The 54,955-nt window shown below is 70.9% G+C and carries 59 protein-coding genes (1 of these 59 running past the window's edge); 27 read left to right on the top strand and 32 right to left on the bottom strand.

Annotated elements, in window-relative coordinates; translation table 11 throughout:
* On the bottom strand, positions 1-877 hold the 5' portion of the coding sequence (locus IEZ08_RS10935) for an antibiotic biosynthesis monooxygenase (protein WP_068920751.1). 731 nt of this gene lie to the left of the window's left edge; 877 of the gene's 1,608 nt are visible here — the first part of the coding sequence; its start codon is at positions 875-877; its stop codon lies beyond the left edge, outside the window.
* 226 nt (positions 878-1,103) lie between these two features.
* Between IEZ08_RS10935 and IEZ08_RS10930 the strand changes: the two genes are divergently transcribed.
* The 3 genes from IEZ08_RS10930 (at position 1,104) to IEZ08_RS10920 (ending at position 3,627) form a co-directional block, all read left to right on the top strand.
* On the top strand, positions 1,104-1,748 hold the full coding sequence (locus IEZ08_RS10930; protein ID WP_068920750.1) for a sigma-70 family RNA polymerase sigma factor: 645 nt from the start codon (positions 1,104-1,106) through the stop codon (positions 1,746-1,748).
* A 333-nt stretch (positions 1,749-2,081) separates the two neighbouring features.
* A complete protein-coding gene (locus IEZ08_RS10925) occupies positions 2,082-2,681 on the top strand; it encodes a DUF5667 domain-containing protein (protein ID WP_141703513.1) in 600 nt (199 codons plus the stop codon).
* A 79-nt stretch (positions 2,682-2,760) separates the two neighbouring features.
* Positions 2,761-3,627 carry an HAD family hydrolase gene (locus IEZ08_RS10920; protein WP_068920748.1) on the top strand — a complete coding sequence of 289 codons (867 nt, stop codon included), beginning with the start codon at positions 2,761-2,763 and terminating at the stop codon, positions 3,625-3,627.
* Here IEZ08_RS10920 and IEZ08_RS10915 read toward each other — a convergent pair.
* The 7 genes from IEZ08_RS10915 to IEZ08_RS10885 all read right to left on the bottom strand — a co-directional run bounded on the left by IEZ08_RS10915 (position 3,612) and on the right by IEZ08_RS10885 (position 9,715).
* Complete coding sequence (locus IEZ08_RS10915; protein WP_068920747.1) at positions 3,612-4,640, bottom strand: alpha/beta fold hydrolase; 1,029 nt, start codon at positions 4,638-4,640, stop codon at positions 3,612-3,614. The genes IEZ08_RS10920 and IEZ08_RS10915 overlap by 16 nt on opposite strands.
* Before the next feature lie 158 nt (positions 4,641-4,798).
* Positions 4,799-5,812 (bottom strand): lysophospholipid acyltransferase family protein, encoded by a 1,014-nt coding sequence (locus tag IEZ08_RS10910; protein ID WP_229803036.1) that lies wholly within the window; start codon positions 5,810-5,812, stop codon positions 4,799-4,801.
* 19 nt (positions 5,813-5,831) lie between these two features.
* Positions 5,832-6,857, bottom strand: coding sequence for an NAD-dependent epimerase/dehydratase family protein (locus tag IEZ08_RS10905; protein ID WP_068920746.1), 1,026 nt, complete (start codon positions 6,855-6,857; stop codon positions 5,832-5,834).
* 23 nt (positions 6,858-6,880) lie between these two features.
* Complete coding sequence (locus tag IEZ08_RS10900; protein ID WP_018654693.1) at positions 6,881-6,979, bottom strand: 30S ribosomal protein bS22; 99 nt, start codon at positions 6,977-6,979, stop codon at positions 6,881-6,883.
* A 261-nt stretch (positions 6,980-7,240) separates the two neighbouring features.
* Entirely contained in the window at positions 7,241-7,444 is a 204-nt protein-coding gene (locus IEZ08_RS10895) for a helix-turn-helix domain-containing protein (RefSeq protein WP_026214222.1), read from the bottom strand.
* Between the two features lie 322 nt (positions 7,445-7,766).
* Positions 7,767-8,555 (bottom strand): phosphatase, encoded by a 789-nt coding sequence (locus IEZ08_RS10890; protein WP_068920745.1) that lies wholly within the window; start codon positions 8,553-8,555, stop codon positions 7,767-7,769.
* Positions 8,552-9,715: an acetoin utilization protein AcuC gene (locus IEZ08_RS10885; protein ID WP_068920744.1), complete on the bottom strand. Its 1,164-nt coding sequence runs from the start codon at positions 9,713-9,715 to the stop codon at positions 8,552-8,554. Before IEZ08_RS10885 ends, IEZ08_RS10890 begins: the two co-directional genes overlap by 4 nt.
* 163 nt (positions 9,716-9,878) lie before the next feature.
* Here IEZ08_RS10885 and IEZ08_RS10880 point away from each other — a divergent pair, with 163 nt between their 5' ends.
* Both IEZ08_RS10880 and IEZ08_RS10875 read left to right on the top strand, forming a co-directional pair.
* The gene (locus tag IEZ08_RS10880; RefSeq protein ID WP_176728349.1) at positions 9,879-11,081 is read left to right on the top strand and encodes a sensor histidine kinase; all 1,203 of its coding nucleotides are present in this window, start codon (positions 9,879-9,881) and stop codon (positions 11,079-11,081) included.
* 5 nt (positions 11,082-11,086) lie between these two features.
* Positions 11,087-11,803 carry a response regulator gene (locus tag IEZ08_RS10875; RefSeq protein ID WP_068920742.1) on the top strand — a complete coding sequence of 239 codons (717 nt, stop codon included), beginning with the start codon at positions 11,087-11,089 and terminating at the stop codon, positions 11,801-11,803.
* Between the two features lie 22 nt (positions 11,804-11,825).
* Here IEZ08_RS10875 and IEZ08_RS10870 read toward each other — a convergent pair whose 3' ends face one another.
* Positions 11,826-12,119 (bottom strand): hypothetical protein, encoded by a 294-nt coding sequence (locus tag IEZ08_RS10870; protein ID WP_229803035.1) that lies wholly within the window; start codon positions 12,117-12,119, stop codon positions 11,826-11,828.
* Between the two features lie 137 nt (positions 12,120-12,256).
* Positions 12,257-12,673 (bottom strand): RelB antitoxin-like protein, encoded by a 417-nt coding sequence (locus tag IEZ08_RS10865; RefSeq protein ID WP_068928306.1) that lies wholly within the window; start codon positions 12,671-12,673, stop codon positions 12,257-12,259.
* 209 nt (positions 12,674-12,882) lie between these two features.
* Here IEZ08_RS10865 and IEZ08_RS10860 point away from each other — a divergent pair, with 209 nt between their 5' ends.
* Entirely contained in the window at positions 12,883-13,812 is a 930-nt protein-coding gene (locus IEZ08_RS10860; RefSeq protein ID WP_068920741.1) for an ATP-binding cassette domain-containing protein, read from the top strand.
* Positions 13,809-14,555, top strand: coding sequence for an ABC transporter permease subunit (locus IEZ08_RS10855; protein WP_068920740.1), 747 nt, complete (start codon positions 13,809-13,811; stop codon positions 14,553-14,555). Before IEZ08_RS10860 ends, IEZ08_RS10855 begins: the two co-directional genes overlap by 4 nt.
* Before the next feature lie 8 nt (positions 14,556-14,563).
* Here IEZ08_RS10855 and IEZ08_RS10850 read toward each other — a convergent pair whose 3' ends face one another.
* From IEZ08_RS10850 to IEZ08_RS10820, 7 genes are all read right to left on the bottom strand, one after another.
* Positions 14,564-15,748, bottom strand: a complete 1,185-nt coding sequence (locus IEZ08_RS10850; protein WP_068920739.1) for an ABC transporter permease — start codon at positions 15,746-15,748, stop codon at positions 14,564-14,566.
* 16 nt (positions 15,749-15,764) lie between these two features.
* Positions 15,765-16,550 carry an ABC transporter ATP-binding protein gene (locus IEZ08_RS10845; protein WP_189242079.1) on the bottom strand — a complete coding sequence of 262 codons (786 nt, stop codon included), beginning with the start codon at positions 16,548-16,550 and terminating at the stop codon, positions 15,765-15,767.
* On the bottom strand, positions 16,547-17,956 hold the full coding sequence (locus IEZ08_RS10840; protein WP_176728348.1) for an efflux RND transporter periplasmic adaptor subunit: 1,410 nt from the start codon (positions 17,954-17,956) through the stop codon (positions 16,547-16,549). The genes IEZ08_RS10845 and IEZ08_RS10840 overlap by 4 nt, the downstream gene beginning before the upstream one ends.
* A 92-nt stretch (positions 17,957-18,048) precedes the next feature.
* Positions 18,049-19,305 carry an MFS transporter gene (locus IEZ08_RS10835; protein WP_068920736.1) on the bottom strand — a complete coding sequence of 419 codons (1,257 nt, stop codon included), beginning with the start codon at positions 19,303-19,305 and terminating at the stop codon, positions 18,049-18,051.
* A gap of 117 nt (positions 19,306-19,422) precedes the next feature.
* The gene (gene proC, locus IEZ08_RS10830) at positions 19,423-20,217 is read right to left on the bottom strand and encodes a pyrroline-5-carboxylate reductase (protein ID WP_084779490.1); all 795 of its coding nucleotides are present in this window, start codon (positions 20,215-20,217) and stop codon (positions 19,423-19,425) included.
* Positions 20,218-20,257: 40 nt separating this feature from the next.
* On the bottom strand, positions 20,258-20,989 hold the full coding sequence (locus IEZ08_RS10825) for an ABC transporter permease (protein WP_068920734.1): 732 nt from the start codon (positions 20,987-20,989) through the stop codon (positions 20,258-20,260).
* Positions 20,986-21,723: an ABC transporter ATP-binding protein gene (locus tag IEZ08_RS10820; RefSeq protein WP_189242078.1), complete on the bottom strand. Its 738-nt coding sequence runs from the start codon at positions 21,721-21,723 to the stop codon at positions 20,986-20,988. The genes IEZ08_RS10825 and IEZ08_RS10820 overlap by 4 nt, the downstream gene beginning before the upstream one ends.
* Positions 21,724-21,799: 76 nt before the next feature.
* Between IEZ08_RS10820 and IEZ08_RS10815 the strand changes: the two genes are divergently transcribed.
* From IEZ08_RS10815 to IEZ08_RS10785, 7 genes are all read left to right on the top strand, one after another.
* Positions 21,800-22,285 carry a hypothetical protein gene (locus tag IEZ08_RS10815; RefSeq protein WP_189242077.1) on the top strand — a complete coding sequence of 162 codons (486 nt, stop codon included), beginning with the start codon at positions 21,800-21,802 and terminating at the stop codon, positions 22,283-22,285.
* Between the two features lie 197 nt (positions 22,286-22,482).
* Positions 22,483-24,360 (top strand): molecular chaperone DnaK, encoded by a 1,878-nt coding sequence (gene dnaK, locus IEZ08_RS10810; protein ID WP_068920732.1) that lies wholly within the window; start codon positions 22,483-22,485, stop codon positions 24,358-24,360.
* 29 nt (positions 24,361-24,389) lie between these two features.
* The gene (gene grpE / locus IEZ08_RS10805; RefSeq protein ID WP_189242076.1) at positions 24,390-25,052 is read left to right on the top strand and encodes a nucleotide exchange factor GrpE; all 663 of its coding nucleotides are present in this window, start codon (positions 24,390-24,392) and stop codon (positions 25,050-25,052) included.
* 25 nt (positions 25,053-25,077) lie between these two features.
* Entirely contained in the window at positions 25,078-26,256 is a 1,179-nt protein-coding gene (dnaJ, locus tag IEZ08_RS10800; protein WP_068920730.1) for a molecular chaperone DnaJ, read from the top strand.
* Between the two features lie 2 nt (positions 26,257-26,258).
* Positions 26,259-26,606 (top strand): heat shock protein transcriptional repressor HspR, encoded by a 348-nt coding sequence (locus IEZ08_RS10795; RefSeq protein ID WP_068920729.1) that lies wholly within the window; start codon positions 26,259-26,261, stop codon positions 26,604-26,606.
* Between the two features lie 305 nt (positions 26,607-26,911).
* Positions 26,912-29,494 carry an ATP-dependent chaperone ClpB gene (gene clpB, locus IEZ08_RS10790; protein ID WP_189242075.1) on the top strand — a complete coding sequence of 861 codons (2,583 nt, stop codon included), beginning with the start codon at positions 26,912-26,914 and terminating at the stop codon, positions 29,492-29,494.
* A gap of 86 nt (positions 29,495-29,580) precedes the next feature.
* The gene (locus IEZ08_RS10785; protein WP_141703511.1) at positions 29,581-30,009 is read left to right on the top strand and encodes a hypothetical protein; all 429 of its coding nucleotides are present in this window, start codon (positions 29,581-29,583) and stop codon (positions 30,007-30,009) included.
* Here IEZ08_RS10785 and IEZ08_RS10780 read toward each other — a convergent pair.
* On the bottom strand, positions 29,940-30,479 hold the full coding sequence (locus tag IEZ08_RS10780) for a tetratricopeptide repeat protein (protein ID WP_084779489.1): 540 nt from the start codon (positions 30,477-30,479) through the stop codon (positions 29,940-29,942). The genes IEZ08_RS10785 and IEZ08_RS10780 overlap by 70 nt on opposite strands.
* 205 nt (positions 30,480-30,684) lie before the next feature.
* Between IEZ08_RS10780 and IEZ08_RS10775 the strand changes: the two genes are divergently transcribed.
* Positions 30,685-31,230: a hypothetical protein gene (locus IEZ08_RS10775; protein WP_068920727.1), complete on the top strand. Its 546-nt coding sequence runs from the start codon at positions 30,685-30,687 to the stop codon at positions 31,228-31,230.
* Positions 31,231-31,347: 117 nt separating this feature from the next.
* Here the strand turns inward: IEZ08_RS10775 and IEZ08_RS10770 are convergent, their stop codons facing one another.
* Complete coding sequence (locus tag IEZ08_RS10770) at positions 31,348-31,989, bottom strand: TetR/AcrR family transcriptional regulator (RefSeq protein WP_084779486.1); 642 nt, start codon at positions 31,987-31,989, stop codon at positions 31,348-31,350.
* Positions 31,990-32,158: 169 nt separating this feature from the next.
* Positions 32,159-33,265 carry a CapA family protein gene (locus tag IEZ08_RS10765; RefSeq protein ID WP_068920725.1) on the bottom strand — a complete coding sequence of 369 codons (1,107 nt, stop codon included), beginning with the start codon at positions 33,263-33,265 and terminating at the stop codon, positions 32,159-32,161.
* 89 nt (positions 33,266-33,354) lie between these two features.
* Here IEZ08_RS10765 and IEZ08_RS10760 point away from each other — a divergent pair, with 89 nt between their 5' ends.
* Positions 33,355-33,795, top strand: a complete 441-nt coding sequence (locus IEZ08_RS10760; RefSeq protein ID WP_068920724.1) for a Fur family transcriptional regulator — start codon at positions 33,355-33,357, stop codon at positions 33,793-33,795.
* 141 nt (positions 33,796-33,936) lie between these two features.
* Here the strand turns inward: IEZ08_RS10760 and IEZ08_RS10755 are convergent, their stop codons facing one another.
* Both IEZ08_RS10755 and IEZ08_RS10750 read right to left on the bottom strand, forming a co-directional pair.
* Positions 33,937-34,140, bottom strand: a complete 204-nt coding sequence (locus IEZ08_RS10755) for a DUF397 domain-containing protein (RefSeq protein WP_068920723.1) — start codon at positions 34,138-34,140, stop codon at positions 33,937-33,939.
* Positions 34,141-34,214: 74 nt separating this feature from the next.
* Positions 34,215-35,072 carry a helix-turn-helix domain-containing protein gene (locus IEZ08_RS10750; RefSeq protein WP_068920722.1) on the bottom strand — a complete coding sequence of 286 codons (858 nt, stop codon included), beginning with the start codon at positions 35,070-35,072 and terminating at the stop codon, positions 34,215-34,217.
* Positions 35,073-35,719: 647 nt separating this feature from the next.
* Here IEZ08_RS10750 and IEZ08_RS10745 point away from each other — a divergent pair.
* The 4 genes from IEZ08_RS10745 (at position 35,720) to IEZ08_RS10730 (ending at position 39,960) form a co-directional block, all read left to right on the top strand.
* Positions 35,720-35,962 carry a hypothetical protein gene (locus IEZ08_RS10745; RefSeq protein ID WP_068920721.1) on the top strand — a complete coding sequence of 81 codons (243 nt, stop codon included), beginning with the start codon at positions 35,720-35,722 and terminating at the stop codon, positions 35,960-35,962.
* Between the two features lie 217 nt (positions 35,963-36,179).
* On the top strand, positions 36,180-38,348 hold the full coding sequence (locus IEZ08_RS10740) for a molybdopterin-dependent oxidoreductase (RefSeq protein WP_189242074.1): 2,169 nt from the start codon (positions 36,180-36,182) through the stop codon (positions 38,346-38,348).
* 50 nt (positions 38,349-38,398) lie between these two features.
* Positions 38,399-39,004, top strand: a complete 606-nt coding sequence (locus IEZ08_RS10735; protein WP_068920719.1) for an HD domain-containing protein — start codon at positions 38,399-38,401, stop codon at positions 39,002-39,004.
* 86 nt (positions 39,005-39,090) lie between these two features.
* Complete coding sequence (locus IEZ08_RS10730) at positions 39,091-39,960, top strand: Rieske (2Fe-2S) protein (protein WP_229803034.1); 870 nt, start codon at positions 39,091-39,093, stop codon at positions 39,958-39,960.
* Positions 39,961-40,092: 132 nt separating this feature from the next.
* Here the strand turns inward: IEZ08_RS10730 and IEZ08_RS10725 are convergent, their stop codons facing one another.
* The 4 genes from IEZ08_RS10725 to IEZ08_RS10710 form a co-directional block, all read right to left on the bottom strand.
* On the bottom strand, positions 40,093-40,323 hold the full coding sequence (locus IEZ08_RS10725; RefSeq protein WP_068920717.1) for a DUF8836 family protein: 231 nt from the start codon (positions 40,321-40,323) through the stop codon (positions 40,093-40,095).
* Positions 40,324-40,352: 29 nt separating this feature from the next.
* Complete coding sequence (locus tag IEZ08_RS10720) at positions 40,353-41,132, bottom strand: sulfite exporter TauE/SafE family protein (protein ID WP_068920716.1); 780 nt, start codon at positions 41,130-41,132, stop codon at positions 40,353-40,355.
* A gap of 76 nt (positions 41,133-41,208) precedes the next feature.
* Positions 41,209-42,252, bottom strand: coding sequence for an SPFH domain-containing protein (locus IEZ08_RS10715; RefSeq protein WP_068920715.1), 1,044 nt, complete (start codon positions 42,250-42,252; stop codon positions 41,209-41,211).
* Positions 42,253-42,343: 91 nt separating this feature from the next.
* Complete coding sequence (locus tag IEZ08_RS10710) at positions 42,344-43,138, bottom strand: ABC transporter ATP-binding protein (protein ID WP_068920714.1); 795 nt, start codon at positions 43,136-43,138, stop codon at positions 42,344-42,346.
* 67 nt (positions 43,139-43,205) lie between these two features.
* On the opposite strand from IEZ08_RS10710, the gene IEZ08_RS10705 reads away from it, so the two are divergent.
* A complete protein-coding gene (locus IEZ08_RS10705) occupies positions 43,206-43,925 on the top strand; it encodes an Rv1486c family protein (RefSeq protein ID WP_229803033.1) in 720 nt (239 codons plus the stop codon).
* Positions 43,926-43,951: 26 nt separating this feature from the next.
* Here IEZ08_RS10705 and IEZ08_RS10700 read toward each other — a convergent pair whose 3' ends face one another.
* On the bottom strand, positions 43,952-44,644 hold the full coding sequence (locus IEZ08_RS10700) for a response regulator (protein WP_189242073.1): 693 nt from the start codon (positions 44,642-44,644) through the stop codon (positions 43,952-43,954).
* Between the two features lie 46 nt (positions 44,645-44,690).
* Positions 44,691-45,866, bottom strand: coding sequence for a GAF domain-containing sensor histidine kinase (locus tag IEZ08_RS10695; protein ID WP_229803032.1), 1,176 nt, complete (start codon positions 45,864-45,866; stop codon positions 44,691-44,693).
* A gap of 134 nt (positions 45,867-46,000) precedes the next feature.
* Here IEZ08_RS10695 and IEZ08_RS10690 point away from each other — a divergent pair, with 134 nt between their 5' ends.
* The 4 genes from IEZ08_RS10690 to IEZ08_RS10675 all read left to right on the top strand — a co-directional run bounded on the left by IEZ08_RS10690 (position 46,001) and on the right by IEZ08_RS10675 (position 49,488).
* Complete coding sequence (locus IEZ08_RS10690) at positions 46,001-46,678, top strand: SDR family oxidoreductase (protein ID WP_068920710.1); 678 nt, start codon at positions 46,001-46,003, stop codon at positions 46,676-46,678.
* Between the two features lie 64 nt (positions 46,679-46,742).
* Positions 46,743-47,909: an S-adenosylmethionine:tRNA ribosyltransferase-isomerase gene (locus tag IEZ08_RS10685; RefSeq protein ID WP_229803031.1), complete on the top strand. Its 1,167-nt coding sequence runs from the start codon at positions 46,743-46,745 to the stop codon at positions 47,907-47,909.
* A gap of 155 nt (positions 47,910-48,064) precedes the next feature.
* Entirely contained in the window at positions 48,065-48,604 is a 540-nt protein-coding gene (locus IEZ08_RS10680) for a DUF11 domain-containing protein (RefSeq protein WP_068920709.1), read from the top strand.
* 185 nt (positions 48,605-48,789) lie between these two features.
* On the top strand, positions 48,790-49,488 hold the full coding sequence (locus IEZ08_RS10675) for a response regulator transcription factor (protein ID WP_068920708.1): 699 nt from the start codon (positions 48,790-48,792) through the stop codon (positions 49,486-49,488).
* Positions 49,489-49,526: 38 nt separating this feature from the next.
* Here the strand turns inward: IEZ08_RS10675 and IEZ08_RS10670 are convergent, their stop codons facing one another.
* On the bottom strand, positions 49,527-49,886 hold the full coding sequence (locus IEZ08_RS10670; protein WP_189242072.1) for a MerR family transcriptional regulator: 360 nt from the start codon (positions 49,884-49,886) through the stop codon (positions 49,527-49,529).
* A gap of 58 nt (positions 49,887-49,944) precedes the next feature.
* Between IEZ08_RS10670 and IEZ08_RS10665 the strand changes: the two genes are divergently transcribed.
* Positions 49,945-50,892, top strand: a complete 948-nt coding sequence (locus IEZ08_RS10665; RefSeq protein ID WP_373294340.1) for an aldo/keto reductase — start codon at positions 49,945-49,947, stop codon at positions 50,890-50,892.
* A 93-nt stretch (positions 50,893-50,985) separates the two neighbouring features.
* Here the strand turns inward: IEZ08_RS10665 and IEZ08_RS10660 are convergent, their stop codons facing one another.
* The gene (locus IEZ08_RS10660; protein ID WP_189242071.1) at positions 50,986-51,903 is read right to left on the bottom strand and encodes a lysophospholipid acyltransferase family protein; all 918 of its coding nucleotides are present in this window, start codon (positions 51,901-51,903) and stop codon (positions 50,986-50,988) included.
* Positions 51,900-52,745 carry a GNAT family N-acetyltransferase gene (locus IEZ08_RS10655; RefSeq protein WP_189242070.1) on the bottom strand — a complete coding sequence of 282 codons (846 nt, stop codon included), beginning with the start codon at positions 52,743-52,745 and terminating at the stop codon, positions 51,900-51,902. The genes IEZ08_RS10660 and IEZ08_RS10655 overlap by 4 nt, the downstream gene beginning before the upstream one ends.
* A gap of 115 nt (positions 52,746-52,860) precedes the next feature.
* Between IEZ08_RS10655 and serB the strand changes: the two genes are divergently transcribed.
* The gene (serB, locus tag IEZ08_RS10650; protein ID WP_068920703.1) at positions 52,861-54,084 is read left to right on the top strand and encodes a phosphoserine phosphatase SerB; all 1,224 of its coding nucleotides are present in this window, start codon (positions 52,861-52,863) and stop codon (positions 54,082-54,084) included.
* Between the two features lie 100 nt (positions 54,085-54,184).
* On the opposite strand, the gene IEZ08_RS10645 is transcribed toward serB, so the two are convergent.
* A complete protein-coding gene (locus IEZ08_RS10645) occupies positions 54,185-54,652 on the bottom strand; it encodes a SixA phosphatase family protein (protein WP_068928302.1) in 468 nt (155 codons plus the stop codon).
* Positions 54,653-54,955 lie beyond the last annotated feature (303 nt).

Below are 54,955 nucleotides of genomic sequence, written 5' to 3'. Positions count from 1 at the left end.
TCCGCTCGCCCGCGCGGTACTCGGCGACGAGGTCGCCGAGGCCCGAGCGGCGGGAGGCCTGTTCCGGCACCGCCGCGGGGATCTGGTCGGCGGGCATGCGCCGCCCGGCGACCTGGACGTCGTTGTACCGGTCGGGTACCGGGCGGCGGCTCGGGCTCCGCGCCTCCCAGTCGTCCTCGTCCTCGAAGTCGTCTTCGTCGTCCTCGTAGGGCGCGAGGGGCCGGAGGACGGCGTACCAGACGGCGGCGGCGACGACGAGCAGCAGCACGGCGACGAGCATGCCCGGAACCCCGAAGGAGAAGGCCCCGATCGCCGCCAGACCCGTGGGGCCGACGACCAGGAGCGCGTGCATGTTGTCGGTGTCGTAGTCGTCACCGTCGCGCCAGCGCAGCACGGCGAGCACGATCCCGCCCAGCAGGATCAGCGCGGCGATCACGTGGACGGCCGTCAGGAGGTAGGACGGGAAAATGCTCCAGTGGTCACGGGTGACCGGGAGGGACTTTCCGAAGGAGTCCTCCTTGAGGACCGGGTCCACCATCATGATCACCAGGGCCACGGCGGTGAGACCGCCGCCCAGCAACCACGCGCCGAACCGGGGCGCGGACTTGCGGGCCAGCAGCTGGACGACCCCGATGGCCAGCCAGAGCGGGGCCAGCATCGATCCGGCCAGCTGGTACAACCGGAAGGTGACCGCTCCGAACCCGATCAGATGACCGGCCGCGACTACGCTCAGTGACACGAACAACGCCGCGGTCGTGACGCTCCAGGCGAGCAGCCAGCCCTTGGGCTCGCTGCGGAGCCTGCTGATGAGAGCGACCGTGGCGATGGCGGCGAGCACGGCTCCGACGGACGCGATAACGGCGACGAGGACTTCCATGGTGTCTCCAATGCTGCCGGACATTTCCCTCTGACCGGTAGCCGGGACTCCGTCCCGGTCTCGGGAAATGGAGATCGGGCCGGAGGAACCCGTCCCGAGGACACCCGGCCCCACACCGTATATGTCGACTACCCCCAGTCACGACAGTGCGAGGTGGATTGTGGAATTTCCTGATGATTTCTAGAGTGGGCGAGCACGCCGCACCCTTTCTCCCCAGGGATACCGGATGCCAGACACGTGGCCGTTCGCCGGAACGCTCCCCACCGCCGCCGGAGTCGCCCGACCTACCCACAGCAACGATCTCCTCGTGCGCGAGGACACCGCCGAAGAACTGCGCACGCTCGTCCTCCGTGCCAAGACAGGAGACACGGAGGCGTTCGGCACGCTTTACGACCGCTACCTCGACCTGGTCTACCGCTACATCTACCTGCGGGTCGGATCCCACCCGCTCGCCGAGGATCTCACGAGCGAGACCTTCCTCAGGGCGCTTCGCCGAATCACGGACTTCACTTGGCAGGGGCGTGACTTCGGCGCCTGGCTTGTGACCATCGCCCGGAACCTGGTAACCGACCACTTCAAGTCCGGCCGCTACCGGCTTGAGGTCTCCACGGCCGAAGTGTTCGAGACGCCGCTCGACGGCCCCCACATCCCGGAGAACGCCGTCGTCAGCGCGATGATCAGCCAGCGGGTGCTCAGCGCCGTCCGAGCTCTCCGGCCCGAGCAGCAGGAGTGCGTGGTCCTGCGGTTCCTGCACGGCATGTCCCTGGCCGAGACGGCGCTCATCATGGGCAAGAAGAGCGGTGCCATCAAAGCCCTGCAGTTCCGCGCGATCCGGGCGCTCGCCCGCGCCCTCCCCTCGGACCTCGGTTGACGGTGAGGACGCGGGAGGGACATCGGAGCGACGGCACCGGGACGTTCGCGGTGACCTGCCGCGTAACCTCAGGTGCCGAGCCGTCGTTAGGCAGATAGCACCGGTGACTCCTCCACTCCGCGAAGGGAGCAGCTTCTCGTCTTCCTCGAAGTGAGGCAGGCGACGGCCAAGTCCTGACCGTTTCAAGCGCAAGAACCGTAACAGGAAAGCGATTCCCCGCCGGGCGGACCCGGCGGTCCCCTCGCTAGGAGAATGATGGGTAAGTGGCTGCCCGGAATCTCACGGAGTTCGCGACGGCGCGTCCGGCGCCGGCTGTCGCGGCTCGGTCCCCACATGGCCACCACCCCGCGCCCGGAGTTCCGCGACGAGCTCCGGGAGCGCCTGATGAGCACGGCCCGGGAGGCGCCCCTGCCCGCCGAGGAGGTTCCGGTCCCCCGGCGGCCGCGGTCCCGCCGGAGGCCGCGTTTCCCCCTGCTCCCCCAGTTCCTGAGCGCGGGACTGGTGGTGATCATGGTGGCCACCGGTATGGCCACCTACGAGTCGGTGCCGGGCGACATCCTCTACCCCCTCAAACGCGCCGCGGAGAACACCCTCCTCCGGATGAGCGCCGACGACGCGGAGCGGGCCGACCGCGAGCTCAGATCCGCCTCCGTCCGGGCCCGCGAGGTCGAGGAACTGCTCGGATCCGCCGCGCAGGGCGGTAGCGACCTGGTCGGCGAGACCCTCAAGGAGATGGAGGACACCACCCGGTCCGCGATCACCTCTCTCACCCGGGTGGAGCGCCGCGATGCGAAGACCACGGGCACCATCCGGCGTTTCGTCCAGGAGCAGCGTCACCAGATCGAGGAGATGATCCCCAAGATGGACGAGGAGGATCAGCGCAGAGCCAGTGGCTACCTCGACTACATCCAGGGACTGATGATCGCCGAGTGACGCCATTCGCGAAACGTCACCCCCCGCTAACGCGACGTATACCGATTTCACCCATCTCGGCCAGTTAAGCTGAGGTGCTATGAAGCGGCTGATGCGACGGCGGAGTGAGGCCCAGGCGGCCGGGGAGGTGGCGGCCGCGGCGGCCGTCGCCATGCCGATGGCCGATCCGGACCCGACGGCGGCGGCCTTCTTCGACGTCGACAACACGATGATGCGCGGCGCCTCGATCTACCACTTCGCCCGCGGCCTGGCCTCCCGCGGCCTGTTCACCACCAAGGACCTGCTCAGGTTCGCCCTCGGTCAGGCGGTCTTCCGCGTCCGCGGGGACGAGAACCCCGAGCACATCGCCAAGGCGAGGGAGACCGCGCTGGCGTTCGTGGCGGGGAACAAGGTCGAGGACATCGTCCGCCTCGGCGAGGAGATCTACGACGAGGCCATGGCCGACCGCATCTGGGCCGGCACCCGCGCCCTCGCCCAGAGCCACCTCGACGCCGGGCAGCGCGTCTGGCTGGTCACGGCCACGCCCGTCGAACTCGCCCGCGTGATCGCCCAGCGACTCGGCCTGACCGGCGCTCTCGGCACCGTCTCCGAGACCGTGGACGGCGTCTACACCGGGCGCCTGGTGGGCGACCTGCTCCACGGGCCGGCCAAGGCGGAGGCCGTACGGGCCCTGGCCCGCAGGGAGGGGCTCGACCTGACCCGCTGCTCGGCCTACAGCGACTCGGCCAACGACCTGCCGCTGCTCTCCCTCGTCGGTCATCCCACCGCGATCAACCCGGACGCCGAGCTGCGCGACTACGCCAGAGCCAGCAAGTGGGAGATCAAGGACTTCCGCACCGGCCGCAAGGCCACCATGGTCGGCCTTCCCATCGCGGCCGGAGCGGGCGCCGTGGCCGGCGGCGTGGCCGCCGCCATCGCCCTGCGCCGCCACTACCGCGCGACCTGACCGCCCCGGCGCATGGCGCGGTCGAACAGGCCGGACAGGGCCGCGTTGACGACCTCGGGCCGTTCCAGGCCGATCATGTGGCCGGCTCCGGGGACGACCTGGAGGCGTGCGCCGGGCAGGGCCTCGGCGATGCGGCGGCTGTGCGCCTGCGGCGTCATCCGGTCGCGTGAGCCCACCATGACCAGAGTCTCCACCGAGGAGAGCGCGGCCAGCGCCGCGAGCTTGTCGTGGACGAGGAAGTCCCGGTAGAAGCCGACCATGACCTCGGTCGGCGTGGCCACGGCCATGTCGTTGACGAACCGCACGTGGTCGCGGCGCGCGCGGGGCCCGAAGGCCACATAACGGGTCACCGGCAGGTTGGTGCGCGTCTTGATCGCGACCCTGCGGTCGATGAACGCGGCGCGGGCGAGCATGCGGTCGAACATGATCGGAGTGATGACGGGCGCGAGCCTCCCGATCGGTCCCGGCAGCCCGAAGGTGCTGTCCCGCAGCCGCCCCGGCGACGTGCTCAGCAGCGCCACGCCCGCGACCCTCCCGGCCAGTGTCCCGGGGTGCCGGCCGGCGAAGGCCATGATCGTCATACCGCCCATGGAGTGCCCGACCAGCAGCACGGGCAGCTCCTCGGGCACTGCCTGGTCGATCACCGCGGCCAGGTCGTCGCCGAGCCGGTCGACCGTACACGCGTCGAACGCCCCGCACGCCGAGCCGCCGTGCCCGCGCTGGTCGTAGAAGACCAGGGTCGCCCGGCCCTTGAGCGCCTCCCGCTGGAAGTGCCAGCAGTGCCGGTTCATCAGCCAGCCGTGCGCGAACACCACGGCGAACTCCGGCGCCTCGGCCTCCTCCACGTCCACCGCGAGCTGGACGCCGTCATCGGTGGTGACCGTGACCGGCCGTCCCCGGTGCCCGCCGAGAACCTCCCGGCCACGCCCCTCCCGCCGCCGGGCGGCTCCCAGGGCCGTCCCGATCGCCAGCCCGGCGATCATCGCTGTCATCGCGGTACGGCGTGCGCCCATGGCCACTCCCAAGGCTCGGAAGCTCGATGCTGACCACACCATACCGACCGAAAGCACGCGTTGTTAGACGCGGAGACTAATAAAAATCCATACCGCGACGCTCACCGGACGACCGGAAGACGGTGACGACCGGAAGCGGGTGACGGCCGGAAGACGACTCAGAAGAACGGCGGGAAGGCGTGCCCCCGGCGCAGGCGCAGCTCGTTCAGCTGCTGCTGGATGACCTCGCGAACCTGGTCGGTGAGGTTGAAGACCAGCATCGGGTCGTCGGCGTCGGCCGGGTCGTACTCGTCGGTGCGGATCGGCTCGCCGAAGCCGATCAGCCACTTCGACGGGAGCGGGACCAGTCCGAGGAGGCCGAACCAGGGGAAGAGCGGGGTGATCGGCAGGTACGGCAGGCCCAGCGCCCGCGCGAGGAACCGGAGATCGCCGATCTTGGGGTAGATCTCCTCCGCGCCCACGATCGCGCACGGGACGATCGGCACCCCGGCCCGGATGGCCGAGGCGACGAACCCGCCGCGGCCGAACCGCTGGAGCCGGTATCTCTCGGAGAACGGCTTGCCGACCCCCTTGAACCCCTCGGGGAAGACCCCCACCAGCTCGCCCTTGCGCAGCAGCCGGTCGGCGTCCTCCCGGCAGGCCAGGGTGTGGCCGGTCTTGCGGGCCAGGTGACCGAGGAGGGGCAGCTGGTAGACCAGGTCGGCGCCGAGGAGGCGGAGGGCGCGCCGGTCGGGGTGGTCGTCGTGCAGGGCCACCTGGAGCATGAGCGCGTCCAGCGGGATGGTACCCGAGTGGTTGGCCACGACGAGGGCGCCGGAGTCGCCCGGCACGTTCTCGATGTCGACGGTCTCGGTGCGGAACCAGTGCCGGTAGATCGGGCGCATGACCTCCAGCAGCACCTTGTCGGTGAGCTCGGCGTCGAAGCCGAACTCGTCGACCTCGTACTCCCCCGAGATCCGGCGCCGGACGAACGCCAGCAGCTCAGCCAGGCGGCGGTCGTCCTCCGGGTCGAGGGACGCGGCGAAGTCGGCGAACCCCTCGAAACCGCGGGCGGAGCGGCCCCGGCCGATGGGGATCACCTGGGCGTCCCGGGACCCGTCGTGGAACCGGTCCCGGGAGTCCCCGTGCGCATTCGCCATATCGCTCACCCCGTCACCCGTGCGGGTGCTCATCCCGCTGCCGTACGGACCCTCATCTCGTCACCATATGGGACAACGCGTCCACCAGGGCCGCGGGGAGCCCGCCGTCCATCCCCCGTGAGCGCAGGAAGTCCTCGAAGGCCGCGCTCGTGGAGAACTTCGGCTTCCAGCCCAGGGTCTGCGCCAGGCGGGCGGTGTCCACCACCCTGCCGTGGCACATCAGCCGGAGCTGCTCGGGTGAGAAGTCCACCATCCCCACGCCCCGCGCCAGATCGCCGAGGAAGCGGAAGGCGGGAGTGGGGATCGGGAGCGAGAGCAGGCCCGCCCGCCGGAGGCACTGCGACAGCAGCAGCACGCCGTCCCCGGCCACGTTGAACGTGCCGGGGTGGTCCTCCATCGCCATCCGGCGCAGCACCTCGACCGCGTCGTCCTCGTGGACGAACTGCAGCCGCGGGTCGAAGCCGAACACGGTGGGCAGCACCGGCTGGGAGAAGTAACGGGTGAGCGGCGAGTCCACGCCCGGCCCCATGAAGTTGGCGAACCTGAGGGTGGTCACGCTCACGTCCCCGCGCCGTCTGGCGAAGCCGCGGACGTAGCCCTCCACCTCGGAGGCGTCCTTGGCGTAGCCGTGGCCGGGAGGCTCGCCGGGCTCGGCGTCCTCGGTGAAGACGGCCGGGTCGCGCGGCGAGGAGCCGTACACCGCCGTGGTGGAGCGCACGACGACGCGGCGGACCGTCGCGGACCGCTGACAGGCACCCAGCAGCTGCATGGTGCCGATGACGTTGTGCTCCTTCATGAGCGCGCGGCCACCGCTCCTCGGGGGAGCGCTCACCAGGCTCATGTGCACGACGGTGTCGATGTCAGCGGCCGCGATCACCTGGGCGATGTCGGGGCTGCGCAGATCGACGCGGACGAACTCCGTCCGTCCGAGAGGTACGCCGCCATCACGTGAGAGCGAGGGCGGCGGCACCGTGTCCACTCCGATGACCCGGCCGATGTCCGGGTCAGCCGCGAGAACGCTCGCCACTCGGGCGCCGATGTGGCGTGAGACCCCGGTGACGAGCACGGTATGGGTCATCGACGCCTCGCAGGTCCGCGTTGTTACTTCTTGTTGCGCCGCTGGATGCGGGTCTTCTTGAGAAGCTTGCGGTGCTTCTTCTTCGCCATGCGCTTACGGCGCTTCTTGATCACAGAGCCCACGGGACCCCCAGGTAGCTGGTAGCAGAGATTGCCGAACCGGTGCGCGTAGCACACCGGTTCAACAGACTACCGGCGATCCACGGTGGATCGCCCCCGGGGGACCCGGGCACTCCGGTTAACGGCGCGGCCGGCGCGCTGTCACCCCGGTCGCCACCTCGGTCGTCGCTCAGGTCGTCACCGCGACCGTCGCCTCGGCCGTCATCTCGGCAGAGCGAGGCCCCGCCGGTCCCCGGTCAGGCCGGAGACCGGTCAGGGCTCACTTCAACCTGCCTCGATGTAGGCCTCCCTGAGATAGTCGTGCACCGCCTGTTCAGGCACTCTGAAGGATCGGCCGACCCGGATGGCCGGCAGCTCACCCGAGTGCACGAGCCGGTACACCGTCATCTTGGACACCCTCATGACCGTGGCCACTTCTGCCACCGTCAGGAACTTCACCTCACTGAGAGGTCTTTCGCCTGCACCCATCGGACGCCTCTTCCGCACGTGTTTCCGGGTTATCCCCACTGGTGCCATCGCTCACGCACGTCTACTGCCGTCAGCGTAAGGCGGGACTCCGAGAGAGCAAACCCCCTAGTTTCTCAGTCTCCGCAGTCCCATGTCATCGAAATACCGAAACTCGCTGGCCAGCGGCTGGACCGGCCCCCTCACCTCAACCTTGGAACGGACCAACCTTTTCCCATTAGAGTCGCCCGCAATCACCAAAAAGTTGGCAAGCGGCGGACGAGATCCGCGGAATGCAGGCGCGAAAAGCCCGTATAGGGACACCCGGATTGCCGCCACCCCTGTCTCAGAGGCCGCTCACGACCCTCGCGACCAGGTATCGGATCAGCGGAGCGTAATCCCTCGGAAGCACGTTGTCATCAAGCGGTACGGTGACCGCGATCTTGCCCTCGGCCTCCCCGACGAACAGGGCCGGGTCGTTGCTGTCGGCGAATCCCACGGTGAGGATCCCCGCCTCCCCGGCCGCTCCCGCCCAGCCGTGGTCGGCGATCACCAGATCCGGGCGGTCGTCGCCCATCTCCGCGATCATGGCTTCCATCGGGGCCGCGTCGTGGGTGTGGACGAAGGCTCCCCGGTCGTCCAGCATGGCCACGTCGTCGAGATAGCGGATCTTGCGCTTGCGGCCGAACCCCGAGCCCCAGTAGGTCCAGTCCTCGGCCGGGCCCAGCAGCGTCGCCCCCCGCTCGCGCGCCAGCCGGGCCAGCGCCAGGTGGATGACGAGCAGGCCCGTGGGGTGCCCGGTGGCCAGGAGGATCCTCGGGTTCTCCGTGCGGAGCACCCCGGCGATCACGTCGCCCATCGCCTCGGTCGCGTCGATCGTGCGATCCGGGTCGATGGTGTCCTGCCCCTCGCGGTGCCCCGGGTCGGCCACCACTCCCGCGGACTTGGCCATGAGCTCCAGGATGTCCCGGTAGGACCAGCCCTCTCCCAGAGAGAGGCCGAACATGTGGCGCGGGTCGCGGTTGGCCAGCGACCGGTAGTGGTCGAGGTTGTTCTCCCGGCTGGTCGCCACGTCACCGGCGATCCGGGTCCGGACCAGGTGGTCTCTGAGCTCGTCACGGGATGGGAGGGTCACGGCAGTGGATCCAGTCCGTGGAAGGGGAACACGGCCTTCCTGGTCGCCAGGATGGCCCGGTCGATGGGGTCCGCTGGATCATAACCGTCGGCGAAGTCCTGGAATTCCGGTTTTCTGCCGTCGGTCATCGTCAGGGGCGGCGTCTGGCCGGTCCGCTCCCTGACGAGCCCCCGCCACTCCTGCGGGGTGGCGGTGGCCGGGTCGAGCGGACGCCCGGCGACCTCGGCGAGCAGGTGGGTCCAGGCCCGCGGCACCACCTGCACCAGTTCGTATCCGCCGCCGCCGGTCGCGATCCACCGTCCGCCCGCGGTCTCGTGGGCGAGCTCGTGCAGCGCGGCGTAGGCGGTCCGCTGGCCGTCCAGGCTGAGCATCAGGTTGGCCAGCGGGTCGAGCGCGTGGCTGTCACAGCCGTGCTGGGTGACCAGGACCTCCGGGGCGAACTCCCGCAGCAGCGGCGGCACCACCGCGTGGAAGGCCCTCAGCCAGCCGCTGTCGCCGCAACCGGCGGGCAGGGCCACGTTGACCGCGGTGCCCTCCGCGCCGAGCTCCTCGGGGAAACCGGTGCCCGGGAAGAGGGTGCGAGGGCTCTCGTGCAGGCTGATGGTCAGCACCCTGGGGTCGTCGTAGAACAGCGCCTGCACGCCGTCCCCGTGGTGCACGTCCACGTCCACGTAGGCGATCCGGGTGGCGCCCTGCGCCAGCATCCACGCGATGGCCACCGCCGGGTCGTTGTAGACGCAGAAGCCGCTGGCGGTGCTCGCCATGGCGTGGTGGAGCCCGCCGGCGACGTTCGCCGCGTGCTCCGCCTCGCCCGTCCACACCGCGCGGGCCGCGGCCAGCGTGGCCCCGGCGATGAGCGCCGACGCCTCGTGCACGCCGGTGAAGGCCGGGTTGTCCTCGGTGCCGAGCCCGGCCGCCCGGTCGGGCCGTCCGGTCGCGGAGACCCGCTTGACCGCCTCGATGTAGTCGCGTTTGTGGACCAGCGCCAGCTCGTCGTCGGTGGCGGGCACGCAGCCGGCCATCTCGACCGCGTCGAGCACGCCCAGCTCCCGGGCGAGCGCCATGGTCAGCTCGACCCGGACGGGCGCGAGCGGGTGCCCCGGCCCGAAATCGTAGGAGGTGAGCGCGTCGTCCCAGAGAACCCGTACCGACCGGCTCATCCGCACTCTCCTCACTCGCTCTTTCCGGCGACGTTACAGTACGGCTTCCGCCCCGTCGCTTCCGGAGTGATCACGCACCGGAGTTCACATTCGTGACATATCAGCCATATTCACGCCATATCTACTCCTCTACCCCGATCATGACATGCCGTACTGTCGAGCCATGCGCTTTCCGGGCGTCGGCAGATCCTGGCGCAGAGTCCGGCGCAGAACCTGGCGGACCCTCAGCCGCCCCGTGGTGCTCGACGGCATGCTGGCCGTCCTGGTGGGCGTGGCCGAGGTGACGGCGGTCAGGGCGCTGTTCCCCGTAGGCCACCCTGACCGAGGCATCTCCTTCGCGATCGCCGCCGCCGGCGCCGTCCCGCTGATCTGGCGGCGGAACCACCCGGTCGCGGTCGCCCTCGCCACCCTGTCCCTCGACCTGCTGCACGCCTTCCTCCGCCTGGGAGACCCGGCGACCCTGCCCAGCGTGATCGGGCTCTACAGCCTGGGCCGCCACGCGGCGGGCAGGACGGTATGGATCATCGCCGCGGCCACCTCGCTCAGTTACATGGCCGTCTACCAGCTGCAGTCCGGGGAGATGCCGGGCAACGTCTCCGTCCCGGTCCTCTCCCCCTTCCTGGTCGTCGGTCTGGGGCAGTTCCTCCGGCTCAGGAGCGAGCTGGGGGAACGCAGGCGGGAGCAGGCGGCCGAGGCCGCGGTCCGCGCCGAGCGCCGCCGCATCGCCCGCGAGCTGCACGACGTCGTGGCCCACCACATCAGCGTGATCAACGTGATGGTCGGCGCCGGCCGTACGACCATGGCGACCGACCCCCGGCGCGCCCAGGAGGCCCTCGTCACCGCCGAGCGCACGGCCCGCGAGGCGATGGCGGAGATGCGGCAGCTCCTGCACGTGCTCCGCGCCGAGGACGGGGACGAGCCGGACAACCACGCGGGAGTCGGGGCGGAGGCCCTGCCGGACCTGGTCGCGCGGGTGGACGGCGCGGGGCCGCCGGTCGGGCTGGAGGTGACGGGAGAGGCCGTCCCGCTGCCCGCGGCGGTGGACCACGCCGTCTACCGGATCGTCCAGGAGTCCCTGACCAACACGCGCAAGCACGCCGACGGCGCCCGGGTGAGCGTCCGCCTCGCCTACCTGCCCGGCGCCGTCGAGGTGGAGGTCCTCGACGACGGGCTCGGCCGCCGGGGCGGTACGGCGCAGGCCGGGTCCGGCTTCGGGCTGGGCGGCATGGCCGAGCGGGTCGCGCTGTGCGGGGGGCGGCTGCAGACCGGTCCGCGTCCCACCGGGGGCTTCCGGGTCCACGCCTGGATCCCGGTCCCGGCGGCCCGGGACCCGGCGCCCTCGAAGGATGCGGCGTCCTCGAAGTAGAGTGCGTGATCGTCGAGGGAGGGCACGTGACCGGAGAGCGGGCAGTCGCCGGAGACGAGACGGTGATCAAGGTTCTGCTGGTCGACGACCACGCCGTGGTGCGCACCGGGTTCCGCATGATCCTCGACGCCCAGCCCGACATGTCCGTCGTCGGCGAGGCCGCGGAGGGGACGGAGGCCGTACGGCTCAGCCACGACCTGCGGCCCGACGTGGTGCTGATGGACGTGCACATGCCCGGCGTGGACGGCGTCGCCGCCACCCAGGAGATCGCGGGCGCCCTCCCCGGGGTGCGGGTACTGGGATTGAGCACGTTCGACCTGGACGAGTACGTGGTGGCGATGCTCCGCGCCGGCGCCTCGGGCTTCCTGCCCAAGGACATCTCGCCCGAGGAACTCGTGGAGGGCGTCAGGATCGTGCACCGGGGCGAGTCCGCCGTGGCGCCCCGGCTGCTCACCCGTCTCATCGGCACGTTCGTCCGGGCCGACCGCCCACACCCGGGCCCCGTCCCCGGCGAGCTCGGCTCCCTCACCGACCGCGAGCGCGAGGTGCTCGTGCTCATCGCCCGGGGACACTCCAACGGCGAGATCGCCGAGCGGATCGCCGTCGCGCCGTCCACCGTGAAGAACCACGTCACCAGCCTCTTCGCCAAGATCGGTGCCCGCGACCGAGCCCAGGCCGTGATCGTCGCCTACGAGGCGGGCCTGGTCCGCCCCGGGTCGTGAGGGATCCCGTCCCCGCATCCGGTCAAGGTTGTTCGCCACCAGTCCAGAAGCGCTGCAGCCGGGCGATGGCGACCTCCCTGGTCATTTGAGCGATCTCCGCCTCCGGGAGTCCGACTTTGGTGATGAGCAGGTGGACGAGGTCGGCGGGGAGCGATTCGACCGGGACGGGGGGAACTCCCCGATCGGGCTTCTCACCCTCCTTCACGCACTTCCAGAACTCCTCTTCCGTGACGTCGAGCTGGTCGCGGAGAATGTGAGCCCAGATGCTGCGGCCGTACGAGATCCGGTCCGGCGGGTGGGAGATCCTGGTCCGCAAGATGCGACCGTCCGGGAGCCGGAGCTCGTACGTGATGTGGTGGGTTCCTGACCGTCCGCGGGCGTCACGGACCCGGCTCCACCCCTCCATCAGGCAGAACCGTTCGTGTTCCTCTCTCGTTGCCTGAGGCCACGACATCATGGTGTCTGCCCGGTCAGCCAGCGGCGGAGTTGCTCATCGTCGCTCAGCTCGATCAGCTGGACCAGACCCCAGTTCTCCCGATGGTTGGGGGCGTCGAGGAGGTGGTCCTGCCAGTCTTCCGCGTACTCACGGAGGGCTCCCACCATGTCGTCGATCGCCTCCTCGAAGGTGGCGCCGTCGGCCGCCACGGGCAGACCGGGAATGAACACCGACCACCCGCCGCCCTCGGCCACCGCTTCGGCGCGGGACGGCGTCACGGCTGCCAGGAAGACCCGCAGCCGCTCCGCGTCGACCACAGCCGCTCGAGTCTTGTCCCGCCGGACGGTGGCGGTCCAGCCGCGTGCTGCCGCGTCCAGAAGGCGCTTCAGATGCGTCCGCGCCTCCGTATAGCTCTCATAGTGCAGAGACGCCACGGCTCCTCCGGTCTTCCCGGTCATCCCAATGATAAGTACGTCAAGTACTTAGAGTACGTGAAAGGCTGAGGGTTGTCCGGTCAACAGCGGACCAGATGCCGGGGTGGGAGCACGGTCCTATGCGGGGGCGGGCGCCGTACTCCGCTCCCAGGTCGCAGACCGTTCCCCGGGCCGATGATTGGCGGCGGGGCGGCGGCGAGGCTGGAAGCATGATCGATGCAAGGCGACTCACCAAACGGTACGGCTCCACCGTCGCCGTGGACGGGCTCTCCTTCGAGGTGCGCGGCGGCCACGTGACCGGCTTCCTCGGGCCCAACGGCGCGGGCAAGTCGACCACCATGCGCATGATGCTCGGGCTCGACCACCCGACCGAGGGATCGGTCCTCATCGACGGCACGCCGTACGGGCGGCTCAAGCACCCGCTGCGCAAGGTCGGCGCGCTGCTGGACGCCAAGGCGGTGCACGGCGGGCGCACGGCCCGCGACCACCTGCTCTGCCTCGCCCAGAGCAACGGCATCCCGTCCTCGCGGGTGAACGAGGTGCTCGCCCTCACCGGGCTGACCGAGGTCGCGCGCCGGCGCGTCGGCGGTTTCTCGCTCGGCATGTCGCAGCGGCTGGGCATCGCCGCGGCGCTGCTCGGTGACCCGGAGATCCTGCTGTTCGACGAGCCGGTCAACGGGCTCGACCCGGAGGGCATCCTGTGGATCCGCACCCTGATGCGGAACCTCGCCGCCGAGGGCCGTACGGTCTTCGTCTCCAGCCACCTGATGAGCGAGATGGCCCAGACCGCCGACCACCTGATCGTCATCGGCAGAGGCAGGCTCATCGCCGACACGGGCACGAGGGAGTTCATCAGCCGCAGCTCCCAGGGCTACGTCCGGGTGCGCTCGCCCCGGCTGCCCGACCTCGCCCGGCTGCTCGACGGGGCGGTCAGCGGCAGAGCCGGTGACGGAACGGCCGCGGTGACCCTGCACGGCGACCACCTCCGGGTGACCGGCATGACCGCCGCCGCCGTGGGCGAGGCCGCGGCGGGAGCCGGGCTCGCGCTGCACGAGCTGGCCGAGGTCGCGCCGTCCCTGGAGGCGGCCTACATGGAACTGACCCAGTCGAGTACCGAGTACGCGGGGGTGACGTCATGACCGACGTGCTGCGCTCCGAATGGACCAAGATCCGGTCGGTACGGTCCACCGTGTGGACCCTGCTCGTGGCCGTGGTGCTGATGGTCGGCTTCGGGCTGCTGGTCGCCGCCTCCACCGCGAGCCTGGGGGAGAACGCCGGACTCGGCGACTCCACCATGATCAGCCTGTCCGGTTCCGCGTTCGCCTCGCTGGCCGTGGCCACGCTCGGCGTCCTGGCCGTCGGCGGCGAGTACCGCACCGGCATGATCCGCACCACCCTGCTCGCGGTCCCCGGCCGTCTGCGGATGCTCGCCGCCAAGACGGCGGTCGTGGCGGCGGTGGCGTTCGCCGTGTCGCTGGCGGCGTCGTTCGCCTCGTTCTTCGGCGGGCAGGCCGTGCTCGGCGACAAGGCGGCGCGGCTGGGCGACCCCGGAGTGCTGCGGGCGGTCGTCGGGGCCGCGCTGCTCATCACCGCCACCGGTGTCTTCGGCCTGGCGCTGGGCGCCCTGATCCGGCACACCCCCGGCGCGATCGTCGCGGTCATCGGCCTGGTGTTCGTCCTGCCGCAGATGACCAGCCTGCTGCCGGGCGAGTGGGGCGACACCGTGCAGCGGTACTTCACCACCAACGCGGGCAGCCAGATCACCTACACCCGGGTCGCCGAGGGACAGCTCGGTCCCTGGGCCGGTTTCGCGGTCTACTGCACGTGGATCGCGGTCACCCTGGCCGCGGCCGCCGTACTGCTCCGGCGCAGGGACGCGTGAGTCCCGCATCACTCGGCGCGCAGGGCGACCACCGGATCGAGCCGGCCCGCCCGGCGCGCCGGGGCGACCCCGAAGAACACCCCGACCGCGGCCGAGACGCCGAAGGCCAGCGCGACCGACCACCAGGTGACGGCCGCCGGGACCGGGGAGAGCGCCGCGATGAGCAGCGCCCCGCCGACGCCGAGCAGGATGCCGATCACCCCGCCGATCGTGGTCAGCAGCACCGCCTCGATCAGGAACTGCGCCAGCACGTCGCGCTGCCGGGCGCCCAGGGCCTTGCGCAGGCCGATCTCCCTGGTCCGCTCCCGGACGCCGACCAGCATGATGTTGGAGACCCCGACCCCGCCGACGAGCAGTGAGATGCCCGCGATGGCGGCGAGCACCCCGGTGAGCATGCCGAGCACGGTGCCGATCGTGCCGAGCAGCTGGGTCTGCGTGACGGCGGAGAAACGTTCCCCCGGATACCGCTCGGTGAGCGCGTCCACCACCCGCCGCTGGAGCGGCTCGATCTGGTCGGGACCGGACGCGCCGATCGCGATCCCGTTGATCCGGGTGACGCCGAGCAGGCGCTGGGCCGTGGTGACGGGGACGTGGATCTCCTGGTCGCGGGCCACCCCGAAGGTCGCCCCGACCGGCTCGTAGACGCCCACGACCCGGAACCTGGCCCCGGAGACCGTCAGCTGCCTGCCGAGCGGATCGACGTCCCCGAACAGCGTCTCGGCCACCTCCGAGCCGAGGACCGCCACTCTGCGGCGGGTGTCCACGTCGGTCTCGCTCAGGTACCGTCCGCGGCGCAGCGGCCGGTCGAAGATGTTGGGCAGGTTCTCGTCGGTTCCGACGACCGTGACGAACGCCTCGCTCCGGCCGACCCGGACCGTCTCCCCCGAGTTGACGGAGACCGTGACCCTGGCGGGGTCGCCGACCACCCGGCGCACGTAGGCCACGTCGGCGAGGTCCAGGCGGCTCTGGGTGGGCAGCGCGCCGACGCCGAGCCGGCCGGGGACGACCAGGATGATGTTGCTTCCGAGCCCGGCGATCTCGCTCTCCACCGCGTTCTTGGCGCCGGTGCCCACCGCGACGAGGACCACCACGGCCGAGACCCCGATGATCACTCCGAGCATGGTGAGGGCGCTGCGCAGGCGGTTGGCCCGCAGCGCCTCCAGCGCCATCCGGAACGCCTCCGCCGCCCTCATCCCGCCTCCGCCGCCCTCATCCCGCCTCCACCGGCCCGGTGCGGCCCGCGCCGCCCTCCCCGGGCTCCCGGCCCTCTCCGGCTCCGGCTTCCCCGGCTCTTCCGGAACTGCCCGCCGTACCGGAGTCGTGCTCGATCAGCCCGTCACGGACGTGGATCTGACGGCGGGCGCGGGCGGCCACCTCGGAGTCGTGGGTGACCAGGACGACGCCGACCCCGCGCTCGGCGTTGAGCCGGTCGAGGATGGCCATCACCTCCGCGCCGTTGCGGGTGTCCAGGTTCCCGGTCGGCTCGTCGGCCAGGACGACCCGGGGGTCGCCGACCAGGGCCCGCGCGATGGCCACGCGCTGCTGTTCGCCGCCGGACATCTGCGAGGGACGGTGGCCGATCCGGTGCCCGAGTCCCACCGACTCCAGCGCCTCGCGCGCCCGCCTGCGCCGCTCGGCCCTGGGCAGCCCCCGGTAGACCAGCGGGAGTGCCACGTTGTCCAGAGCGGCGGTCCGGGCGAGCAGGTGGAACGACTGGAAGACGAACCCGACGGCCCGGTTGCGCAGCTCGGCCAGGTGGGTGTCGGAGAGCGTGGAGACGTCCACGCCGTCGACCCGGAGGATCCCCGAGGTGGGCCGGTCCAGGCAGCCGAGCAGGTGCATCAGCGTGGACTTCCCCGACCCCGACGGCCCCACGATCGCCACGAACTCCCCCGGCTCGATCCGCAGGTCCACCCCGCGCAGCGCGTCCACCGACACGCCCTCTGACTGGTAGGACCGGGTCAGCCCGACCGCCTCGAACGCCGCGGAGGTCATGGGAGGGGCTGGCCCTGCCGTACGGTGTCGGCGCCGCGTACGACGATCCGTTCGCCGAGGGCCAGGCCCGACAGGATCTCGACCGTGGACTCGCCCTGCGCGCCGAGCCTGACCACCCGGCGCTCGGCCCTGCCGCCGCGGACCGCCCAGACGACGCTGTCACGGCCGCTGGTGACGATCGCGGAGGACGGTACGGCGAGCGCGTCGGGGGACTCGCGGACCGTCAGGCGGGCGACCGCGCTCATCCCCGGTCTGGGGACGGGGGCCCTGCCGCCGTCGTCGAAGGTCCCGCGGCCGAGGGAGAGCCGGACCGGGTAGCTGGCGCCGCCGGTCGTGCCCTCCATCGGCGTGACCCCGACCCCGGTGACCTCGGCCGCGTAGACGCCACCGGGCACGGCGTCGAACTCCGCCTCGGCCTCGACCCCCGGTTCGACCAGCAGCACGTCCGTCTCGTCCACGTCCGCCGAGAGGGCCAGCTCGGAGACGTCGGTGACGGTGACGATCGTGTCCCCTGCCGAGACGGGCACGCCGGTGGCGACCGGGGTGCCGGAGCCGGAGGAAGCGGGCACGCCGGACGCGGGCGGCGGTACGGCCGCGGCCAGCCCCTGCGGGAGCAGGGCGCTCAGGTCGGGCGCGCCGCCGGCGGAGGCGCGGCCGAGGGTGACCACCCCGTCGAACGGGGCCTTGACCGTCAGCCCCCTCACGGTCCTGGCGGCGACCGAGACCGCGGCCTTCGCCTGGGACCGGGAGGCCTCCTGGAGGGAGGCCATGGAGGTGCTCAGGCCGCCGAGCCCGGCGCTCACCTGACTGGTGATCTGGCCGAGCGCCAGGCTGAGGGAGCGGTTGAGCGACTCGGTGAGCCCGCGGGCGGCCTTCGCCAGCGCCTCCTGGTGGGCCCGGTGCTGGGCCTCGGCGGCGTCCAGGGTGGCGAGCAGCTGTTTGCGGACCTCACGGTCCTCGACCTCGCGGGCCGCCGCGCGGGCCTTGGCGAAGCCGCGCCGTACACGCGGGTCGGTCTTCGCGGTGAACCCGGAGGCGAGCCGGAAGCCGGGAGGACCGCCGCCCAGCCGGGACGGCGCCCCGCCCCGCGGGCTCCGCGAGGCCGCCCGCTGCGCCGCGCGCGCCTGCTTCAGCTGGTCCTCGGCCTGCGGGGAGTCGATCTTCGCGAGGAGCTGCCCCTTCTCTACCCGCTGGCCGTCCTGGACGTACAGCTTCCGGACCGTGCCCTGGGCCGGTGAGCGCAGCACGGCCGTGGCGCGGGCGACCACCGTGGCGGGGGCCTCGACGATCTCGGTGACCGGGGCGCGCTTCACCGTGTCGAGCCGTACCGGGGAGGGTTCCTCTCCGGTGCAGGCCGTGAGCAGGAGAACGAGGACCAGCGGGGGGATTCCGCGACGGATGGTCACATGGCTCATCGTATGAGGGTGGTGATCCTCCTGCCGGGATTCGTGCCGATACGGAAGGTACGGACGGTACGGGAGTCCGGACCGGCGCGAGGTCAGACGTGCGGGTCCGCTCCGAGAGTGATCCTGCGCAGTCCCCGGACCGCGGGGATCAGCAGCAGGCAGGTGCACCCGCCCACCGCCACGGCCGAGGAGAGGAGGAGGACCTCCTGGGCCCCCAGCCACCCGGACAGCGGGCCGGCGAGGGCCTGGCCGATCGGGATGGCGACGGTCGAGCCGCCGACCTCGTAGGCGGTGACCCGGTTGAGCGCCTCCTGCGGCACGTGGGTCTGGATGCTGGTGGCCCACATGACCGACCAGAACGCCCACCCCGTGCCGCCGATCACGTGGGCGGCCATGATGAACTCCAGCGGCATCGCGGTGGCGATCGACAGCGGCTCCAGCGTGAAACCGAACAGGCCGATCGCCCCCGCCATCAGCGGCCGGGCGGGCCGGAGCCGCATCGCGACCAGGCCGCCGACGATGGTGCCCGCCCCGGAGGCGGACATGACGAGGCCGTAGGCCGCGTCGCCGAGGGCCTCGCTGACGAGCACGGAGCCGAGCGGGATCATCGGCCCGAACAGGGTGATCCCGAAGACGACCCAGATGAGGATCACGCTCCACATCCAGGTCCGGGAGCGGAACTCGTGCCAGCCGCCCCGCAGGTTCCGCCACATGGACTCCTCGGCGACGTCCTCCCCGGCCGGGAGCGGCGGCAGCCGGAGCGCGAGCAGGCAGACGGCGCTGATCGCGAAGCCCACGGCCTCGATCGCGAACACCGTCCCGACGCCGGAGAGGGTGATGATGCCGCCGGCGACCGCCGGGCCGGCCAGCATCATGATCGCCTCGGAGACGCGCAGGCTGGCGTTGCCCCGCTGCACGTCCCGGGCCACGCGGGGGACGGTGCTGGAGACGCCCGGCTGGTACATGGCCGCGGCCACGCCCGAGACGGCCGACAGCGCCAGGATCTGCCAGAGCGGCGGGTGGGTGAAGGCGTACAGCGCGGCGAGACCACCCTGGGTGACGGTCCGGACCAGATCGGCGCCGATCATCATGCGGCGCGGCGTGAACTTGTCGGCGAAGACCCCGCCGAAGAGGATGAGCACCGCGAACGGGCCCATCCACGCGGCCAGCGCGAGCCCGACGCCGGTCGCGCCGTACCCCAGGTTGCTCACCCCGAGCGCGGTCGCCAGCGGGATCATCGAGGCGCCGAGCATCGAGACGGACCGCGCGGTGAAGAAGAGGGTGAAGTTCCGCGACCAGACCGCGGGTCCCGCCTGCCCCCGCTCCTTGATGTGTGCGTCCTGCGGCACGTTCTCCCCATCTCCGTCGTGCTCCGACGGAGATGATGCCTTATATCAGGAAAGTATCCTAATAATTGATTCCGGCCCTCGCCCGGGTACGGACCCGGCCCGAAGCCGGGTGCCGGCTCAGCCCGCGGCGAGCTGGCGGCCCCGGTCCCGGGCGGCCTCGATGGCGGCCAGGAAGGCGGCGCGCACGCTGTGCCGCTCCAGCTCGGCGATGGCCGCGATGGTGGTGCCGCCCGGCGAGGTGACGGCCTCGCGGAGGATGACCGGGTGCTCCCCGGAGTCGCGGAGCATGATGGCGGCGCCGACGATCGACTGGGTGACCATGTCGAGCGCGGCCGCGCGCGGCATGCCGAGCAGGATGCCCGCGTCCACCATGGCCTCGACGAGGTAGAAGAAGTAGGCCGGGCCGCTGCCGGACAGCGCGGTGGCGGCGTCCTGCTGGGACTCGGGGATGCGCAGCACCTTGCCGACCGGCTTCAGCAGGTCCTCGGTGTGCTTCAGGTGCTCCTCCGCGGCGTGGGAGCCCGCCGAGATCACGCTCATCGCCTCGTCCACCAGCACCGGCGTGTTGGACATCACCCGCACCACCGGGACCTCCCCGACGAGGTGCGACTCCACGAAGGAGGTCGTGATGCCCGCCGCCGCGGAGATCACCAGGCGGTCCTCGGGGACATGGGGCGCGATCTCGGACAGCAGGGAGGCCATGTCCTGCGGCTTCACCGTGAGAATGATCGTCTCAGCGCTCTTGGCGGCCTCGGCGTTGGACGTCACCCGCACGCCGTACCGCTCTTGCAGCGCCTCGGCCCGCTCGGCGCGGCGCGCGGTCGCGATCACGTCACCCGGCTTGAACCCGGCCCGCAGCAGCCCGGACAGCAGCGCCTCACCCATCTTGCCGGTCCCGAGAATCGCGATCATATGCATGCACCTTGTCTAGGAATGACGGAGGATGCCCAGCCTAAGGGGTCCTCCTGCGCAGGGTCGCGGCGCCGAGGAGCAGGGCCAGGACGGCCGCGCCCGCCACCACGGCCACGTCCCGCCAGAAGTCGCCCTCGGCTCCGGCCACCGCCGCCAGCTTCATGGCCTCGATCGCATAGGACATCGGGAGCACGTTGGAGATCCACTCCAGCACCGCCGCCATCTGGTCGCGCGGCACCAGGATCCCGCCGAGCAGGAGCTGCGGGAGCACGACGACCGGCATGAACTGCACCGCCTGGAACTCGGTCCGGGCGAAGGCGCTGCACAGCAGGCCGAGGGCGGTGCCCAGCAGGGCGTTGCCGAGCGCCACGACGACCAGCGGCCAGACCGGCGCGCTGAGATCGAATCCGAGCCAGGTCAACGAGACCGCCAGCACCAGCGTGACCTGGACCGCCGCCATCAGGCCGAACGCCAGGCCGTACCCCAGCAGCAGGTCCAGCCTGCCCAGCGGCGAGGCCATGAGCCGTTCCAGGGTGCCCGAGGTCCGCTCGCGCAGCGTGGCGATCGAAGTGACCAGGAACATCACCAGGAAGGGGAAGACGCACAGCAGGACCGGCGTCCAGGCGTCGAACGACCGCCGGTCGCCGATCACGTAGTACAGCAGGACCATCACCAGCGTCGGCACCAGGGCCATCATCCCGACGGTGCGCCGGTCGTGCCGGAGCTGGGTGAGGATGCGACCCGCCGTGGCGAGAGTGATCGAGGGGCTCATGACCGTCCCGCCGTTCCCGCCTCGTCGCGTTCCGCGATGAGCCGCAGGAACGCCCCCTCCAGATCTTCCTCCCCGGTGCGGCGCAGCGCGCCGGGAGAGTCGTCGGCGAGGATGTCGCCCTCGCGCATCAGGAGCAGCCGGTCGCACCGCGCGGCCTCGTCCATGACGTGGCTGGACACGACGAGCGTCACGCCCCCGTCGGCCGCCAGCCTGCGGAACAGCCCCCACAGCTCGTTGCGGAGCACCGGGTCGAGGCCGACCGTGGGCTCGTCCAGCACGAGCAGTTCGGGGTTGCCGAGCAGGGCGACCGCGAGACTGGCCCGGCTGCGCTGGCCCCCCGACAACGTCCTGGTGATCTGCCGGGCCTGCCCGCCCAGCCCCACCTCGCCGAGAACCCTGCCGACGTCGCTCTTCGGCGCGCCGAGCACCGAGGCGAAGTACGCCAGATTCTCGGCCACCGTCAGATCCTCGTAGACGGCGGGGCTCTGCGTGGAGTAGCCCACTCTCTCGCGCAGCCGGGGGCTGCCCGCCGGCTCGCCGAGGACCGTGACGGTCCCGCCCGCGACCACCTGCACCCCGACGATCGAGCGCATCAGCGTGGTCTTGCCGCACCCGCTGGGCCCGATCAGTCCCAGGACCGTCCCGCGCGGGACGTCGAAGGAGACCCCGTGCAGCACCTCTCGACGGCCGCGCCTCACCCGGAGGTCCCGTACGGCGATCGCATAACTCATCATATGTTGAATTTAGGTGTGCCGCATTCCTCTGTCAACGACCGCTGAACCGTCCCGGGCGGCGATCCGTCATAGGGGTATGAGGATCGCGACCCCGCTCCTGACGGGAGCCCTGCTTCTGACTCTGAGCTGCGGGACCGGGACCGGCACCGGGACCGCAGCCGGATCCCCCACCGGCTCGGGCGGCTCCGGGACGGCGACCACCCCCTCCCAGCCGGTGAGCCACACCGTGCCGCCCAAGGTCGAACCCACCCTGGGCCCGAAGCCGACCAAGCCGACGGGCGACGCCGACGCCCCCAGGAAGGTCCGGTGGCTGAAGGCCAAGCCGTCCAAGGACCGCCGCCACCTGCGGGTGACCTGGTGGTCGGGGGTGGAGCCCTGCCACGTCCTCGATCGGGTGACCGTGAAGGAGACGTCCAAGAAGGTGACCGTCACCCTCTGGGAGGGCCCGAGCAGCAAGGTCAAGAACGCCGTCTGCATCGAGATCGCCATTCAGAAGGTGACGACCGTCAAGCTCAAGAAGCCCCTGGCCGGACGGAAGGTCGTCGACGGCGCGAAGCGCTGACCCCGGCCCCAGCCCCGACCCAACCTCCGGAAGCGTCCCGCGAGACATCTCGTGGGACGTTTCATCTTTTCCGGGATTCGGGGAACACAACGCCGCTCTCCTAAGTTGAGCCCAATAGACTCAAGTCGTTTGACAAGCAACACCCGATGTCCGACTATGAGTCAGGCAGACTCAACTTTGACCACAAGGACGTACTCATGGCACGTGCGGTAGGTATCGACCTGGGGACGACCAACTCCGTCGTCTCGATTCTTGAGGGCGGCGAGCCCACTGTCATCGCCAACGCGCAGGGGTCGCGAACCACGCCGTCCGTGGTCGCCTTCGCGAAGAACGGCGAGGTCCTCGTCGGTGAGGTCGCCAAGCGGCAGGCCGTCACCAACGTCGACCGGACCATCCGCTCGGTCAAGCGAGAGATGGGCACCACCTGGTCCCAGGAGATCGACGGCAAGAAGTTCTCGCCCCAGCAGATCAGCGCCTTCGTCCTGCAGAAGCTGAAGCAGGACGCCGAGGCCTACCTGGGCGAGAAGATCACCGACGCCGTGATCACGGTTCCGGCCTACTTCAACGACGCCCAGCGCCAGGCCACCAAGGAGGCCGGCACGATCGCGGGCCTCAACGTCCTGCGCATCATCAACGAGCCGACGGCGGCGGCGCTCGCCTACGGCCTCGACAAGGACAAGGACCAGACCATCCTGGTCTTCGACCTCGGCGGCGGCACCTTCGACGTGTCCCTGCTCGACGTCGGCCAGGAGGACGGCCACGGCTTCGTCGAGGTGAAGGCCACCAGCGGCGACAACCACCTCGGTGGCGACGACTGGGACCAGCGCATCGTGGACGAGTTGGTCAAGCGCTTCCAGAACGGCCACGGCGTGGACCTGTCCAAGGACAAGATGGCCCTGCAGCGTCTGCGCGAGGCGGCGGAGAAGGCCAAGATCGAGCTGTCCAGCCAGTCCGAGACCAACATCAACCTGCCCTACATCACGGCCTCCGCCGAGGGCCCGCTGCACCTGGACGAGAAGCTCACCCGCGCCGAGTTCCAGCGGCTCACCGCCGACCTGCTCGAGCGCTGCAAGGGCCCGTTCAACCAGGTCATCAAGGACGCCGGGATCAAGGTCTCCGACATCGCGCACGTCGTGCTCGTCGGCGGCTCGACCCGCATGCCCGCCGTCACCGAGCTCGTCAAGGAGCTGACCGGCGGCAAGGAGCCCAACAAGGGCGTGAACCCGGACGAGGTCGTCGCCATCGGCGCCGCCCTGCAGGCCGGTGTGCTCAAGGGCGAGGTCAAGGACGTCCTGCTGCTCGACGTGACCCCGCTCTCGCTGGGCATCGAGACCAAGGGCGGCATCTTCACCAAGATCATTGAGCGTAACACCACGATCCCGACCAAGCGGTCGGAGGTCTTCACCACGGCCGAGGACAACCAGCCGTCGGTGCAGATCCAGGTCTACCAGGGTGAGCGCGAGATCGCGGCCTACAACAAGAAGCTGGCCACCTTCGAGCTGACCGGCATCGCCCCGGCTCCGCGCGGCATCCCGCAGATCGAGGTCACCTTCGACATCGACGCCAACGGCATCGTCAACGTCTCCGCCAAGGACCTCGGCACCGGCAAGGAGCAGACGATGACCATCACCGGCGGCTCCGCGCTGCCGAAGGAGGACATCGAGCGCATGATGCGCGAGGCCGAGTCCTACGCCGAGGAGGACAAGCGGCGCCGCGAGGAGGCCGAGACCCGCAACAACGCCGACTCGCTCGTCTACCAGACCGAGAAGTTCGTCTCCGAGAACGCCGACAAGATCCCGGACGACGTCAAGACCGAGGTCAACGACTCTCTCGCCGAGCTGAAGAAGACACTGGAGGGCACCGACTCGGCCGCGATCCGCGCCGCCGCGGAGAAGCTCGCCACGGTCAGCCAGAAGATGGGCGCGGCCATCTACGCCCAGTCCCAGCCGGGCGGTGAGGCGGGGGCCGGCGCTCCCGGTGCCGGGACCACCGCCGACGACGGCCAGAAGGCCGACGAGGACGTGGTCGAGGCCGAGATCGTGGACGACGAGCCGAAGCGCGAAGAAGGCAAGTGACGGCCCGGGAAGCCGAGGGGAGCACGAGCGTGAACACGCGTGAGAACGGCTCCGGGGAGGAGCCGGTGATCCGCGACAACCGCAAGATCGACCCGGAGACGGGGAAGGCGCGGGAGACGGGGAACGGGGAGGCCGAGCAGGCTGAGCAGGCTGAGGCCGCCGACGCGGCCGAGCAGGCAGGCTCCTCGTCCGCCGCGGGCGCCGCGGCTGCGGACTCTGCGGATGCCGCGGGTTCCGACCTGGCCTCGGTCGAGCTGGCCGCCCAGCTCGCCGAGCGCACGGCGGACCTGCAGCGCCTCCAGGCGGAATACTCCAACTACCGCAAGCGGGTCGAGCGGGATCGAGCCGTGGTCAAGGAGATGGCGGTGGCCGGCGCGGTGGCCGAGCTGCTGCCGGTCCTCGACGACATCGGCCGGGCACGCGACCACGGGGAGCTCACCGGCGGCTTCGCCAAGGTGGGAGAGTCTTTCGAGGCGGCGCTCGCGAAGCTGGGTCTGACCTCCTTCGGCACCAAGGGCGAGCCCTTCGACCCGATGGTGCACGAGGCCCTGATGCACAGCTACTCGCCCGACGTCACCGAGCCGACGTGCGTGGAAATCCTGCAGTCTGGTTATCGGATCGGCGAGCGTGTGCTGCGTCCCGCCCGGGTCGCGGTCGCCGAGCCAGAAGAGTCCACCCCGGCCGACAACTGATCCACTACCTGGCAAAGGAAGATAGATGAGCACCAAGGACTACCTGGAGAAGGACTACTACGCCGTCCTTGGTGTGCCCAAGTCCGCCACCGCCGATGACATCAAGAAGGCGTACCGGAAGCTGGCCAGGCAGTACCACCCGGACGCCAACCAGGGCAGCACGGAGACCGAGGCCAAGTTCAAGGAGGTCTCCGAGGCCTACGACGTCCTGTCCGACGGCAAGCGCCGCAAGGAGTACGACGAGGCGCGGACGCTGTTCGGATCGGGACTCGGCGGTTACGCGGGAGCCCCCGGGGCCTCTCGCGGGGGATTCCCCTTCGACCTGGGCGACCTGTTCGGCGGCACCGGGCAGCAGGGCGCCGGAGACCGCATCGGCGACATCTTCGGCGGCCTGTTCAACCGGGGCGGCGGGGCGAGCCGTACCACCGGGACCACCAGGGCGCGGCGTGGCCAGGACGTCGAGTCCGAGGTCACGCTCTCCTTCACCGAGGCGGTCGAGGGCGCCACGGTCTCGCTCCGGCTCACCAGTTCCTCGGCGTGCACGGCGTGCGCCGGCACCGGCGCCAAGGCCGGGACCACCCCGCGGGTCTGCCCGACCTGCGAGGGCACCGGCGCGGCCAGCCGCAACCTGGGGAACTTCGCCTTCTCCGAGCCGTGCCGCGACTGCAAGGGCCGCGGCCTGCTCGTGGACGACCCGTGCCCGGTGTGCGAGGGGAGCGGGCGGGGCAAGAGCACCCGCACGATCCAGGCCCGCATCCCGGCCGGGGTCGGCGACGGCCAGCGCATCCGGCTCAAGGGCAAGGGCGCTCCCGGTGAGAACGGCGGCCCCGCGGGTGACCTGTACGTCCAGATCCACGTCAAGCCGCACGCGGTCTTCGGCCGCTCCGGCGAGAACCTGACGATCACCGTACCGGTCACCTTCACCGAGGCGGCGCTCGGCGCCGAGATCAAGGTACCGATTCTCAAGGGCATGCCGGTCACCCTGCGCATCCCCGAGGGCACCCCGAACGGCCGCACCTTCCGGGTGCGGGGCCGCGGCGTGCCCCGCAAGGACGGCACCAAGGGGGACCTGCTCGCCACGGTCGAGGTGCTGGTGCCACAGCGGCTCGACGACAAGGCACGCGGCGCCCTGGAGGACTTCCGGGACGCCACCGCGGGTGGTGACCCGCGGGCCGAGTTGATACAGCAGGCCAGGAGCGAGTAGCCATGGACGCCAACTACTTCGATCTGTCGGACGACACCCCCGTCTACGTGATCTCGGTGGCCGCCCAGCTCTCCGGGCTGCACCCGCAGACCCTGCGTCAGTACGACCGGCTCGGCCTGGTCAGTCCCGGGCGTACGGCGGGGCGGGGGCGGCTCTACTCCACCCGCGACATCGTGATGCTCCGCGAGGTCCAGAGGCTCTCCCAGGAGGAGGGCATCAACCTCGCGGGCATCAAGCGGATCCTGTCACTGGAGAACGAGACGATGCGCCTTCGCGAGGAGGTCCACCGGCTGCGCGCCGAGCTGACGACGATGCGGGCCCTGCTCCGCTACCAGCTGCCACCCGCCTGACCCGGTACGGCCTCCGCTGCCCGCCCGTCTCCATCCGCCCGACAACTGCATACGAATCCGGAGGCCGCGCGTTCCGCGAGGGGGCGCCGGTGAACTAACGGAGGAACGCGCGCAGCGAAGCGAGCACGTGACGACGGCAGGAGCCGGTTACCAGCCCCCGAGCCGCGACGCGCAGCGTCGCCATAGACACAGCGAGGGGGCGCCGGTGAACTAACGGAGGAACGCGCGCAGCGAAGCGAGCACGTGACGACGGCAGGAGCCGGTTACCAGCCCCCGAGCCGCCGAACGAAGTGAGGCAAATATATATGGACTACAAGCTCACGCAGAAGAGCCAGGAAGCGATCTCCTCCGCCATCCGGCGCGCCGCCGCCGAGGGCAATCCCGAGGTCGCCCCGGCTCACCTGCTGACCTCGCTGCTCGCCCAGGGCGGGGGCACCGCCGTACCTCTCCTGCAGGCCGTCGGCGCCGACTGGAAGCAGGTGCGCACCGAGGCGGAGACGCAGCTCGCCGCCCTTCCCAAGGCGCAGGGCTCCACGGTCAGCGCGCCGTCGAGCTCCCGGCAACTGCTCACCGCGATGAACACCGCGGCCCAGCGCGCCCGGCAGCTGCAGGACGAGTACGTCTCGACCGAGCACCTGATGGTCGGGCTCGCCGCCGACGGCGGCCCGGTCGCCCAGTTGCTGAAGTCGCACGGGGCCGGCCCCGAGGCGCTGCTGGAGGCTTTCGAGAAGATCCGGGGCAACGCGCGGGTGACCAGCGCGACCCCCGAGGACACCTACAAGGCGCTGGAGAAGTACGGCGTCGACCTGACCGAGCGGGCCCGTTCCGGCAAGCTCGACCCGGTGATCGGCCGTGACTCGGAGATCCGCCGGGTCATCCAGGTGCTCAGCCGCCGCACCAAGAACAACCCGGTGCTCATCGGCGAGCCCGGCGTGGGCAAGACCGCCGTCGTGGAGGGCCTGGCCCAGCGGATCGTCGCCGGTGACGTGCCCTCCAGCCTGAGGGACAAGCGCCTGGTCTCCCTCGACCTGAGCGCGATGGTCGCGGGCGCGAAGTTCCGCGGTGAGTTCGAGGAGCGGCTCAAGGCCGTGCTCACCGAGATCAAGGAGAGCGAGGGGCAGGTCGTCACCTTCATCGATGAGCTGCACACCATGGTCGGCGCGGGCGCGGCCGAGGGCGCGATGGACGCGGGCAACATGCTCAAGCCCATGCTGGCCCGGGGCGAGCTGCGGATGATCGGCGCCACCACCCTCGACGAGTACCGCGAGCGCATCGAGAAGGACCCCGCGCTGGAGCGCCGCTTCCAGCAGGTGTACGTGGGCGAGCCGAGCGTCGAGGACACCATCGCGATCCTGCGCGGTCTCAAGGGCCGCTACGAGGCGCACCACCAGGTGCAGATCTCCGACAGCGCGCTGGTCGCCGCCGCCGCGCTCTCCGACCGCTACATCACCTCCCGGTTCCTGCCGGACAAGGCGATCGACCTCGTCGACGAGGCCGCCTCCCGGCTCCGCATGGAGATCGACTCCCGTCCCGTGGAGATCGACCAGCTCCAGCGGAACGTCGACCGGATGAGGATGGAGGAGCTCGCCCTCGCCAAGGAGACCGACGAGGGCAGCATCCAGCGGCTGGAGCGGCTCCGCCAGGAGCTCGCCGACCGCCAGGAGGAGCTCAACGCCCTGGTCGCCCGCTGGGAGCGGGAGAAGGCCGGCCTCAACCGGGTCGGCGACCTGAAGAAGCAGCTCGACGAGGCCCGCGTCGCCGCCGAGCGCGCCCAGCGTGACGGCGACTTCGAGGCCGCCTCCCGGTTGATGTACGGCGAGGTGCCCAAGCTGGAGGCCGAGCTGGCCGCGGCCAGCGCCGCCGCCGAGCCCGAGGAGGCCATGGTCAAGGAGGAGGTCGGCGCCGACGACATCGCCGAGGTGATCTCCGCCTGGACCGGCATCCCGGCCGGCCGTCTGCTGGAGGGTGAGACCGCCAAGCTGCTGCGCATGGAGGAGGAGCTCGGGCAGCGTCTGATCGGCCAGCACGAGGCCGTCCAGGCCGTCTCCGACGCGATCCGGCGGGCCCGCGCGGGCATCTCCGACCCCGACCGGCCGACCGGCAGCTTCCTGTTCCTCGGCCCCACCGGCGTCGGCAAGACCGAGCTGGCCAAAGCGCTGGCGGACTTCCTGTTCGACGACGAGCGGGCGATGGTCCGCATCGACATGAGCGAGTACTCCGAGAAGCACAGCGTCGCCCGCCTGGTGGGCGCCCCGCCCGGCTACGTCGGCTACGAGGAGGGCGGCCAGCTCACCGAGGCCGTGCGGCGCAGGCCGTACACCGTGGTGCTGCTCGACGAGGTGGAGAAGGCCCACCCCGAGGTCTTCGACATCCTGCTCCAGGTCCTGGACGACGGGCGGCTCACCGACGGGCAGGGCCGTACCGTCGACTTCCGCAACACGCTTCTGATCCTCACCTCCAACCTGGGCTCCCAGTTCCTCGTGGACCCGAAGCTGGACAAGGACGCCCAGCGCGACGCGGTGATGGAGGCGGTGCGGGGCCGGTTCAAGCCGGAGTTCCTGAACCGGCTCGACGACGTGATCCTGTTCGACGCGCTCGGCACCGAGGAGCTCTCCAAGATCGTGGATCTCCAGGTGGCGCACCTGGCCAAGCGGCTGGCCGACCGGCGGCTCGCCCTCACCGTGTGCCCGGCGGCGCGCGAGTGGCTGGCGCTGACCGGATACGACCCGCTGTACGGCGCCCGCCCGCTGCGCCGGCTGGTGCAGTCGGCGATCGGCGACCCGCTGGCCAAGAAGGTGCTCTCCGGCGAGATCAAGGACGGTGACGAGGTCGTGGTGGACCTCGACGACGCGAGGGACGCCCTCTCCATCGCTCCGGCAAGGAGTTGACCAGGGGCGGGTAAAAGCCGCTCCCGGCGGATGCCCCGCTGTTACCTTCAGCTGTCGTCTGACCGCTGGAAGCGACGGGGGGAGCGGTGAACGCATCGCGGAACGTGCGGGGGGTGCTCGCGGCCGCGGCGCTGGTGGCCGGGGTGAGCTGGCTGACGGCCGCTCCCGCCGCCGGCGCCGCCGACGGACAGCGTGTCCCCCGCGGTAACGGCCTGGTGGTGCCGGCCGTGGAACGGCTCGCGCGAACCGCCGGTCTGCCCGGCCTCTCCCGCGCCTCCGCCCTCATCAGCGTCGCGGACGCGGGCGGTGTCGCGGCGGGCCTCGGCTTTCCCGCCCTGCCCTTCGGTGTTCCCGGCCATCCCGGCCTGAGGTGGGTGGAGATGCTCTCCCCCATTCCGGATCTTCCCGGTCTGCCGGGCGCGCCCGCCGTCCGTGCCTGCCTCCGTCAGTGCGACACGTCGAGCAGCGCGTCCAGCTCGTCCTCCGGAAGGCCGAGGTCCACCCGGATCAGATAGCGGACCCGCAGGAGAGCGGAGTGCTCGTCGCTGCCCGGGACCGCCGCCCGGGCGCCGTCGGTGGCCCAGGCATGGGCCTCCCGTGGTTCCCCGTAGGCGGCGAGGGTCTCGGCCACGGCGAGGGAGGTGGCCGGGGAGACGTCGCCGTCGGCCTTGATCGCCTTGATCACCTCGTGGGCCTCACCCGGCTGCTCCAGTTCGAACAGCGTGTCGGCGATACCGGTCCGGGGATCGACGCCGATCTCCGTCCCGTCGTCCACCGCCCGCTGGAAGCAGTCGAGGGCACGGGCGGGCTGCCCGGCCTGCCGCCACGCCTCGGCGGCGAGCACGAGGATCGCCGCCCGCGGTATGTCTCCTGACACATATGCCTCGACCAGCGCCTCCAGTCGCCGGGCAAGCTCTTCGTGGTCGTCGGCCAAGAGGGCTCGCTCAAGAAGTCGATCGAGGTGCTCACGTGTCACATACGCCACACCGCGAGAGTACCGAGCGTGGCTCTGCTCCGTCCGCCCAATAACGGGTATCGGTTAAGTAATCGCATGTGCACACTTGACTACGCTCAGCGTGTTCTCCGAGGAAGCCGGGCATGTGAAGGGCACGTCCGCAGGCGAGAAACGGCAGCACGATTTCGCCGGGACGTCACGAGGAGGTCGTGGGGAGCCGGGGGAAGGAGCTGCGGTGGGCGTATCCAGGCAGGCGAGCTTCACCCTGGCGTGCGCGACTCTGCTGGCCGTGGTCGTTCCCGGATGCGCCGGATACCTCTCCGCGAGGATGGAGGCCGTCGAGAAGGCCTACCGCAACCTCGCCTCCCTGGAGGACCGGATGCGGGAGCCGGCCCTCGACGGGCAGACGCGGCGGATCGTCGCGCCCTTCCCGGTGCCGTGCGGGCTCCCCGCCCGCCCGCGGTCGGCCCCGGAGAAACCGGGCGGCTCAGAGAAGCCGGAGGAGCCGAAGGAGCCGGCTGAGTCGTCCGTCTCCGCCTCCGGACCGGGCACGGTCCGGGAGAGGACGGACCGGGTGGTGGATCGCGACCGCAGGCACAAGGGGCGCGAGGAACCCGGGGAGGTCATCTCACCGCTCAGGGAGACCGTGCAGGGCACGATCATCGAGAGGTGGTACCGGCCGGAGGGCCCGGAGCCGGCCGAGCGGCCCGGCGGACCGGTCCCCCGGCCTCTGGCGGAGAACCCCGCGGTCTCGCCGCCCGCCGGGAACCCCCTGGGCTGACCCGGGACGCCCACGGGAAACCTCGCACCGGCCTGGGACGACGCCCACCGGAAACCCCCTGAGCCGACCAGGGACGCCCGCCGGAACCCCGGGCAGGGCCCGGGACGCCCCGGCGGGTCACACCTTGGCGAACTGCCGGTTCAGGTAGCCCCGGATCAGCCGTTTGGCCTCCTCGACGATCTGCGGAGCACCCTCCGGATCGTGCCGGAAGGCCAGCTTCAGCACCGCGTCCCCGGCCTCGACCGCGACCATGATGGCCAGGTCGAGCTCCTCGCTGTCGGCCAGGCCGTACTCCTGGAGCAGCAGGCCGCGCAGCCGTCCGGCGATCACCGTGTTGTTCTCGGAGACCGCGTCGAGCAGGTTGAGATCGACCACGTCGCCGAAGTGCAGGGACCGGAATCCGGGCACGGTCCGGTGCATCTCCACGTACTCGTCGATGATCGCGTCGACCGCCTCCCACCAGCCGCCGTAGTCCTCCGAGAGGAAACGCATGCCGATCCGGGAGATGAAACGCTCCACGTGACGCCGGGTCACGGCCTGGGCGATGGCGCGTTTGTCCGGGAAGAACTGGTAGACCGAACCGATCGCGACACCCGCGCGCTCGGCGATCCGCGTGGTGGTCAGCGCCTCGTAACCGATCTCGTCCAGCAGGTCGGCGCAGGCGTCGAGCATCCTCTCGACACGCCGTGCGCTCCGCCGCTGGGTGGGCTGACGCCGCAGTGGAGCCTCACCGGACTCCTCAACAGGCAGGGTGGACACCCCACCATCTTGCCTGCCCGTTCCCTCCGGGTCAGGCCCTCTGAGCCAATCAGATGATTTGCCCGGCTATCAGGCGATCGAGGGAAACCACCGATTCGCACCGCCGAACGACCACCACTACGCATACCGCCGACCGGCTGATACTGCGCGCGTCACCGGCCGATCCCCGTCAGTCGGTCAGCGGACGCGGCTTCGCGGCCAGCCCCGTGCACCCGCGCAGCGCCTTCCAGCCCGTGACGGCCTGCTGACGGGCGGTCCCGGTGAGCGGAACCGGCACACCGCCCTGGATGGTGGCCGGGGTCCACTGGTCCTTGAGCACCTGGCGACCGTTGATCGTCAGAGTGAGCACGCCGGTCCTGCCGGTCTCCGGCCCCCAGTTGTAGAAGACGAAGTTGCCCAGGCCGTAGTTGACGTAGGCGTTCTTCAGGTAACCGCCGCCGAGCAGGATGTGCGCGTGCCCGCCCACGATCACGTCGGCCCCGGCCGCGACCAGCTTGGGAGCCAGGCCCCGCTGCGCCTCGTTCGGGCACTTCTGCAGCTCGGTGCCCCAGTGCAGGTGCACGATGACGGTGTCGGAGGTGCGCCGTGCCCTGCGCACCTCCTGGATGAGCCGCGCCTCGTTCTTGGCGGAGGCCAGCCCGCCCTTGTCGCCCGAGGCCGTCCAGGAGGAGATGAACTCGGCGTCGAGCACCTGGGTCGCACCGATGATCGCCACCCGGTTGCCGTTGACGGTCGTCCGCCACGGCCTGTACGCCTCGGCCTCGTTCTTGCCGACGCCCACCATCGGGAACTTCGCGCGCTTGATCGCGGCCAGCGAGTCGGCCAGCCCGCTCTCCATGTAGTCCATGCCGTGGTTGTTGGCCATGGACGCCACGTCCACCCCGGCCGCCTTCAGCGCGGTGAGCGCGCTGGCGGGAGCCCGGAAGGTGTACTGCTTGCCGGGAGCGGGGGTACCTCCGGTGGTGATGGCGGTCTCCAGGTTCACCATGGCGAGGTCGGCCTTGCGCAGCACCGAGGCGATCGGCCCCATCGCGGTGCGCGCGTTCGAGTTGAGGCGGGTCCTGAGGACCCCCTCGAAGTGCACGTCACCACCGAAGGAGATGGTGTACGGCCTGCGCTCGGGGGTGGGGGTGGGCTCGGCCGGGGTGGTCGGCTTCTCCGCGACGTCCGGCGCCGCCCCCGGACTGGCGGACTCGGCTGCCGAACAGGCGGCGGCGAGCAGAACGGAGGCGGTGGCGGCGAAGGCCACCCCGAGACGGCGGGTATACGTGTTCATCGCTATCGAGCATGCCATCTCGTGTGCGGTGTAGGGGACAACTCGCCCGTCGGGAAATCCGTCCATCTAGGCTGGAGGAGATCTAAAAGTTGAAGAATTCACGTTCGCGGCCCGAGCCGAAGGCGGCCGAAGACGGCGACCTGCTCCGCCGGGCCGGACTGCGGGTGACCGCGGCCCGGCTGGCGATCCTGCAGACCGTCCGGGAAGGCGACCACCTCGACGTGGAGACCATCCACCAGGGCGTACTGCAACGGGTCGGCCAGGTCTCCCTGCAGGCCGTCTACGACTCCCTGAACGCGTTGCACGGCAAGGGGCTGCTCCGCCGGATCGAACCGGCGGGCAGTCCCGCCCGCTACGAGACCCGGGTGGGAGACAACCATCACCATCTCGTCTGCCGCCGGTGCGGCCGGGTCACGGACGTCGACTGCGCCGTGGGGCACGCGCCCTGCCTCGACCCGGCCTCCGACGCCGGATACCTCGTCGACGAGGCGGACGTCACCTACTGGGGCGTCTGCCCCGCCTGCCGCTGACAGCCCCGTGAGGCGAGGGCGGCAGGAGACCCGGTGGCCTCACGGCGGCTCCCACGCTGGCGGCGCAGCGGGGAGCCGCTCTGCTCCCCTTGTCACGGGGTCTCCTGCTCCAGGGTTTCCGTTGCTACAGGATTTCCGTTGCTACAGGTCGAACTCGCCGTCCTTCACTCCGGCGATGAACGCCTCCCACTCGGCCGGGGTGAAAACCAGGGCCGCGGCTTCAGGGGCCTTGCTGTCCCGGACGCCGATCTGCCCACCGGAGAGCCGGGAGACCTCCACACAGTTCCCCAGCGAGCTCCGGCTGCTCTTTCTCCATACGGCACCCGAAAAATCGGAATCAATCATGTTGCGTTCTCTCTTTGCGGCGGAAGCATCTTCGGTTCCCTCCGGGACGACCACCCCATGGTGCGGGAAGGATGCTATCTCCAACGTTCTGCTATAACGCTTTCGATGAGCTCCCTGGACGCGTCGACGCCGAACGCCTCAGCCTGAAGCTGGCTGAAGGCGATCTCATAGTCATAGACCAGTTTCTCGTTCTCCACGAAACGCGATTCGTGGAGCGCCTCCAGATAGACCATGTCATGGAACTCTGGAAACGAGAGATGCAGGAAAGAACCAGTATTGATCGGACTCAGACCGCTCAACGGCAACACCTGCACCCGAATGTTCGGCATTCTGGACCACTCGATCAGGCGTTCAAGCTGTTCGCGCATCACGGTCGCGCCGCCGAAGCGGCGCAGCAGCACCGACTCGTCCAGAACCACCCAGAGCCTGAGCGGGTCCACGCCTCTGAGGAGATCCTGTCGAGCCATGCGCGCCTTGACCAGATCACGGAGCTCACCCGGCGGAATCCGCATAACGGCCTGCATGGCACGGGTGACCTCGCGGGCGTAGTCTTCGGTCTGGAGCAGACCCGGCACAACCTGGGGTTCCCAGTTCAGCGCCGATGTCGCCTCCGCCTCCAGCCCCAGCAAGGTGATGAGTTCTGGGGACAGGGACTCAGAGTAGTCCTCCCACCATCCTCTCCGGGTCGCGTCCCGGTGAAGATCAAGTAACTCCTGCCGCCGGGTCTCCTCCACCTCGTACAGCTCGGCGAGAGCCTCGACGTCGCTCCGGCGCGGCATCGTCTTGGCATTCTCGATCCGGCTCACCTTGGACGCCGACCATTTCAATCGCGTCGCGACGTCTTCACCGCTGAGGGCGCGGCGTTCACGCAGCCGGCGCAACTCCTGACCGAGCCTGAGCCGGCGAACGGTCGGACTGCCGCGTTCGAGCACTGTCCTCCCCCCTCACCGATGCGAAGCCGTACCGCTGTGAAGCCGTACCACCGCAGGGTTGCCCGAGAGCCTCCTCGGAGGATCTCGGGCTCATCGTACACTGCAAGTTGCACGGAATGCTGCGGCCATTTCTTCTGCGGTTCTCAGACTTCCCGCACCCTGGACTTCACGGAGCAGCCGGTTGTCTAGAGAGCCTCCGCGCAGGTTACGGACTCGCATGAAGATTTTTCACGAATTCCGGGACCATTCGCCCCACGTATTCTTCGTCCCTCTCACGTCGCTCCCGTCACTGGATCCGCGGCCCGTCGGCATGTTCCGATGCAAGTTGCACGAAGGATTGCACTCCAACTTCCCCGATATTTCCGTAGAAGGTATTGCGGCATTTGACATACGGGAGGACTATCTGCTTAGGGGCCCTGCCAGGCGAGATCGTCAGATCGTCTCAGGCTCGCCGACGACCACGGGAGGCAGACGGGGGAGCAGAAGGAAGCAGCGCACGACGGCTCACAGTCGCACACATCCGATCTCACAAACGATCGCACGAAGTGATCGCGAAAGCCCTGAACGGGCGAAGGACGCACCGGGCCGGCGGCCACCAGCCCGGTTGCCGAAAGAGCTCCGCATCGACGCCACGAAAGGAGCCTCCCATGCATTTTCACGGTACCAACGGGATCTCCAGGGTCAAAATCTGGGTCCTTCACCAGATCGACCGGGCCGACCAAGAACTCTGCATGGACCAGGACGAATGGGCCTACCGGCTCGGTTGGACCGTTAAAAAGACCGGATTCGGGGGCCGGCACTACCGTAATCCCCTGTTCGACCTGCAGAAGGCCGAACGCATATACGCGGAGGTCTACGCGGAGAGCGTGAGCGGGAATGTCGCCGCGTAACCGCCGCAACGTCCTCCACCGGCCGCTGGACGGCCGGGGCGAGACCGGTTGGACCACCCCTCGGAAGCGGTCGCGCGAGACCGGAGGGGAACCGCGGAGGCGCCGCCTCCCCCGGCCGGCGTGACCGCCCGGGGAAGCCCCGGAGACCTGCTCCGGGGCTTCCTTTCGTCCCCGGTAGCGGGAATGATGAGTTCATTCGCCGAACTCAGGAGTGCCCATGAGAACCGCGCACCGGACCTGTCCCCTCTGTGAGGCCGTGTGCGGCCTGCGGCTCACACTCGACGACACCGGGCACGTCGTCTCGGTCAAGGGTGACCCCGACGACCCCTTCTCCAGGGGTTTCATCTGCCCCAAGGGGGCCAGCCTCGGCGCCCTCGACGAGGACCCCGACCGGTTGCGCGCCCCGATGGTCCGCGACGGCGACGGCCGGTGGCGCGAGGTCACCTGGGAGGAGGCCTTCCGCGCCGTCGAACGCGGCCTGTCCGGCGTGGTCGAGGCCCACGGCCGCCAGGCCCTGGCGATCTACCTCGGCAACCCGAACGCGCACACCATGGCCGGGGCCCTGTACAACCCTCCGCTGATCAAGGCCCTCGGCACCCGGAACATCTTCTCCGCCAGCACCGCCGACCAGATGCCCAAACACGTCTCCTGTGGCCTGATGTTCGGCGACCCGCTCGCCATCCCGGTGCCCGACCTGGACCGTACGGACTACCTGCTGATGCTCGGCGCCAACCCGCTGGAGTCCAACGGCTCGCTCTGCACCGCCCCCGACTTCCCCGGCCGGCTGAAGGCCCTGCGCCGGCGCGGCGGCCGGTTCGTGGTCGTCGACCCGCGCCGCACGCGCACCGCCGCCCTCGCCGACGAACACGTTTTCGTCCGGCCCGGCACCGACGCCTACCTGCTGTTCGGCATCGTCCACACCCTCTTCGCCGAGAACCTCACCTCGGTCGGCGTCGCGGTCGAGGGCCTGGAGCGGATCCGCGAGCTGGCCGAGGAGTTCTCCCCCAAGGCCGTGGCCGAGATCTGCGGGGTGCCCGCCGACGTCATCACGCGGCTGGCGCGCGAGCTGGCCGACGCCCCCACGGCCGCCGTCTACGCCCGCATCGGCACCTGCACCGCCGAGTTCGGCACCGTCGCCCAGTGGCTGGTGGACGTGATCAACGTTCTGACCGGCAACCTCGACCGCCCCGGCGGGGTCATGTTCGCCAAGACCGCCGTCGAGATCGGCCGCAGGAGCAGGCCGTACCGCACAGGACGCTGGCACAGCCGGGTGCGCGGCCTGCCGGAGGCCAACGGCGAGCTGCCGGTGGCCACCCTCGCCGACGAGATCGAGACGCCTGGCGAGGGCCAGGTCAGGGCGCTGGTCACGGTGGCGGGCAACCCGGTGTTGTCGGCGCCGAACGGCACCCGGCTGGACCGGGCCTTCGCCGGTCTGGAGTTCATGGTCTCCGTCGACCCCTACCTCAACGAGACGACCCGGCACGCGCACGTCATCCTCCCGCCGCCCCCGGTGCTGCGCTCGCCGCACTACGACCTGTCCCTGCTGTTCGTGGCCGTGCGCAACTACGCCCGGTTCTCCCCGCCGGTGCTGCCGCCGGAGCCGGGACGCCCCTCGGAGGCGGAGATCCTGGCCAGGTTGGCGATGATCGCCTCCGGGCAGGGCGCGGACGCCGACCCCGCCCTGCTGGACGAGCTGATCCTCGACCAGATGTTGCGCAGGGCGGTCGAGACGCCGGGCTCGCCCGTCGAGGGTCAGGACGTCGCCGAACTGCGCGCCGCGCTGGACGGGGAGAGCGGGGCGGAGCTGCGGCTGGACGCCATGCTCAAGCTGGGCCCCTACGGGCTGTCGCTGGCCGCGCTCCGGGAGCACCCGCACGGGCTCGACCTCGGCCCGCTGGAGCCCCGCCTGCCGGAGATGGTGTGCACCGCCTCGGGACGGGTGGAGCTGGCCCCGCCGCAGCTGGCCGAGGATGTCGTACGGCTCCGCGAGCGGCTGGCCGTACCGCCCGCGGAGATCGTGCTGATCGGGCGGCGGCACCTGCGGTCCAACAACAGCTGGCTGCACAACGTGGGGCCGCTGGTCGGCGGGAGCAACCGGTGCACGCTGCAGATCAACCCGCAGGATGTGGCCCGGCTCGGGCTCGACGGTCACGCCGTGGTGCGCAGCGCGGCCGGAGAGCTGACCGTGCCGCTGGAGCCCACCGAGTCGATCATGCCCGGGGTGGTGAGCCTGCCCCACGGCTGGGGACACGCCGGGACCGTCCAGCGGGTCGCCGCGGAGCACGCCGGGGTCAGCGTGAACGCGCTGACGGACGAGTCCAGGATCGACGTCCCCTCCGGGAACGCCGTGTTCAACGGGGTTCCGGTCACGCTCACGCCTGCCTGAAAGCACGGCCGATCGGGAAACATGTCGCGGCTCGGACTAGGCTTGCGCAGGTGACCACCCCTCCAGAACAGGACCGTCTGCACGCTCAGCTCGCCTTCGCGATGGAAATCGACAAGCTCAGACGGATCGTCCGCCGCAACACCCTGTTGGACGGGTCCCGCCGGGAGAACGACGCCGAGCACTCGTGGTACGTGGCCATGTTGGCGATGGTGCTGGCCGAGCACGCGCCGCCGGGGATCGACCTGGACAGAGTCGTCGCGATGCTGCTCGTCCACGACATCGTCGAGATCGACGCGGGAGACACGTTCATCTACGACACCCCGGCCGTCGAGGCCCAGCTGGGCATCGAGCGCAAGGCCGCCGACCGCATCTTCGGCCTGCTCCCCCGGGACCAGGCCGAACGGTTGCGCGCGCTCTGGGACGAGTTCGAGGAGCGCGTGACCCCCGAGGCCCGTTTCGCCAAGGCCCTCGACCGGATCGCGCCGATTCTGGCCAACCACCACAACGAGGGCGGCACCTGGTCGCTCTACAAGGTGACGGCCGAGCAGGTGCTGGAGAAGGTAAAGATCATCGAGGAGGGGTCACCGACGCTCGGCGCCTACGCCACCGAGATCGTTGAACTCTCCATCAGCCGGGGACATCTGGAGCGTGCATAACGCGGTTCCCGGGTAGGTCCCTATAACCTGAGAGGGGGGCGATGGTGGAGGAAACAGTGAAAACGGGGCGCCGGAGCCTCAGACGGATGGTGCCCCCGATTGATCTCCCCGGCCGGATTGAGAGATCTTCGAGAGCCGACCAGCCGATCCGCGGACTGGCCAAGGCGGTACGCCAGCGGATCGGCCCCGGCCGGTTGCGCGACGTGCTGCACGGGGTGCCCTTCGGCAAACCCCTCCATCCTCCGCTCGCCACATTCAGTCTGGGCTGCCTGCTGGGCACGGCGGTGCTCGACCTGGTGAAGGCCGACCCCCGCGCGACGCGGGCGCTGCTCACCGCCGGGCTCGGCAGCGTGCTCCCCACGGCGGCGGCCGGGATCACCGACTGGTCCTCCCTCCACCGGGAGCAGCAGCGGGTCGGGTTCGTGCACGCGATCGCCAACCTGACCGCGGTCGGCCTCTACGGCGGGTCGCTGGCGATGCGGCTGGCCGGCCGCGAGCGGACCGGGCGGATGCTGGCGTTCGCGGGCCTGGGGGCGGCGAGCCTGGGCGGCTACCTGGGCGGCCACCTGGCCTACCGGCAGGCCGCCGGCGCCAACCACGCCGAGTCGGTCACCCACCTGGTCCCGCTCGGCTGGCATGACCTGTGCGCGCTGAAGGACCTGCCGGACGGCCGCCCGGTCGCCCGGCGGCTGGGCTACATCGACCTGTTCGTGCTGCGGGCGGGTGAGGCGGTGACGGTGCTCGCCGACCGCTGCGCGCATCTGGCGGGGCCGCTGCACCAGGGACGGCTGGTCTCCGAGGACGGGGACACCTGCGTGGTGTGCCCGTGGCACGGGAGCACCTTCCGCCTGGCGGACGGGTCCGTCGCCCACGGTCCCGCGACCGCGCCGCAGCCGTCCTTCGAGACCCGCATCCGCCGCGACGGCATCATCCAGGTCCGCCCGGCCCAGGCCTGATCTCAGTTCAGGCCTGCCCGATCCAGGCCGGACCGGGCCCAGGCAAGGTCGGGCCGGGTCCAGGCCAGGCCAGGCCGGTACGGCGGCGCCGTACCGGACGGCACGGCCGTACCGGGTCACGTGGACGGACCGTCAGTCGTCGGAGGCACCGTCGGCGGGATGCTCCACCAGGGCGAGAATCCGGCTGGACATGAACCGGGCGGTACGCACCGGCGTACCGCTCCGGGTGACCTCGCTCACCTCGACCACGCCGCCACGCTGGTTGGCGACCTCCACCCGGCGGCCCGCCTTGGTCGCGGCGACCTCGTACGTGCGCGAGGTATCTCCCGCATCGATAACGATCTCTACCCTGTCGCCTTTCATGCCGGTTTTATACCCATAAGGTGCAGGTTTTATCCGTACACCAGTTTGATAATCGCGGCGATTCCGACACAGACGATGAACCCGCGCAGCACCGGAGCGGGCAACTTCCGGCCCACCTTCGCGCCCAGGAACCCGCCGATCGTCGCGCCCGCCGCCACCAGCAGCACCGCCGTCCAGTCCACCGCGGCCTCGGCGAACAGGTCCAGTGCGTCGGCGAGGATGAACAGCACCGCCGCGGCGGCGTTGACCACCAGCGCGAGCACGTTCTTGGCGGCGTTCACCCGCTGCAGGTCGTCGTCGAGGAAGATGCCGAGCAGCCCGATGAGCAGCACGCCCTGGGCCGCGCCGAAGTAACCGCCGTAGATCCCGCCCGCGAAGACGCCGAGCCAGAGCCAGGGACCGCCGTGCGGGTGCTGGTGCTCGCGCCAGGCGCTCACCCACGCACTGAGTCTCGGCTGGAGGACGACCAGCACGCACGCCAGGCCGATCAGGATCGACACGACCACGGTGAAGGTGCGCTCGGGCAGGGAGAGCAGGAGCACACCGCCGATGAGGGAGCCGAGCAGCGACCCGAGGCCCAGCCGGATCAGCCGGTCACGCTGCCCCTTCAGCTCGGCGCGGTAGCCCAGCGCCCCGGTCAGGGAGCCGGGCACCAGCCCGATGTTGTTGGAGACGTTGGCCACGATCGGCGGCAGCCCCACCGCCACCATCGTGGGGAACGTGATCAGCGATCCCGAGCCGACGACGGCGTTGATGCCCCCGGCCCCGATGCCGGCCGCGAACACCGCGACCGCCTCCCACGGCGTCATCACGCCCTCCTCGCTCGTACGGCTCGCGCCCGGGAACGGTGCACGGCCCTCACCGCACCTTAGGAGGGTGTCCGCGTCAGCCTGTGGCGGGGGTGTCCTTTCCGCTGATCTCGTGTCCGGCGGCGCCCCGCTCGCCGGAGGCGCCGGACATGCCCGCGGCGGGTCCGGCGCCGTTGGCGGCGGGGCCCCCGGAGCTCTCCGCGCCGCCCGCCGCACCGGTGATGTTCGTGAACAGACCGCCCAGCCCTTCCAGGGCCCGGCCCATCTCGGAGGGCACGATCCACACCTTGTTGGCGTCGCCCCTGGCGATCTCGGGGAGCGTCCTGAGGTACTGGTAGGCCAGGAGCTCCTGATCGGGCTTGCCCTCGTGGATGGCCCGGAAGACCATCGCGATGGCGTCGGCCTCGCCCTTGGCCCGCATCGCCTTCGCCTCCGCCTCCGCCTGGGCCTTCAGCACCGCGGCCTCGGCGTCACCGCGCGCCTTGAGGACCACCGCCTGCTTCTGGCCCTCGGCCGTGAGGATGGCCGCCTGCTTCTGCCCCTCGGCGGCGAGCACGGCGGCCCGCTTGTCGCGGTCGGCGCGCATCTGCTTCTCCATCGAGTCCTGGATGGAGGCGGGCGGGTCGATCGCCTTGAGCTCGACCCGGTTGACCCGGATGCCCCACTTGCCGGTGGCGTCGTCGAGGACCCCGCGCAGCTCGGTGTTGATCTCCTCCCGCGAGGTCAGCGTGCGTTCCAGGTCCATGCCGCCGACCACGTTGCGCAGCGTGGTCACGGTGAGCTGCTCGACACCGATCAGGAAGTTGGCGATCTCGTAGGTGGCCGCCCTGGGGTCGACGACCTGGAAGTAGATGACCGTGTCGATGGAGACCACGAGGTTGTCGGAGGTGATGACCGGCTGCGGCGGGAACGAGACGACCTGCTCCCGCAGGTCGATCGTCCCCTTGATCCGGTCGATGAAGGGAACGACCAGGTTCAGCCCCGGAAGGAGCGTGCGATGGTAGCGCCCGAGCCTCTCCACGATCCCCGCGGTGGCCTGAGGCACGATGCGGACCGTGCGGACCAGCGCGAACCCCGCGATGGCCACCACGATGAGGGCGGCGATGAGCGATGGTCCCATATGGCCACTCCGGGTGGTCGAGTCAAATGGTTCCTTGTCCCGGGATGATATTTCGTTTTACTTTTGTTTACCGTGAGCGCGTCATAACGACTTAGAACTGATGCGCCCGGGCGTACCAGCGCCCGTCCGAACTGCGTTCCAGGGTGAGCGGGATGCCGAACGTCCGGGCGAGGTTGTCGGCGGTCATCACATGCTCGATCGGCCCCTGGGCGACCACGGAGCCGTGCCGGAGCAGCAGCGCGTGGGTGAAGCCCACGGGCACCTCCTCCACGTGGTGGGTGACCAGCACCATCGTGGGAGCCTTCGGATCGTTCGCGAACGTCGCCAGTCGGCGCACCAGGTCCTCCCGGCCGCCCAGGTCCAGCCCGGCCGCGGGCTCGTCCAGCAGGAGCAGCTCGGGGTCCGGCATGAGCGCCCTGGCGATCTGCACCCGCTTGCGTTCACCCTCCGACAACGTGTTGAAGCGGCGCCTGATCAGGTGGGCGCAGCCGAACTGGTCGATCAGCTCGACGGCCCGGGTGACGTCGTGGGAGTCGTACTCCTCCGTCCAGCGGCCGAGGATCGCGTAGGAGGCGGTGAGCACGAGGTCGATCACCTTCTCCTCCGGCGGCACCCGCTCCGCCAGCGCCGCGCTCGCGAGCCCGATCCGGGGACGGAGGTCGAACACGTCGGTCTGGCCGATGCGCTCGCCCAGGACCTCCGCCACGCCCTCCGTGGGGAACAACATGGTCCCCACGACCTGGAGCAACGTCGTCTTGCCCGCGCCGTTGGGACCGATGACGACCCACCGCTCGTCCTCGTGAACGGTCCAGTCGATGTCCCGGAGCAGGGCCGCCCCGTCTCTGCGGACGGTGACGTCCTGTAGCCGAAGCACCTGACCGCCCATTCCGCCATGCCTCCTTGAGAGTAGCTCGATCAAAACCTATTGCAGGATGAGGACATATCGTGGACCGGTGCACCCTGATTCACCCATCGCGGCCACACTGGTCTGCTGGGGCAACGCCTGGCTCACCGGGCAGGCCGGTCTCGACGAGGCCGCCGACCGGGTGGAACGGCAGGCCGGCCCGCAGCTCGTCGGCGCCGGTGACGGCGACGTCCCCCTCCGCGCCTTCCTCGCGGACCTGCGCATCGAGGGCATGTCCTCACTGCGCCTGGCCCTCCCCGTCCCGGGCGATCCCCTCGGCCTCACCGGACCGCCCTCTTTCAACAGCGCGGCCATCGAGGCCGGGCAGGCGACGATCGCCGTCCTTCCCGGCAGATGCGTCGGGCTGGTCCCGGAGCGCGACCTTCGCGGATCGTCCTACGACGGGGTGCGCTGGAGCACGTTCGAGGCCTCCGCCGCCGCTCCCGACGTGCCCTCCCTGCCCGAGGCCGAGCGTGCCCTGACTCTCGCGATGCACACGGCCACCGACGCCCTGCTCGGCGTGGAGGGACCGGCCCAGGGCCACCGGCTGACGCGACGCGACGACGACGGCCTCGCCCCCGGCTATCCCGCCCGCGCCCACCGGGTCGCCGCCCTGGCCGCCCGCCTGTCCGCCGTCCTCCGCCTCGCCGACGACCGGGGCCTCACCTCGGCCCAGGTCTCCGTCCGGAGCCAGGCCCTGCGCGATCTCGACCGCGCGGTACGGCGTGCGCGCGTGGCCGCCCACCACGCCATCACCGAACTCGTCTAGGGAGTGCCGGTCCAGGCCCGGAGACCTCAGGCCAGGCCGTGCCGTACGGCGTACAACGCGGCCTGGGTCCTGTCCTGCACCCCCAGTTTCATCAGGACGTTGGAGACGTGGGTCTTGACCGTCTTCTCCGCCACCGCCAGGTCCCGGGCGATCTCCCGGTTGGAGCGGCCGGAGGCGATCAGGATGAGCACCTCGCGCTCGCGCTCGGTCAGCGGCGCCACCGGCTCGGGCCGGGACGGCACGGGAGCGGCCCCGCCCGGACGGGCGTCACCGGCACCGGCACCGGCACCGGCACCGGCACCGGCACCGGCACCGGCCAGCATGGCCTCCGCGGCCTCGGGGGCCAGCAGCACCTGCCCGCCGTGGACCGCGCGGACGGCCTGGACGAGCGCCGTGGGCTCGACGTCCTTGTAGAGGAACCCCGCCGCTCCGGCCCGTATGGCCGGGGCCACGTCACCGCGGTCACCGACCGAGGTCAGCACCAGCACGCGCGGCCTCAGGCCCCGTTCGGCGAGCCGTACCAGCGTGCCGAGGCCGTCGAGGACCGGCATCTTCAGATCGAGCAGGAGCACGTCCGGGGAGAGCGACTCCACCAAGTCCACCGCCTCGGCTCCGTCACCCGCCTCCCCCACCACGTCGAGGTCCTCCTGCAGGTCCAGGAAGGTGCGCAGCCCCTGCCTGACGACCGGGTGGTCGTCGGCGATCAGCACCCGGATCATCCCGCCGTCCTCCTCTCCACGGCCCGTCGGTCCCGTCCGCCCCGGGTCACGCCGGGACCTCCATCCGCACCAGCGTGCCGCGTCCCGGCTCCGAGGTCACCCGCACGCTCCCGCCCAGCGACTGCGCCCGGTCGCTCATCGAGGCGATGCCCAGCCCGCGCCCGGAGGCCGCGGACACGTCGAAACCGGTCCCGTCGTCCAGCACCTCCAGGACGACCAGGCCGTCCTCGCAGCCGAGCCGTACCGTCACCGTCTCCGCCGCCGAGTGCCGGGAGGCGTTGTGCAGCGCCTCCTGCGCCACCCGCAGCACCGCCACCTCGATCGCCGGGTCGAGCACGCAGACCGGCCGCTCCTCGAACGTGAACGACGCCGGGTGGAGCCGGTCGAGCAGGCGGACGTGCTTGCGGAGCGTCTCGGCCAGACCGTGGCGGTCGAGCTCCGCCGGGCGCAGCTCCACGATGACCGCCCGGAGCTCGGCGAGGGCCTCACCGGCCAGCCGCTCGACCCGCTCCAGCTCCCCCAGCGCCCGTTCCGGGTCACGGGTGACCAGTGAGGCCGCCGCCTGGGCGGTGAGCCGCAGGGAGAACAGCTTCTGGGTCACCGCGTCGTGCAGTTCCCGCGCCATCCGGGTGCGCTCCTCCACCAGAGCGAGCTCCCGGCCGCTCTCGTAGAGGCGGGCGTTGGTGAGGGCGATCGCGGCGTGCGCGGCGAACATGGTCAGCAGCCGCTGGTCGGCTTCGGTGAACCCGCCCGGAACCCGCTTGTTGGACAGGAAGATGATGCCGAGCACCCGGTCGCCGTCGCGGATCGGCACCCCGAGGAAGTCCTTCAGCACCGGGTGGGCGCGCGGCCAGTACTCGAACCGGGGGTCGCGGCGGATGTCGGGCAGCCGGACCGGCGCGCCCTCGCGCAACATCGCCCCCAGCATCCCGTGCTGGCGGGGCGTCGGGCCGATGGCCGCCCATTCCTCGTCGGAGATGCCCTCGGCGACGAACTCGGCGAACGCCCCGTCCTCGTCGGGCACCCCCAGGGCCGCGTAACGCGCGTCCAGGAGACACTGCGCCGAGCGGACGATCACCTGGAGCACCTCGCGCACCGACAGGTGCCGGGTCACCGCGAGCACGGCGGAGCTCACCGCCTGGAGGACGGCGTCGCGGTCCCCGTCCTCCAGACTGTCTGAACCCGCCGGGCCCGCGGAACGTACCGGGCTTTCGGAACTCACAGGAAAACTCTAGGCAACCGGGCCGCCCTCCGGACCGCGTCAGGGATCCGTCATGGGTCCTAGGCCCATGGACCCGGGCGTGACCGGTCCCACGGCCGATGTACGGCGGGCTCCGGCTTCCTAGCGTCATAACCATGACGAGAACAGCGACGAAGACGGCACTCATCACCGGCGCCTCCCGCGGGCTGGGCCTGGCGCTGGCCCGTGCCCTGGCCGGTGACGGCTGGCGGCTCATCCTCACCGCGCGCGGCGTGGACGCGCTCAAACCCGTCGCGGACGAACTCGGCGCCCTCGCTCTCGCCGGGGACGTGTCCGACCGGGTGCACCAGGAACGGCTGGCGCAGGCCGTACAGGACCACGGCGGCCTGGATCTGCTGGTCAACAACGCCTCCGGGCTGGGCGTGACACCGCTGCCGCCGCTGGCCTCCTACCCGCTGGACGTCCTGGCGGACCTGTTCGGCACCAACGTGCTGGCCCCGCTGGCACTGATCCAGGCGGTCGTCCCCAGCCTGCGGGAGCGGGGCGGCGCGGTCGTCAACATCTCCTCCGACGCGGCCGTGGAGGCCTACGAGGGCTGGGGCGGGTACGGCGCGACCAAGGCCGCGCTGGACCAGATCTCCAACGTGCTGGCCGTCGAGGAGCCCCGGGTCGCGGTCTGGTGGGTGGATCCGGGCGAGATGAACACGGGCATGCTCGCCGACGCGGTCGGCGCCGAGGAGGCCGCGGCGGCCCCCGGTCCCGAGACGGTCGTGCCCACGCTGCTCCGCCTGATCCGGGAACGCCCGGCCAGCGGACGGGTGAGCCACGCATGAGCAGCGGCGGACGCGGACGGCACGCAGGCACGGAGACGGCGGAGGGGAACCCATGGGGAAGACCGTGACAGGCCTCTTGGACGGTGACATCGGCGGCGGCATCGTTGGTGGAATCGGTGGCGGCATCGAGGACTTCACGCTCCCTCCCGAACTGGAGGCGCACGAGCCGCCGGAGGCGCGGGGACCGGGACTGACCCGCGACGCGGTCCGCCTGCTGGTCTCCCGCGGGACGTCCGGCGGGTCCCGCGGGGACGGCGGGATCGGGATGGCCGGGGAAATCGGGGAGATCGGCAGGACCGGCGAGGTCGGCAGGACCGGGGAGACCGAGGGGGCCGGGGAGATCAGCCACCACGCGTTCACCGACCTGCCGCACCTGCTCCGCCCGGGTGACCTGCTCGTGGTCAACAACTCCGCCACGCTCCCCGCGGCGGTCCACCTGGACCGGCTCGCCGTGCACTTCTCCACCGAGCACGAGGACGGCACGTGGCTGGTCGAACTGCGCCGCCGTACGGCCTCCGCCACCGAGCCCTACCCCGGCGGCGCCGACGGCGAATGGCTGCCGCTGCCCGGCGGGGCCACCCTGCGGCTGCTGGAGCGCCGGACGCCGCGCCTGTGGCGGGCCCGGCTGGACCGGCCGGTCCCCGCCTACCTGGACCGGTACGGCGTGCCGATCCGCTACTCCTACGTGGGGCGGGACTGGCCGCTGGCCGACTACCAGACCGTGTTCGGCCTCGTCCCGGGGAGCGCGGAGATGCCCAGCGCCGGGCGGCCGTTCACCGCCGCGCTGGTCACCGAGCTGGTGTCACGCGGGATCGGCGTCGCGCCCATCACGTTGCACACGGGTGTGGCGTCGCCGGAGAAGGACGAACCGCCCTACCCGGAGCGCTTCGAGGTGACCGAGGCGACCGCGCGGCAGGTCAACCTCGCCCGGGAGACGGGCGGGCGGGTGATCGCGGTGGGCACGACCGTGGTGCGGGCGCTGGAGACGGTCGCCACCGGCTCGGGCCGGGTCCGGGCCGCACGGGGCTGGACGTCCCACGTCGTCACTCCGATGTCCGGGGTGCGGGTGGTGGACGGCCTGGTCACCGGGCTGCACGAGCCGCGCTCCAGCCATCTGCTGATGTTGTCGGCGATCACCGGGCGGGACCTGCTCGCCCGGTCCTATGAGGAGGCGCTGAAGGAGCGGTATCTCTGGCACGAGTTCGGTGATCTCCACTTGATCCTGAGATAGCCGGATATATGGTGATCTGCGGAAGCGGCCGTCCGTGCTCGACCGATCAAGGTTCCGGCTGGTCGGCCGCGAGGAGAGGTCAGTGAACCGCAAGGGATCTCCAAGTCGGTTCCCCCACTATGATCACAAGAACCGAACCCCGACTGGAGTGACTCATGCGCCGGCACCTGACCGCCCTCGCCGCCACCGCCCTGGCTGGAGGCATGCTGTTCGTCCCGCACGCGGCGAACGCCCAGACCCACACCGCCCCGGCCCGCACCGCGGTCCAGGAGCCCGCACCGCTGTCGCCGATCAAGCTGACCGCCTCTTACCCCCGCCGGGCCAAGGCGGGCACGACGATCACCTACACGCTCAAGGCCAAGAACGCCGGCGAGTGGGCCAGCGACATCGTCTATGTCGTGGGATACGTCCCCAAGCAGGCCGGCAAGGTCAAGGTCACCGGACCCTCCGGCTCCTACTGCGAGGTCGACAAGCGCGAGATCGCCTGCCTGCTCGACACTCTCAACCCGGGCAAGACGGCCACCGTCAAGGTCAAGGTGTGGCTCAGGAGCAGCTCCTCGGGCACCGCGACGGCCGAGTTCGCCAGCGCCTCGGTCGACGTGCCCGCGGGCGGCCTCGACGCCTTCGAGGTCCACGGATACGAGCCGGGCGTGGACCTGAAGTACGTGAAGGTGAAGACCCGCATCACCCGATAGCGCGGAACAGGCCGGAGCCTCCGTACCACCCGGGCGGAGGCTCTTCGCCGTCCGCACGGCCCCGCGCGCGGACGCGTACCCTCCGGACGGCGGCGGACGGTGTCGCCCGCGTGACCGTGCCGCCGCGGCGCAATGTGCGGACAACCGCATATGCGCCGGAGCCCCGGAACGGGCAGGATCACTCCATGACCACTCCGGCCGCGCTCAGGATCGTCCTGGCCGAAGACCATTACCTCGTGCGCGAGGGCACCCGTCAGCTCCTGGAGTCATCCGGGGAGATCAGCGTGGTGGCCGCGGTGGGCACCGCCGACGAGCTGCTCGACGCCGCCCGGCGGCTCCGGCCCGACGTGGTGGTGACCGACATCCGGATGCCGGGCTCCACCGAGCTCGTACGGCCCGGCATGGAGGGCATCGACGCCGCGCACCGGCTCCGGGCGGGCTCCCACGGCTCCGGCTCCGTCGGGATCGTGGTGCTCTCGCAGTTCTCCGACGCGATGTTCGCGCTCGACCTGTTCAAGGACGGCACCGAGGGGCGGGCCTACCTCCTCAAGGACCGGGTCGGCGACCTCGACGAGCTGCTCAGCGCGATCCGGTCCGTGGCGGCGGGCGGCTCGGTGATCGACCCGAAGGTGGTGGAGGGCCTGCTGGCCAAGCGCGGCGTGCGCGACAGTCCGCCACCCGCCGAGCTGACCCCTCGCGAGCTGGACGTGTTGCGCGAGATGGCCCACGGCCTGTCCAACGGCGGCATCGCCCGAGCCCTGCACCTGTCGGTGTCCGCGATCGAGAAACACGTGAACTCGATCTTCATGAAGCTGGCCCTGGAGAACAGTCCGGACACCCACCGCCGGGTGGCCGCCGTCATCGCCTATCTCAACTCCGCCTGACACCTTCCCTCCCTTGGCGGGAGGAGCCGGGCACGCCTCTAGGCGACGGCGTGGGTCCGCTCGGTGGCCTCGATGAGGGAGGCCAGGGCGGTGCGGGTGCTCTGGAGCGTCGAGATCCTGGTGTCGATGTCGCCGAGCTGCTCCTGCAGGTAGGAGAGCACGCAGGGGTGGATCTCAGGACCGGGCCCCTCGATGCACGGCAGGACCTCGCGGATGACGGCGGTGGGCAGGCCGGCCGCCAGGAGGGTCCGGATGTTGTGGACGACCGTGACGGCGTTCGCGGGATAGCGGCGGTGCCCGCCGCCGCTGCGCTCGGACCGCAGCAGCCCCTGCTCCTCGTAATAACGCAGCAGGCGCGGGTTCACCCCGCTCTCCCGGGCCAGCTCCCCGATCTTCATGTGACCTTCCTCACAGAGGGTTGAATCTCACATGGATGTGAAATTTTACCGTGGCTCCATGACGTACGGAATGATCGAACACACCGCCCAGCCCTCGACCCGTCCCGGCACCGTTCTCACCATCGGGGGTGACCTGCCGGTGCGCCGTATCGGCTACGGCGCCATGCGACTGACCGGCGGGCCCGGCCCCGTCCCGGCCACTCCGGACCAGGCTCCCGTCTGGTGGCCTCCGGCGGATCGGCAGGCCGCGATCACGCTCCTGCGCCGCGCCGTGGAGCTGGGCGTCGACCTGATCGACACCGCCGACTCCTACGCCCTGGGCGCCAACGAGGAACTGATCGCCGAAGCCCTGCACCCCTACCCGGACCACCTGGTGATCACCACGAAGATCGGGGTGGCCCGGCCGTCCCCCTCCGAGTGGGTGCCGCTGGGGCGGCCGGAGTATCTGCGCCAGCAGGCCGAACTGAGCCTGCGGCGGCTCCGGGTGGAGCGCATCGACCTGCTCCAGCTGCACCGCCTGGACCCGCAGGTACCGCTGGAGGACCAGCTCGGCGCCCTGAGGCGGCTCCAGGACGAGGGGAAGGTCCGGCACATCGGCCTGTCGGAGGTGACGCTTGAACAGCTGCGCGCGGCGCAGGCGATCACCCCGATCGCGAGCGTGGAGAACATGTACAACCTCGCCACCCGTCACCACGACGACGTGATCGACTACGCCGCCGCGCACGGCATCGCCTTCCTGCCCTTCTTCCCGATCGCGATGGGCGCGCACGCCGCCCCGGGCGGCGCGGTGGCGGACGTCGCCCTGGAAGCGGGCGCGACCCCGGCCCAGACCGCCCTGGCCTGGCTGTTGCACCGCTCGCCTGCGATCGTCCCGATTCCGGGTACGGCCTCCGTCGCTCACCTGGAGGAGAATCTCGCCGCTCTGGCCGTCGAACTGTCGGCGGAGCAGATCGGCCGGTTGTCCGCCCTGGGGGCGGAGCCGTCCGACCGGCCGGAGGCGCCCTGAGCGATCACCTGCGGCGGCGGGTGACGGTCCGGTACACCGGCGGGCGGCGGCCCGGAGACACCGGCGGGCGGCGGGGACCAGGACGTGCCGGTGTCAGGCGGCGGTCCGGACGCCGTGTCCGGCGTACTCCGCCGGGGTGGTGATCACCGACGCGACCGAGGACTCCGCCATCCAGGCGAGCGTCCGGCGATCGCGTGCCGTCACCGGCGGCAGCAGCGTCACCTCCACGGTCAGCCCCCGGAGCGCGACCACCCGCCGGACGGAGGACAGCAGGGTGTCGTCGCCGACGAAGGCGGGCCCGGTGGCGGGAACACCGTGGGCGTCCAGGTAGCGGATCGCCACCGGCCGGACCGGGGCCCCCGCGTCCAGCGCCGCCTGGAACACCGCGGGCCGGAAGGACCCCATCTCCTTACCGCACCAGGTGGTCCCCTCCGGGAAGGCCGCGACCGGGTGCCCGTGCGTCAGCGCGTCCGTCACGTCCGCGACGGCCTGGGGCAGCGCGGAGAGCCGGTCCCTGTCGATGAACAGCACACCCGCTCCGGCCGCCAGTCCGCTGACCACCGGCCAGGACCGGACCTCGCGCTTGGCCAGCAGCCGGCACGGCAGCGCGGCGGACAGGACCACCGGGTCCAGCCAGGACACATGGTTGGCCACGATCAGCGGCGCCGTACCGGGAAGGGGCGCGGCGGCGGGCCCCATGACGGCGTCCACCACCCGGCCCGGTGAGAGGCCGCCCTCCACGGGCCGGGGATGGATCACGAAGGTGAAGCCCTGCCGCACCTCCATGCGGACGCCGAGGGCCCGCAGCACCAGCCGGGACCAGACGTTCGTCAGCCGGATCCGCCCTTCCGTGCCGAGCGTCCGGGCCACGAGCCCGAGCACCGCCCCGGCGAGAACCAGCGACGTGGCGGTCAGCAGGCGCAGCGCCCGGCGCGTCCGGCCCACCGTCGCCGCGGGCGGGAGAATGCAGGTGACGGGCATGCAGGGCGCTATCGGCAGCCACGGGTTCATGCCGGTGCTCCTAGAAAGTGCCGCAGGTAGCGGGGGTTGACGGCGGACATCGGCAGCAGGACGAAGAAGTCGGCGACCCCGAACTCGGGGTCGTCCGCGGGCGGGCCGCAGACCCAGGCACCCAGTCGGAGGTAACCGCGGAGCAGGGGCGGCAGTCCCGCCCACTCGGAGCGCGAGACATCCGGCCGAAGCGTGCCGGTTCGCGCGTCCCGGCCGTTCTCTCCCGCGCTGCTCTCTTCCGGGTCGTTCTCCCGCCGGCCACTCGCCTGTCTGACGTCCCCCGCGTCGTGGCCCGCTCTCGCGGCTTTCGAAGCCTGCCAGGGGCGGAGTGGGGTCACGCGGTACTCCGGCGGCGCGAGAGGGACCCGGTCCGCGATCCCGGCGGCCTCGGACACCGGCACCGAGCAGCATCCGGCCAGCCAGTCATGCCCTCCGGCGACCATGTAACGGGCGATGCCCGCCCACATCAGCCCGATCACCGCCCCGTCCCGGTGATCCGGATGCACGCACGCACGGCCCGCCTCGACCAGGCTCGGCCGGATCCCGGCCAGCGCGCCGAGGTCGAACTCGGAGTCGGCGTAGAGCCGGTCGGACCGGCCGGGTGCCAGCAGCCGGTAGGTCCCCACGACCTCTCCCGTGTCGTCCCGCCGTACCAGCAGGTGGTCGCAGTAGGCGTCGAGCGGATCGACGTCCAGGCCGGTGATGGGGGTGTCCAGCCGGGCACCCATCTCCTCGGCGAAGACCCGGTGGCGCAGCCGCTGGGCCTGCCGCATCTCAACGGCGGTACGGGCCAGTCCGACGGTGTAACGAGCGACGTTCTGCTCTGCGGGGATCGTCGTCATGAGGCTATGAAGACACTCCCGGGTAACGCGGGGACGGGGAGGACCGCGAACGTCAGGCGTCCGAATGATGAACCACGTTCACGGCCGTTTCGGCGCCCAAGTAGCGTAGGAACCGATGAACCAGCGCACGCTTCTGATCACGTTGACCGGCCCCGACCGGCCGGGCGTCACCTCGCGGCTCTTCGCCGTCCTGGCCGGCTTCCCCGTCGCCGTCGCCGACGTCGAGCAGGTCGTCATCCGCGGCCGGCTGACCCTCGGTGTCCTCGTCGCCTACGCCGGGGACACCCCGACCGGGACCGGCGGCACCCTCGGCGCCCTGTGGACCGCCGTCGAGCGGACCGCCGAGGACCTCGGGCTGGAGGTGGAGCTGTCCACCAGTTCCACCGCCAAGGAGAAGCGGCGGCGCGGACGCCTGCACGTCACCGTGCTCGGTGCGCCGCTGCAGCCCGCCGCGATGGCGGGCATCGCCGGCCGGATCGCCGCCGCCGGGGCCAACATCGACCGGATCGAGCGGCTGTCCAGCTACCCGGTGACCTGCATCGAGCTCGCCGTCTCCGGCGCCGACCCGGACGCGCTCCGGACCGAGCTGGCCGCCGAGGCGCACGCGCAGCAGGTCGACGTGGCCGTGCAGCGGGCCGGCCTGTACCGCAGGGCCAAGCGGCTGATCGTGATGGACGTGGACTCCACGCTCATCCAGGCCGAGGTGATCGAGTTGCTGGCCGCGCACGCGGGCTGCCTGGACGAGGTCGCCCGGGTCACCGAGGAGGCGATGCGCGGCGAGCTCGACTTCGCCGAGTCGCTCCGCCGCCGGGTGGCGCTGCTGGAGGGCCTCTCCGAGGAGGTCTTCGAGAAGGTCCGCAAGGAGGTCGTGCTCACCCCCGGCGCGCGGACGCTGGTACGGACGCTCAAGCGGCTCGACTACCGGTTCGCGATCGTCAGCGGCGGGTTCACCCAGATCACCGACGCCCTCGTGGAGAACCTCGGCATCGACTACTCCGCGGCCAACACCCTGGAGGTCGTGGACGGCGTGCTCACCGGCCGGGTCGTCGGCGAGATCGTGGACCGGCCCGGCAAGGCGCGGGCGCTGGAGCGCTTCGCCCGCGAGGCGGGCATCCCGATCAGCCAGACCGTGGCGATCGGCGACGGCGCGAACGACCTGGACATGATCGCCGCGGCCGGTCTGGGCATCGCGTTCAACGCCAAGCCGGTGGTCCGCCAGGCCGCCGACACCGCGGTCAACGTGCCCTACCTCGACTCGATCCTCTACCTGCTCGGCATCCCGCGCGACGAGGTCGAGGCCGCCGACGCCGAGGAGGGTGTCACCGTCGCGGAGGGCTGACCCGCATCCCGGCGGGCTGGCCGGCTCCAGAAGGGCTGATCCACATCGCGGAGGACCGACCCGCACCCGGCCGCTGCGGGTACGGGTCGCCGCGGGCGGGTCAGTGGTCCTTGGGGCTCCACCGGGTGACCAGGCGCCCGGCGTCCAGCTCGGCCCACTCCTCGTCGCTCTCGATGACCGCGAACGCGCCGGGCGGGAAGCCGGGATCGCCGTCTCGCGTGGTGAGGCCCATGACCAGCTCGTGGGCCCCCGGGTTGTGCCCGACCAGGAGCAGCGTGCGCACCCTCGGGTCGGTCCCGCGGATCAGTGTGAGCAGTTCGTCGGCGTAGGCCTCGTAGATGTCGCGCTCGAACTCGATCGGCTCACCGGGCAGGGCCAGCTCGGCGGTCTGCCGGGTCCGTACGGCCGGCGAGCAGAGCACCAGGTCGGGCCGGAGGCCCAGGGCGACGAGAGTCTCTCCGACCCGGCGGGCGTCGCGCTCGCCGCGCTCGGTGAGGGGGCGTTCCGGGTCGGCCAGCCCCGGGGTGTGGACCGCCTTGGCGTGCCGCAGCACGATCAGCGTGCGCATCGTCACCTCGCCGCCCACACGGCGACCACGACGATCACCGCGAACACCGCGGCCATCGCCAGCAGGATCATGACGAGCGCCTTACCTCCGGAGGAGTGCTGTTCCATCGTTCTCCTAGTGACTCACCCGCGGGTTCACCCGGTGGGAGCCGCCTTCTTGTCAGGGTCGGTGTGGTCGGAACGGTCGGGGCCATGAGGCGTGTCCCACCTCGCCGAGATGGGTCAGGAGCCGTTCCCCGGAGGGGAACGGTCATGCCCAGCAGTGTTCCATCGGGGTGCTTCGCATATGCGAAAGGGGTGCACA

The organism is Planobispora rosea (assembly GCF_014648175.1).
Taxonomy (GTDB): Bacteria; Actinomycetota; Actinomycetes; order Streptosporangiales; family Streptosporangiaceae; genus Planobispora; species Planobispora rosea.
The sequence above is the reverse complement of the archived record's forward strand: the minus strand, read 5'-3'. Positions and strand labels throughout refer to the sequence as shown.

Excerpts from the sequence above, each read along its gene's own strand:
- IEZ08_RS10715 (WP_068920715.1), bottom strand. The coding sequence starts at position 42,252 with ATGGGACCATCGCTCATCGCCGCCCTCATCGTGGTGGCCATCGCGGGG.
- IEZ08_RS10820 (WP_189242078.1), bottom strand. The coding sequence starts at position 21,723 with ATGATGAGTTATGCGATCGCCGTACGGGACCTCCGGGTGAGGCGCGGC.
- IEZ08_RS10665 (WP_373294340.1), top strand. The coding sequence starts at position 49,945 with ATGACGTACGGAATGATCGAACACACCGCCCAGCCCTCGACCCGTCCC.
- IEZ08_RS10655 (WP_189242070.1), bottom strand. The coding sequence starts at position 52,745 with ATGACGACGATCCCCGCAGAGCAGAACGTCGCTCGTTACACCGTCGGA.
- IEZ08_RS10725 (WP_068920717.1), bottom strand. The coding sequence starts at position 40,323 with ATGAAAGGCGACAGGGTAGAGATCGTTATCGATGCGGGAGATACCTCG.
- IEZ08_RS10690 (WP_068920710.1), top strand. The coding sequence starts at position 46,001 with ATGACGAGAACAGCGACGAAGACGGCACTCATCACCGGCGCCTCCCGC.
- IEZ08_RS10660 (WP_189242071.1), bottom strand. The coding sequence starts at position 51,903 with ATGAACCCGTGGCTGCCGATAGCGCCCTGCATGCCCGTCACCTGCATT.
- IEZ08_RS10680 (WP_068920709.1), top strand. The coding sequence starts at position 48,065 with ATGCGCCGGCACCTGACCGCCCTCGCCGCCACCGCCCTGGCTGGAGGC.
- IEZ08_RS10700 (WP_189242073.1), bottom strand. The coding sequence starts at position 44,644 with ATGATCCGGGTGCTGATCGCCGACGACCACCCGGTCGTCAGGCAGGGG.
- clpB (WP_189242075.1), top strand. The coding sequence starts at position 26,912 with ATGGACTACAAGCTCACGCAGAAGAGCCAGGAAGCGATCTCCTCCGCC.
- IEZ08_RS10845 (WP_189242079.1), bottom strand. The coding sequence starts at position 16,550 with ATGACCTCCGCGGCGTTCGAGGCGGTCGGGCTGACCCGGTCCTACCAG.
- dnaK (WP_068920732.1), top strand. The coding sequence starts at position 22,483 with ATGGCACGTGCGGTAGGTATCGACCTGGGGACGACCAACTCCGTCGTC.
- IEZ08_RS10920 (WP_068920748.1), top strand. The coding sequence starts at position 2,761 with ATGAAGCGGCTGATGCGACGGCGGAGTGAGGCCCAGGCGGCCGGGGAG.
- IEZ08_RS10645 (WP_068928302.1), bottom strand. The coding sequence starts at position 54,652 with ATGCGCACGCTGATCGTGCTGCGGCACGCCAAGGCGGTCCACACCCCG.
- IEZ08_RS10710 (WP_068920714.1), bottom strand. The coding sequence starts at position 43,138 with ATGGGCGGTCAGGTGCTTCGGCTACAGGACGTCACCGTCCGCAGAGAC.
- IEZ08_RS10860 (WP_068920741.1), top strand. The coding sequence starts at position 12,883 with ATGATCGATGCAAGGCGACTCACCAAACGGTACGGCTCCACCGTCGCC.
- IEZ08_RS10670 (WP_189242072.1), bottom strand. The coding sequence starts at position 49,886 with ATGAAGATCGGGGAGCTGGCCCGGGAGAGCGGGGTGAACCCGCGCCTG.
- IEZ08_RS10905 (WP_068920746.1), bottom strand. The coding sequence starts at position 6,857 with ATGACCCATACCGTGCTCGTCACCGGGGTCTCACGCCACATCGGCGCC.
- dnaJ (WP_068920730.1), top strand. The coding sequence starts at position 25,078 with ATGAGCACCAAGGACTACCTGGAGAAGGACTACTACGCCGTCCTTGGT.
- IEZ08_RS10825 (WP_068920734.1), bottom strand. The coding sequence starts at position 20,989 with ATGAGCCCCTCGATCACTCTCGCCACGGCGGGTCGCATCCTCACCCAG.
- IEZ08_RS10765 (WP_068920725.1), bottom strand. The coding sequence starts at position 33,265 with ATGAACACGTATACCCGCCGTCTCGGGGTGGCCTTCGCCGCCACCGCC.
- IEZ08_RS10910 (WP_229803036.1), bottom strand. The coding sequence starts at position 5,812 with ATGAGCACCCGCACGGGTGACGGGGTGAGCGATATGGCGAATGCGCAC.
- IEZ08_RS10895 (WP_026214222.1), bottom strand. The coding sequence starts at position 7,444 with ATGGGTGCAGGCGAAAGACCTCTCAGTGAGGTGAAGTTCCTGACGGTG.
- IEZ08_RS10720 (WP_068920716.1), bottom strand. The coding sequence starts at position 41,132 with ATGACGCCGTGGGAGGCGGTCGCGGTGTTCGCGGCCGGCATCGGGGCC.
- proC (WP_084779490.1), bottom strand. The coding sequence starts at position 20,217 with ATGATCGCGATTCTCGGGACCGGCAAGATGGGTGAGGCGCTGCTGTCC.
- IEZ08_RS10740 (WP_189242074.1), top strand. The coding sequence starts at position 36,180 with ATGAGAACCGCGCACCGGACCTGTCCCCTCTGTGAGGCCGTGTGCGGC.
- IEZ08_RS10815 (WP_189242077.1), top strand. The coding sequence starts at position 21,800 with ATGAGGATCGCGACCCCGCTCCTGACGGGAGCCCTGCTTCTGACTCTG.
- IEZ08_RS10855 (WP_068920740.1), top strand. The coding sequence starts at position 13,809 with ATGACCGACGTGCTGCGCTCCGAATGGACCAAGATCCGGTCGGTACGG.
- IEZ08_RS10925 (WP_141703513.1), top strand. The coding sequence starts at position 2,082 with ATGGCCACCACCCCGCGCCCGGAGTTCCGCGACGAGCTCCGGGAGCGC.
- IEZ08_RS10930 (WP_068920750.1), top strand. The coding sequence starts at position 1,104 with ATGCCAGACACGTGGCCGTTCGCCGGAACGCTCCCCACCGCCGCCGGA.
- IEZ08_RS10885 (WP_068920744.1), bottom strand. The coding sequence starts at position 9,715 with ATGAGCCGGTCGGTACGGGTTCTCTGGGACGACGCGCTCACCTCCTAC.
- IEZ08_RS10915 (WP_068920747.1), bottom strand. The coding sequence starts at position 4,640 with ATGGGCGCACGCCGTACCGCGATGACAGCGATGATCGCCGGGCTGGCG.
- serB (WP_068920703.1), top strand. The coding sequence starts at position 52,861 with ATGAACCAGCGCACGCTTCTGATCACGTTGACCGGCCCCGACCGGCCG.
- IEZ08_RS10880 (WP_176728349.1), top strand. The coding sequence starts at position 9,879 with ATGCGCTTTCCGGGCGTCGGCAGATCCTGGCGCAGAGTCCGGCGCAGA.
- IEZ08_RS10755 (WP_068920723.1), bottom strand. The coding sequence starts at position 34,140 with ATGATTGATTCCGATTTTTCGGGTGCCGTATGGAGAAAGAGCAGCCGG.
- IEZ08_RS10730 (WP_229803034.1), top strand. The coding sequence starts at position 39,091 with ATGGTGCCCCCGATTGATCTCCCCGGCCGGATTGAGAGATCTTCGAGA.
- IEZ08_RS10745 (WP_068920721.1), top strand. The coding sequence starts at position 35,720 with ATGCATTTTCACGGTACCAACGGGATCTCCAGGGTCAAAATCTGGGTC.
- IEZ08_RS10795 (WP_068920729.1), top strand. The coding sequence starts at position 26,259 with ATGGACGCCAACTACTTCGATCTGTCGGACGACACCCCCGTCTACGTG.
- IEZ08_RS10675 (WP_068920708.1), top strand. The coding sequence starts at position 48,790 with ATGACCACTCCGGCCGCGCTCAGGATCGTCCTGGCCGAAGACCATTAC.
- IEZ08_RS10850 (WP_068920739.1), bottom strand. The coding sequence starts at position 15,748 with ATGAGGGCGGCGGAGGCGTTCCGGATGGCGCTGGAGGCGCTGCGGGCC.